Origin of the sequence: Kitasatospora sp. NPDC093550 (assembly GCF_044764985.1) — a bacterium.
In the GTDB taxonomy this organism is placed as follows: domain Bacteria; phylum Actinomycetota; class Actinomycetes; order Streptomycetales; family Streptomycetaceae; genus Kitasatospora.
In genome coordinates this window covers 1-57,619 of sequence record NZ_JBIWJF010000041.1, presented here as the reverse complement: position 1 = coordinate 57,619, position 57,619 = coordinate 1, and the positions used below count along the sequence as shown (strand labels likewise).

Here is a 57,619-nt window from a genome sequence, read left to right as displayed (position 1 = left end):
CGTGTCCGCACCCGGGCTTCGCCCGGGTGGGCCCGGCGCTTCGCGCTCGGGCCGGCACCACTCCGCTTCGCTCCGTGGTGCCGGTGGGCTGAGGTCTGATCACATCGCTGAGTAGGCAAATTGGCTGGCCTCGCGACAGGCTGACTAGGGGGAGGGTGGCCCCGAGGGGGCGCGTGCGGGTCGGCTTCACTCCTGCCCGATTGGTCTAGACCGTGGCCCCGGGTGGACTCTGGCCGACCGAACCGGTCCGGCCGCAGGGTGGCCGTCCGTCAGGAGTGTATCAGTCCTGCACTGTCAGCAGATCCCGCCGTAGGGCGAGTGTGTACCGGCTGATTTTGCGGCTTCTCAGTATTTTGGAGAGCGGCCAGAATTCCTGTCGCTATTGTAGCATTCGGACTCTTCGCATGGGCCGCCTTTCGCGTCCCCTGCAATTCGATGGAGTGTTTCAGAATTCGACTGTCGGGGTTTCCTGCCGTTGGGCGGGTGCGGGTTTTGAGGCCGCTGGTGGTACCCGGGCGGCGGCCGGGGCGGGTACCCGCAGGGTGGGCGGATCTCGTCGGCTTCCTGGTCGGTGGCGGTGCCGGACAGACAGCTGCTGGCAGGTCGCTGCCCGGAGGCCAGCGGCAGGTGCAACGCGGGGGGTGCAACACGGGCCGTGGAGCCCTCTGCGCATGCATTTCCGCAGGTCAGGGGTGCAACGCTGTCGTTGTGTTGCACCCCGCGTTGCACCCGTGTTGCACCCCGCGTTGCAGTGCCGGCCCCGCCCGACCGGTGTCCCGTGCCACCGGACCTTGACCGATTGCCACCGAAGGTTGACGGAGAGCGGTTTGTGTCATCAAAGATTGACCGCCCAGGTCAGGACTTCCTGGTCTCATTGGATCTGGCTGTTCTCACCGGACCCGTGATGGTCGTTCCATGAACCCACCCGGCGCCCGCCGGGTCAGTCCGGCCGGCCCCGCCCCGCGAACCGCGCTGTCAGGCACCGACGTGCATACTTACCGGACGATCAGTAGGACGTAGGGGGGATGACGCGGTGAAACTGGCTGAAGCGCTTGCGCAGCGCGCGGCTGCGGTGCGGCGGGTGGAGCAGTTGCGGGCGCGCGTCGTCGGCAGTGCCCGCTACCAGGAGGGCGAGGAACCGGCCGAGAACGCGGCGGAGGTCCTGGCCCAGGCCGGAGAGGTGCTGGACGAGCTGGAGCGGCTGATCCGTCAGATCAACCGGACCAACTCCACCGCGCTCATCGAGGGCGGCGGCACCCTTACCGACGCCCTCGCCCGCCGGGACGTCCTGCGGCTGCGCCACTCGGTGACCACCGCGGCTGCCGACGCCGCGTCCGGGCGCGACCAGCGCGGAGCCGTACGGCAGTTGCGGTCCGAACTCAGGATCCTCTCCGCCCTGCCGGTCGCCGAGCTGCGCGCCCAGGCGGACGTCCTGGCCAAGGAGATCCGCGAGGTGGACACCCTGATCCAGCGCACCAACTGGGAGATCGACCTGATCGAGGACTGATCCCACGAGCGGGGTGTGGGAAGCAGGTAGTCGTCACGGAGGCGTGCACAAACCGCGGGTCGGCGGTCTATCCGGCCCTTGGTGCGTGAAGAGCAACGCAGGGGTTCGATTCCTCACCAACAGTGCAGCTCAGCACCGCGTACAGGTGACAGGGCACGCCGCACAGCTCACTACCATGTGCAGATCCGGACGACGAGGGCGGGAACGGGGCGCCCCACACCCGGTGCGAGGGCCGTGCGACCAGCACGGCCCTCGCATCTACTCCACCCCAGAGCCACTCAAGAAGCGCCATCTGGAGCCGTCGTGGCACCCTTCCGCCGGACGGTCCTCCAGGGCGCCGACCTGGGCGGTCAATCTTCAGTGACACAAACCGTGCCGTGGTCAAAGTTCAGTGGCACACGGTCAAGGTCCGGTGACACAGGAGGGTCCTCGGTCAGCTCTCCAGGTAGCGCTTGAGGACCGCTTGCCGCAGCCACTGGTCCTCTTCCTCGCGGGCTGCGAGGACGGCGCGGCGGCGGGCCCGGCCTGACTCCTCACGGACCCGCCGGACCTCGGTGTCGAGCTGGTTCTGTACGCAGAACTCCCTCCGGAACAGATCGGTGACGGCGGCGCGCAGCTTGCGGCCCGCCGGTCGGCGGGTGCCTCGCAGGTGGCGGCGCAGCGTGGTGGGTCGCGTGTTGAGGAGGTGGGCGAGGAGGTTCAGGGCGGTGTGGGTGGCGGTGTCCGGGCGGTGGAGGTGGCCAAGGTCGAGTGGGCCGTGGGTGTAGTGCTGGAGGAGGGCGAGGAGATTTTCTCTCGTGGTGCGGGGTTGGTCGATTGTGCAGCGTTGCGCGAAGGGTTCGTGGAATTGGCAGGCGACCGGGGCGCTTTTTGTTGGCACGGCTCAGTGTGGCCCTGGGGTGCCTGTGGAAAGGTGCGAACCCGCCCATCCTCAATTGGGTGGGCGGGTTCATAATGCACGCGTTTACGTTCTGCGCTTTCAGCGCTTGTCTGGCACTGATCGGCCGCGTGGAATCTGTGTGATATCGCGGGGAGTTTCTCCGCTGCTTCTGGCCTGCTTCGGCCAGCGCTTTGCGTGGAGGAGGCGCACCTGCCACCACGGGTCGTCGTCGGGCGGGCCGTTCTTCTCGGCGCGGCGGAGGGCGCGGGCGGTGGGCAGCTCCAAGATGATGGGGCGGCCCGTCGCGGCGCGGCGGCCGAGCTCGCAGGAGGGGCATTCCAGGCGGTCCGGGTGGGTGTTCTCGTCCAGTTCGTGGCTGGAGTCGTGGGCGCCGCCGAGGGGGCCGTGGCAGGTGTAGCAGGGGTGCAGGGCGTCGTTGTGGGCGCGGGCGGCGAGCAGCTTGGCGCGCTGTTGGGCGTCCAGGGCGTCCTGCTCGGCCTTGGCCGCCGCCTGGGCGTCGGCGCGCTCCTGGTCCTGGCGGGCCTTGCGGCGCTTGCGGATCAGGTCGCGGTCGGGCTTGGGGTCGAGGGCGTGGGCGAGGTCGGTCCAGGTACCCAGGCCGTAGCGCCACCAGGTGTCGGGGCCGAGGAAGCCGCGTTCCAGGAGGCGGTCGGTGGTGGTGGCCAGGACGGGGATCTTGCCCTTGAAGGTCTGGTACTCCACTCCCTCCTCTTCGTGGTAGCGGCCTTCCCAGTGGTAGCGGGTGGCGGCGCCGAAGGCGTCGATGCGGGCGTACAGCCCCTTCTCGGTGAAGCGGGGCCGGCCGCCCTTGAGGCTGCGGTCGAAGACGAACAGGACGGGCGGGCGCGGAACGTCGGTGTGGTGGTAGCCGTAGCCGGGGGCCGTGAGGGAGCCGTAGGTGATCTCGAACTTCGGGCGTTCGTGGTGGCCTTCCTTGACGAGCTTGCTGAACCCCCGGTGGTAGTTGTCGAGCTTGCCGGCGACCTTGTTGATGTCGGTCATGGTGCCCCGGTCGACTTCCACGAAGAGCACGGGGTGGCCGAACTCCGGCAGGCGTACGACGGCGTCGGGGATGACGGTCTGCTTGCCGGTGATGGGGTGGGCGACTTCGGTGGCCCAGGCGTCCAGGCCGCCGGGCAGCGGGCCTTCGTGCAAGGCGCGGCGGGGTGGGGCCTGGCGGTCGTCGGTACGGGGTGGTGCGCCGTGGGTGGTGGTGCCGGTGACGGCGCTGATGATGAACTCGTTGACGAGCATGGCGTGGGGTGCGCCGGTCTCTCCGGCGCCCCGGGCGTGGCCGCCCATCTCCCGGTCGTCGCCCAGGGCCTCGGCGGCGGCGAGCAGCCCGGCCGGGGTGAGGCCGAAGATTTTTTCTCCGGGTCCGCTGCTCCTGGCGCCGAGGGCGGAGCGGGTGGCGGACTGGGGCCGGGCGTCGGGCTGGAGGGCGCCGATGGTGCTGGTCCGGCCGCGTTCTTCGACGAGCTTGTGTTTGATCAGGTCGCGGACGGGCCGCGAGCGCACGGGCCACCGCCCCGAACTCCTCGTCGCCACCCGCCTCGCCGACTCCCCGGAGGCCGTCACCGCCGTCGCCCCGGCGACGAAGGCCGTCACCGGCGAGGAGCCCGGCCTCACCTCCGCCGCCTGGGAGGACATCCCCGGCCACCGGCACCACGTCCTGGTGTGCCGCGGCCCGCGCTGCGCGGCCAGGGGCGCGGAGGAGACCCTGCGCGGCCTGAACCGCGAACTGGCCGCGCGGGGTCTCGGCGACGACGACGTCCTCGTCACCCAGACGGGATGCCTGTTCCCCTGCCACCAGGCCGCCGTCGTCACCGTGCAACCGGACGACGTCTGGTACGGCGGCGTCGACCCGGACGCCGCCGTCCTCATCGCCACCGAACACCTCGCCGCCGGACGGCCGGTCGACTCCCACCGGCTCCCCCGCCACCGCAAGGAATCAGCGGAGCGCCACGACACCTGACCGGGATCAGGAACGGGCGCGGGTCCCACGCCTCGCGTGCGGGACCCGCGCCCGTTCCGACGTCGGGATCAGAAGTCTCCGATCCCGGCGATCTCCAAGGGTGTGCTGACGTGGACTGGGTTGCCGGTCTCGTCGAGGACGTCCCGTCGGGTGCGGATGCGGTTGGCGTTCATCAGCCAGAGCTGGGTCTCGCCGGTGCTGGTGTTGCGCCAGAGGATGTCCGGGCTCCCATCCAGGTCGAAGTCCTTGGCGCCGACGATCTGCCAGGGGGCTCCCACGCGGGCGGGGCTGCCGTTCTCGTCCAGCACGGTCTGCCGTTCGACGATGCGGCGGCTCGTGTCCAGGACCCACACCTGGGTCTCATTGGTGGTGGAGTTGTGCCAGACGATGTCCGGGCCCCCGTACCGGTTGGGGCCCGTCACGCCTGTGATCTGCCAAGGGGCACCCACGTGGGTGGGGTTGCCGCTTTCGTCGAGGACGTCCCGTCGGGCGGCGATCTGCCTGCCGTGCATCAACCAGATCTGGGACTCGCCGGTGCTGGTGTTGTGCCAGAGGATGTCCGGGCTCCCGTCGCGGTCGAAGTCCGTGGTGCCGACGATCTGCCAGGGTGCTGCGACGTAGACGGGGCGGCCGCCCTCGTCGGTGACGGTCCCCCGGCCCATGACGGTGCCGAGGAAGTCCAGATCCCAGATCTGGGTCTCACCGGTGTCGGCGTTGTGCAGGAGGAGGTCCCCCACGGCGTTCCGGTCGAAATCGGCAGTGCCGACGATGTGCCAGGGCGCGTCGATGACGACGGGGCTCTCGCCGGGATTCTCGACCACGCTCCTGCGGGCGGTGACGCGGTCGGCCCCGTCCATGAACCAGATCTCGGCCCCACCGCTGTAGCGGTTGTGCACAAGAAGGTCCGGGTGCCCGTCCGCACTTCGAGCCGAGGGTGACCCGCTGTCTCCGGTCCCGTGCGGCGCGCCTTGCGCGGGGCCCGCGCTCAGCGGCGTCAGAGCGGTGACAACGGCGATGGCCGCGCCGATCAGGGCCGCCTTCGTTCTTGGCATGGTGGTTCCTCCTGTGTACGCCCACGGTCTGACGAGAGGAGGCGCTCCTGCACCGGACCGGTACGCGAGCCCGCTGGTGCTTCGGGGCGGAAGTGCGCTGTCTCGTGCAACGGGTTCTCCCACGGCTTCCACCGCCGGTCACGGGCACCGGCCCGAAACCATCCGAGTGCAGGCAGCACACCTCCGCCCCGGGGGCGGCTACTTCCAGTCGAAGCGGTAGGCCCGGTAGCTGTTCACCCCCTCGGGGAAGCGGGCGTTGAAGAGCAGGTCGCCGGAGCGGCTGAACTCGGAGACGTAGGGCTGCGATCCCCAGCCGACGAGGAGGTCGCCGTTGCGCAGGGTCTGGGCGTTGCGCTGGGTGAGGGTCCCGACGTGGCGCAGCGCGGCGTTGGCCGTGCGGGCGGCCTCCAGTTGCTCTTCGGCCTCCCGTTCCAGGCGTTCCTCGCGGTCCTGGTGGCAGGTCCAGCAGCGGCCGCCGGGTTGGCGGTTCCACTCCAGGCGGCTGCCGTCGGGGCCGTAGTGCCAGGTGCTCTCCTCCTTGGGGACCTTGCCGCAGTCGGCGCAGGCGAGGGTGCGCATCCACTCTCGGTGTTCCTGGCGGGCTCTCTTCTCCCGAGCCTTCTGGCGCTGGTTGTAGGCGGCGCGGTTGTCCGGGTTCTCCAGCGCGTCGAGCAGGGAGTGCCGGCCGGGGCGGCCGTAGCGCCACCAGACGGGGCCGAGGGGGCCGCGGGTGGCCAGCAGCTCCAGGGTGGTCGCGAGGACGGGCACGGCGTCGTCGTACTCGCGCCACCCGTCGCCCTCGTTCTCGTCTTGGGCACTGTCCACCACTGCCCGCGGCTGGAAGTGGTGCAGGAAGAGCTTCAGGTACCGGCCGCGGATCCCGCACAGGGTACGGCCCGCTCCCCCGGCGTGCTCGACACCGGGCACGCCTTCGACCGGTCTCCGGCTCCGGCTGTGCTGGTCCTCGGTGTCCCTGCTGCTCCTGTCCCTGTTCGGTCTCTGCTGCGCCTGGTGGTGGTGTTCCTCCCCAACGTGCCGGTGGACAACCCCGGGCACTCAGTTCTGCATCAGGGCTGGCCGTCACCGTGCTCCCGCAGCCACTTCGCGGCGTCGTGGATCTCGTGCACCCGGTGGCCGGTGACCTCCTCGAAGAGGTTCATGTCCCCGGTATCGAGGGCGATCAGGATCGCGGTGCCGCGCAACGCGGAGGCGACGTTCAGCAGGTCCTCGTCGCTGTAGTCCTGCATCCGCCAGCCGAGAACGCCCATCCGCTCGGCCAGCAGCCGCAAGGCCCCCGAGGCGGCCATGGCCTGGCGGAGCTTGCCGCTCTCGCCCGCCCGGGAGAACTGGCACTGCGCAACGTCGTTCAACGCCTCATGGTGGAAGACACCCGGCTGCTCGGGAACACGCAGCGGCCGCCCGACGGCACCTGAGCCGCTCGCTCCCGCTGGTTCACTGCGGTCGCCGCTCGAAGGACAGGCCCCCTGGCCTTGGCCGAGCTACCCGGCGCGGGCTCTGCGGATTCTGCCTCTGGCTGGTTCCGTGCCGCCGCCAGGGTGGTTGTCGCGGGACATCCAGCAGCTTTGGCGTCGTCTGACGGCTGCTTCTGTTTGCCTGTGTGCATACATTTTCGCTGGTGGGAGAGGGTGTGGTCGGCGGTGCGTGTGCGCAGGTGGGGCACGGTGTGGGTGGTGGGGGCGGCGTGCCTGGCTCCCGCTGTGGGGGCGCCCTCGGCGGTGGCGGAGGTGACGGCGACGCGGGTGTCGTGGCGGGAGGTACGGGACAGTCCGGGGGTGTACGAGATTCCGCTGCCGGCCGGGATCAGCAGGATCACGGTGGACTTCTGGGCCGGTGGCGGCGGAGGCGGCGGCGGTACCGGGGGTGCGGGCGGGGGCGGGGGCGCGTCGGGCGGCTACACCAGCATGGGCCACGGTGGGGGCGGAGGCGGCGGAGGCGGCGGCGGTATCGGGGGGTACGGCGGCGGTGGGGGCAGTGCCGGTGCGCACGTGCTGTGCCAGGGCGTCGACCTGCCGGCGGGATCGGTGCTGATCGTCACGGTCGGCAAGGGCGGCGACGGCGGCAACGGCAGCGACGGCGGCAACGGTGGGGACGCCAGCAAGCAGGGCGCCGACGGCTGGGTCGGCCACGTCTCGGAGGCGGCCGGCAATGGCGCGGACGGCACGGACTCGACCGTGGAATACCGGCCCGGCGTTGTCGGGCCGGCCACCGGCAAGGTCCTCATCGCCAGGGCGGGCGGCGGCAAGGCCGGCCGGGCCGCGTGGAAGGACGGCAATCAGGGCGGCGACGGCGGCCACAAGGGCAACGGCTCCTCCCCCGGCACGGGTGGTGTGCGCAAGGATCCCAACACGGGTCAGGGATACGCCGGAACCCCTGGCGCCGCGCCCGGCTCGCAGAGTCCTCTGGTGGGGTGTCTCACCGGGATCGCTCAGCTGGCCTCCGGCGGAGGCAACCCGGGTGCCGGGCCCGCCGGGAAGGACGGCCATGAGGGCGGTTCGAGCAGCGGGGGCGGCATCGGCGGGGCCGGGTCCGTCAACGGCGGCGCTGGAGGCTACGGCGGCACAGGTTCGCCGGCCGAGCACGGCAAGGGCGGCGACGGCGGCAGAGGCGGCAGCGGTGGCAGGGGCGGCCGCGGCGGCGACGGTGCGTCCAACTCGGCCGGCCCGCAGACTGGAGCCGCGGGTACCGCGGGTACGAACGGCGCCCGCGGACAGGACGGCGGCCACGGATACGCGGTGATCACCGCCGGGTGACGGACAGCGCGCGAAAGCCGACGCGGCCCAACGGCCGTGTCAGGCAGGCGCCTGCGGCCGACCACGGGGTGGACTCACGGGCCCGATTGAGACCGGACGTGCAACGGCTTTTGCCTCTGGTGCGCACGAGCCTTGTGCGTGCCTCTTCTGATGGTGCGGTCTGGGCCGTTGGCCACGAGGCGGCCACTGATGGTCCCTGCAAACCTCATCACCGCGGTGAGCGGAACCGGCGTCTGATGGTTGCCGACACCGGGCTGCTTGGCGCCCCTCGCTCTCGGAGGGCTGAGCCAGATCGCCCGGGCAGGTCGGCGGCGCCTCCGCCGCGGGAGGGCTGCGCCGTGAGGGTGGATTCGTGGGACACCGTTCCGCACCCGCTCAAGGCGGCTGCCGATCCTGCTTGTCTGTGTGCGTAGTCATTGGCGATGCAGGGTGGTTGACGATGCGTGTGCGCAAGTGGGGTGTCGTGTGGGTGGCCGGGGCGGCGTGCCTGGCACCGGCAGTGTCGGTGCCCCAGGCCGGGGCTGCGGTTACGCAGGCGCGCGCGGTGTGGCGGGAAGTGCGGGATACGCCGGGGACCTACGAGATCGCGCTGCCGAACGGGATCAGCCGGGTCGACGTGCAGTTCTCGGCCGCCGGGGGTGGGGGTGGCGGTGGCACGGGCGGTGCAGGCGGGGGCGGCGGCGCCTCCGGTGGCGACGTCAGCGGCGGCTGGGGCGGCGGCGGAGGCGGCGGCGGAGGCGGCGGGATCGGCGGGTACGGCGGTGGTGGCGGCGGGCCCGCGACGCAGGGGGTGTGCCGGGGCGTGAATCTTCCGCCGGGCTCGGTTCTGGTCGTCACCATCGGCAAGGGCGGTGACGGCGGCAAGGGCAGCAGCGGCGGCGACGGCGGCGGGGTCAGTGGCGATGACGCGGACGGCTGGGTCGGCTACCCGTCGGAGGCCGCCTCGAACGGCGCCGACGGGACCGACACCGTGCTGAGGTACAGGCCCGGGGTGGTGGGCCAGACCGCCGGGGAAGTCCTGATCGCCACGGTGGGCGGGGGCAAGGGCGGGCGCGCCGCGTGGAAGGACGGCAACCAGGGCGGCGACGGCGGCCACAAGGGCAACGGCTCCTCTCCGGGAACGGGCGGCGCCCGCAAGGAACCCACCATTGGCCACGGCTACCCGGGCACCTCCGGCGCAGACGGGGACGGGGAGACCGGCTTCCCGGGCTGCGCGCTGTACTCGGACGCCTCCCCGGCCGAAGGAGGGGGCATTCCGGGAGCCGGGCCCGCAGGAGGCGCGGGCAAGCCGGGCCGTTCGAGCGGCAACTCCGGCGACGGCGGACCAGGGGCGTGGACCGGCGGAGATGGTGGAGCCGGCGGGGTCGGCGCCCGGGCCGAGCACGGCGGTGGCGGGAACGGCGGCAACGGCGGCAAGGGCGGCAAGGGCGGCGACGGCGGCGACGGCGCGGTCAACCTCGGAGGCCCGCGGCCGGGCCTTTTCGGCGATAAGGGCGAGAACGGACAGCGCGGCGCCGACGGCGCCCACGGCTACGTCGTGGTCACCGCAGCCTGACCACCGTCCGGGTACGGGCGGGGGATGTTCCAGGCCCGGCCCGCGCTGTGCCGCGGGGCGGGTCGGCCACCGTGATGCAGGAGAGAGAGGAGAGCCGTCGATGCGTGTGCGCGGGTGGAGTGCGGTGTGGGTGGCGGGCGCGGTGTCCCTGGGGCCTGCCGTGTGGGTGCCCCCGGCCCAGGCGGCGATTGCCTTGCCCCCCGGGTGGCGGCAGGTGCGTGACGCACCTGGGACCTACGAGATCTCGCTGCCGGTCGGGGTGAGCCGGATCAGCGTCGACCTGTGGGGCGCCGGCGGCGGCGGGGGCGGTGCGACCGGTGGGGGCGGTGGAGGCGGCGGCGCTTCCGGTGGAAAGGCCAGCTCGGCAGGTGAACTGGGCGGCCTCGGCGGGGGCGGCGGCGGGGGCGGGGGCGGTGGTGTCGGTGGCTACGGAGGCGGCGGCGCTGGCGACGGCGGCCACGTGACCTGCACCGGTGTCGACCTTCCCCCGAACTCACGGCTGATCGTCACCATCGGCAAGGGCGGCGACGGCGGCGCGGGCAGCGCGGGCGGCGCACCGGGCCCCTACAGCCCGCTCAACGACAACGGCTACGTCGGCTACGCCGCGGAGGCCGCCGCCAACGGATCAGAACTCCGCCCAGGCTTCGTCCGAGGTCGGCGACGGTCAGCGGCTCCAGGGCGAAGCGGTCGGCGTACTCGGGAGGTGTACCGAGCGGGGTGAAGCGCCACTTCTCCCGGCGGGCGTTGACGAGCTTCGCCTTCACACCGGCGGACAGGACGTCGATCAGCATGCTCTCCACCACGACGGCGGTGGCGTGGTCGGGCATCTCGGCGACGTCGATCGTGTAGCCGGGGGTGTCCAGGATGGCGGCGAGCCCGGTGTTGTGGGTGTCGGCTGCGTGGCTCTGCGGGCGGTCCTCGTTCCGGCCGCGGCCGATGTAGACGATGCGGTTGCCCCGGTCCCGGACCGCGTACACCACCGGGCGCGGGTCCGGCCTCGACGAAACAGGCATGGCAGGACTCCTGACTCCGGCCTCTGGGACCGGCTCCTGCCGGCGCTCCAGGCGCCGGCGACTGCCCTTGACGCTACATCGGGCAAGCGGGCCGAGGCGGAACTCCAGCTCACCGACGGCACCTGGCAACTCACCGCGACGGACTCCGCCCTGGCCCAGGAGACCGCCCAGACGCTCGCAGCCGCGGTCGGCCCCGCCGAGGAACACGAAGCGCTGCCGAGGATCGAGCGGCTCGCCGCGCTGCGCGAGGCCCTCGCCGCCCTCGCCCTCGCGGTCGCACGCACCCACGGCCCCCTCGCCTGGTTCCTCGCCGACGCCAGCAGCCGACTCGCACCGGTCCTCCACTGGCGGGCCCTGGACGCCCCCGGCGGCCGGTCCTTCGGAACCGTCCTGCCCGCCGAAGACGAACTCGCCGACGCCGAAGCCGCCATCCGCCTCCTCACCGACGCGCTCACCCGCACCAGCCACGACTGACCGAGCACGCGACCGCCGCACTGGGAGGGTGAGAGCGCGAGCGGCAGCACGCGGTGAACGAGGTGCTCGCCGAGGCGGCGGAGGCGGGCCAGCGGGCGGCCGGGTGGGTGCGCGCGCTCGCCGAGCGGCAGGCGCAGAAGCGGCACCACGTCGTGTTGGCGCGGGCCGCCGACGCCGTCGAGCAGGCCGCCGGCCGGGAGGTCGTCCCCGGCGGCGCGGGGCAGTTGACCGAGGAGCTGGCGTACGACCTGTCCGCCGACGTCGTCACGGGCAGCCCGTACGCCGAGGAACTGCCCGAGCTGTCGATGGGCGAGCGGATCACGCTGGTGGCGGTCTGCGCGCTCGCCGCGGCGATGCCCCGCACGGTGCTCGGCAACCTGGAACGTGAGCTGCCCGCCCTGACCGCCACAATGGACGCCACCGTGGAGGCCGTTGTCCTGTCTCGGCGAAGGTTGGGCGATCTCACCGAAAGCTGAGCCGCGCTTGCTTACCTACTTGGGCCGTCAAGGATCGGGCAGGCGCTGGCCCGGCTGAGATCGTCCTCGCTCAGGCCGGGCGCCTGGCTGGTCTCGCTAGTCCCGATGCCGGCGACCTTCTGGCACAGTTTGGCCCAGTTCTGGAGCTCGGTCACCGTTTCCAGAGCTTCCGTGAGGCTGCTCACCGAGACTGTCTTGTTCACGTGGGCGCGCTGATCGTGCGGCAGGTACCGGAGCTCGACGTCCCGGTACGAGGTGTGGACCGAGGACAGGCTCAGGCCGGCCAGGTTCTGGTTGATGCCCTGGTAGACCGCGATGTGGTCGCCCTCCTCGCCGATGTAGTACTGGTCCTGGGTCCACTGGTAGCCGAACAACCCGGCCCCGCCGAGCAGGCCGAGGGCGACCAGCACGGCCACCGAGATCTTGAGTCTCTTGTGGTCGCCCGTCGAGGGTCCCTCGTGGCCGAAGCCCTTGGGGCTGTAGACGGGTGGTTCATTGCGCCGATGGTCGTCGTCGGGCCTCGGCCGGCTCTGTGCGCGCACCTGGGGGCCGGCTACGGATTCGGGCCCGCGTGCGGCCGCGCCGGTCGGCCCCAATGCGCGGCGCCGACTGCGGTCCGCCGCGTCACGGGACGGTCCCACCGGAGGATGAGGCCGGTGGAGTTTGTTTGTGTGGCCGGGCCAGGCCGGTGCCGGGGGGTAGGTGGGGGCGCTGAGGGTCACCCGGAGATCGCAGAGGCGGTCGTGGACCTCTCGTGCGGATTGGGGTCGCCGTGAAGGGTCGCGTTCCAGGAGGTCGGCGACGAGTGCCGTCAAGGGGCGTGGCAGACCGGGACGGAGCGAGTCGAGCTGAGGCGCGTCTTCGTCGATCTTGTGCCGGATGATGGCCAGGGCGTTGTGTCCGACGAAGGGCGGTCGACCGGCAAGCATGGCAAACAGCACTCCGCCGAGTGCGTACAGGTCTGATCGTTCGTCACCGCGCTCGGTGTGGAACTGCTCTGGCGCGCCGTACTCAGGGGTTCCGGCCGGTGCCAACTGGGACGATCGAGCCAGAGTGAACGTGGTCCGGGATAATCCCGCGATCCCGAAGTCGACGACTTTCACCCGCCCGTCGCGGGTGAGCATCACGTTGTGCGGTTTGATGTCGTAGTGGATGACCCGGGCCTGGTGGGCGGCCATCAGTGCCACACAGATCGCTTCGGCGATATCCAGGGCTTGGGCGGGGGCCAAGGTCCCCTGCTCGCTGAGGAGTTCGGCGAGGGTTCCGCCGTCCACTTTCTCCATGACAAGGAAGAGAACGTCCTCGTGCACGCCGCGGTCGTACAGGGCGGCCACATTCGGATGGTTGATCTGCGCTGCTGCCACAGCCTCGCGTTCGAACCGCAGGGGCAGGTCCGCGAACGTCGCTCCGTCGACGAGGAGTGTCTTGAGCGCGATGTCGCGGTGCAGGGTGTGGTCGCGTCCGGCCCATACCTCGCCCATGCCGCCGTGCCCGAGTCGCCTGATCAACTCGTAGCGACCTGCGATCAGTTCTCCGCGCTTCATCTAACCGCCCCCCTGGTTTCCCCACATGCCGGGGAACCAGGATACGAACGGTGAGGTCACGAGAGGACACACAGCAACGGGACGGTGGCCGCCACCCGACTGCCGTCAACCGACCGCGCTTTCCAGGGCGAGACGGCCGGTCCCGGCCTAGGATGCCGCTCCGTCGGCCGCACGGGTGTGCGACCTACCATTAGCCGGTGTCCGACACCGATCTCCCCGCGGACCTGCTCGAACTCCAGCGCCACTGGTACGCCGCCGAGGCCGACTGGGCCGCCGATCCGACCGAGGAGAAACAGGCCGCCTTCGCCGCGGTGAGCGCCGAGCTGTACTCCCACCCGCACTGGGCCGGCGTCGACAACCGGCACCAGGCCGAGATGGAGCTCAAGCAGGCCGGACGCCCGGACACCGCCGCGCCGCAGCCGGCGGCGGCCTGATCTGCGGCCGCGAGCGCGGCACGGCCGGGCCTGCGGGGAACGACGGGGGCGTTCCGCGGGGCCCGGCCGGTGGGAGGCCGGCAGCGCCGAGCCGCGGCGCTGCTGCGCTCGGCGGGCCCTGGGGTGCTGGTGGGACCGCCGTGGCGCAGACACTAGCCCTGCCGATCGACGGTGGCCAGGGGTTTGACCTGCGGGTTTTCGGCCGCGAACATGCCATTCCGGTGCCCGTCTTAGTTGAGCAGAGCAGGAAAAGCAGTGGGGCGTCCACAGGCTCGTTCTTGTCAGCGAGCAGGTCTAGCTAGCCGCACTCGAGAGCTCGGTGTCCGCGACCGGGAACCTGGCCAGGCGTACCGGCCGCGCCGCCTAGAGAGTGAGCGCCAGGGCCCCACACGCCTGGCCGGGCCCGGTCGCCAGGCGGCCGAACACCATCTCCGGGGCTGGAGCGGTGTCAGGAGAGCAGCGAGTAGTAGTACACGGTGAAGGTCGTGGGGTTCCGTTGGTCCACCGTCATCTCGTAGGTGCGGCCCTGCTCACGGTTGTGCTCGCCGCGGTAGCCTTCGACGCCTGCGGTGAATAGCGACAGTTTGGCGATGTCCCATTCGAGGTGTGCCGCGATCTCCTGCTGCACGCCCAGGTTCCTGCCTCGGCCCTGCCGTATGCCCTGTCGGACAGGAATGCCGGAAGTCTGTCGGCAGGAAGCGAGAAGGTCAGGTAGTAGGCGCGACGACCGTCGTCCTCGTCCTCACCGCAGGAGAGGACCGTGGCGTCCGGCGGGGGTGCCACACCGTCCTGTGTCCTGATGGTCTGGAGGTCGGTGTCTGCGCAGGTATGGCCGGCGTCGTTCGCGATCCAGGAGTAAGTGAGGCCTGCGCAGCGGGCCAGCAGTAGGCCGGACACGACGGCCGGCCACACTCGAAAGGAGCTCACAGCTTCCTCTTCTCTTGCGGGGAGCGGATTGGCCGGCGGGTGTCGGCGGTGGGGATACAAGGCGTCGCGTCGGCAGCGCGCCACGCCTTCGCGCGCTCCTCCGGATGTCGGCAGGTACTTCCTCCGCAGCCGGTGTCCGCCGGCCAAGTTCCGCCCGCGTCCTGGCAGTGGACAGGCGCAGGTCGGTCGCCATGACGGCGTGGATCCACCCCTGTGACAAGCCACCGCCGGGCGGCTCCTGGCCCTGTTCGGACTGCCGGCCCTGCTACTGCACGGGGGCGAGGATCCGGGCCACCAGGTAGACCACGACCGAGATGCCGAAGAGCCCGGCTGCGGCCACCGCGATCCCCTTGCCAAGGGTGTCCGGCATGGTGTCCGGCATGGTGTCCCCGAAGGCCGATCGGATGCCGGCGTCCCGCGCGCGGTCGGCCGCGCGGAGCAGGGCCCGCCCGGCCCACACGGCGAGGAGCAGCGGGAGCACGAACGCCCCCAGGGCGGCCAGGTCGGCGGTGGCAGCGGCCGTGCCGACCTGGTGGCCGTGCCCGTCGGAGTCGTACTGCATGGGAAGCCGGGTGCCGTCGGGCTCTTGGAAGTCGATGGTGATCGACGGGTCCACCGTCAGGCCGTCGTCGGATCGGAACACTCCCGTGCAGAGCAGCCTGGGCTTACTGGTGCTGGTCGGCCGGACGTGGTCGCAGTGGCTCACCGTGTACTGGCCCGGAGTTCCGGCCTGTCTGGTGGTATACGGGAGGTCGCCGAGTTGTGCGGCCACCCCGTACCCGCCCAGACCGAGCAGGAGCAGGACGGCCAGAAGCAGCAGCGCGAGCCCGCCCGGCGTGGCCGGTGTCCCGGCCCGCGCCCGTTGGGCGGCGAGCTTCGGCTTCGTCGGTGCGGCCATTCCCGTTCCTTCTCCCTGTGATGCTCCGATGGCCCGCTGACGGCGGGTCAGGCTGCCTGTGGTGCGGCTGCCGCGGCGAGGGCGTTGAGTCCGTCCACGCTGCTGGCGTGGGTGGGGGCCCAGCCGAGTTCCGACCTGGCCTTGTCGTTGGCCAGGCGTAGGTTGGTCGACATGATGGTGTGCGCGAGTGGTGCGGGCCGGAGCAGCCACAGAGGGACGGTTCGGGGCGTCGGCGTGCCGAACGCGTCGGCCACCGCGCGGATGTGGGCGCTGAAGCCGAGCGGGGTGTCGTCGGCGATGTTGTACGCCTCGCCGGCCCGGCCGCCCTCGATCGCGGCGGTGACGGCCCGGGCCGCGTCATCGGCATCCACCCAGGACAGCGCGCGACCCTGGTCAGCGACGACGGGCAGGGCCCGCTTGCGCAGCATCGGCAGCACCGTGGTCTCGGTGACGCCCGCGCCGTAGAACATGCCGAAGCGCAGGCTGACGGCTTCGATGCCGTCGGCGGTGAAGGCGAGCTCCTCCTTGGTGCGCATCGCGCCGACATGGCGTTCCAGCCATGCGTTGGGTTGAGCCGGGGCGAAGGCGTCGCGGTCTTCGGTGAGCGGCCGGTCGCCGTGGTCGCCGTAGCCGTAACCGAACATCATCGACTCGACGACGATCCGGCGGGCACCGGTTTCCCGGGCCGCGGCGATCAGGTTCGGTGTGCCTTCGCTGCGAAGGAGGTTGGTGGCGGCCATGTCCTGATGGCGCATCATCGTGCGGCCCTGCAATGCGGTGGCGGCGTGCACGACCACGTCGAAGGAGAGTCCGTCGACCGCGCGCAGCACGGCTGTGCGGTCCAGCAGGTCCGCACGGACGGTGTTGCCCGCGCCGCGCCCCAGCCCCGTGACCTGGTGGCCGGCCGCGCGGAGCTCCCGGGTGATCTTCCCGCCCAACAAACCGCTCGCCCCCGCCAGCAGTACCTTCATGGTTCTCTCTCGCTTTCGTTGAGGTGTCGAATGGGTCAGTTGCATTCGTCTGCTGACGAATTGCACAGCTTCACGTCGTGGATCCCGGGCAGGGCGGCGATCCGCTCGCGCAGGGCCTCCAGCTCGGACCGCGGGGTCCCCGGGGTGAATCGGACGGTCATCCGCGCGAAGACGTGCTCGACGCGGGCACGGGCCTGCTTGTGCTCGCGGTTGTGCTCCGCCTGCCACTCGGTCAGATCGCCGCCGCGAGGTTTGCGGTGTGGGATGACGAGCCGGGTTCCGGGGTAGCCGCCGTCGGCGATCGTGGTGGTCTTGCCGACGGCGGCTGCGGCTCCTGACTCCTCCCAGGCCTTGCAGTCGTTGCGGTTGCCGGGCAGGGGTCTGCCGATCGCGACGACCAAGCGGATGTGGGCGTCGATGACGACCTGGTGGTTGGTGGAGTACCGGTAGTTCTTGGACTGCTCGGCGACGGTGTGGTCACGGGTGGGCACCAGGGTGCCGTCGACGATCAGCACGGTGCCCGGGCGGAACCGCCGCCGGGGCTTGAGTGCCAGCAGCGGGCCGACGTGGTCGATGATCCGGTCGGCCGCTGACTTGGCCACCCCGAACAGCGGCGCGAGCTGCCGCAGCGTCAGGTTGGGTGCGCCAGTAGGCCGCGACGAGCAGGACCCGGTCCTCCAGCGGGAGGCTCCACGGCCGGCCCGGGCGCGTGGAATCGGCGCCCTCTCGCCCCAGCATCGTGATCAGCTTGCGGAAGTCCCGCGGGCTCAGCCCGGTGAAGGGGGCTATCCAGGACGGCTCCGACGCCGTGATCACAGCAGCCATGGCCGTGATCATCCCACCTCGGCGCGGGTCGACCGCAGGTTCCGTCATCCCCGCTCCGACCTGTCGGCCAGGCGGCGGTACCACCAGAACTGCGTGCGCCACTGACGTCGGTGCGCGAACGGGTCAGGCAGAGTGCGGCGCATAAAGACCGCATCCAGAGGCATCAGAAGCCGGCCGAGCTCGGCGCGAGGTCGTTCCGGCAGTCTGTCCAGGGCTTCCTCCAGCACGTCGCGTGCGTGCCTGACGTCGTCGAAGGAGCACCCGGGGCACGAGCAATGCGACTCCTGCGGGTACAGCGGGCGTCTGCCCGGTGGGTGCAAGAACCGGCGGTAGCGCCGCAGTGCCCGGTCGGTGCCGCCCGGGTAGATGTAGAAGCTGGGGTTCAGGTACTCGACCCGGTGCACGGCCAGGCTCGCCCCAGTGGAGAGCCCGTGAATCCGGAATGGCGGGACTGGCCCCCAGATACGGGAGACCGGTCGTTCAGCGCGCAGCGCGCGTGGCCGTCTACGCGGCATCGGCCTTTCGACACATGATCATGGGAGCCATGATGCCAGGTGCGGCTGCCATGCCGCACCCAGTTTCGACCTCTGCACACAGGCTTTCGGGCCCGCGAGGACAGTTGCGGGACAGCCCTTAGCTGTCCATGAAGGTGGTGACGTCCTCGATTCTCTGGTCGAAGGTCACGCTCACCACGAGCCTATATGGCACGACGTGCACTGATCTGTCTGGAAGTGCCACGCGGGCTTCACCGTCCTGCCAGATACGCTTCCACCCCAACACGATCTGCAACGCAGTGCGTTCGGGGACCGTGACGCTGATCTCTTCTTCGAACAGGTGCGTACTGCCGATTGCGATCGAGAGCGTGCTCTGCAGTTCGGCTTCGATGCTCCCCTTCACCGAAAGCCATAGAAGGTGCGCAGCCGCCTGGCCGCCCGTGGTTTGGCTGCGACTCTCACCCAAAGTCAGAGCGCGGGTCCACTCGCGAGTGGCTTTCAGGCTGCGTGTGACAGGGGCCGGGCTGGTGCGGTTGTCGATCAGCCGCACGTCTTCGCCGAGCTGTTCCTCGGTGCGCATCGTCCGCGTGAGCCCCAGGACCTGGGCATTCGCAGCCTCAGGGCCAGAAGGCTCGGGCATTGAACCGCTGCCGATGCGGCGCAGCATGATCGGCGTTGTTCTCCATAAGCTGTTGGGGATGTCGCACTCGAATCGGACGACCTCACCCAGGGCTACCTGGATGTCAAACTTCTGACTGTTCTTCACATTTGTGCTCGAGCTGAGCAGCCAGCGTACTTGCACGCGATGGCGGCCCGGCTGCACAGCGAACGCGACTTCCCCTTGAGGGGGTAGCTGACCGACGCGAACGTCGTCGATCCACACAAAGGGGATGTTACCCGACCTGTTGTTGCGGCATATTTGCACCACTCCACCAGCAGCAGACAAATCGTCTTGACGTCTCATCAGATCAGCATGGCAGTCCTCGAGAAGCTGAGCGTCAGGAACCCGTCAAGGGGTCTGTACGGCGTGGCCCTTGGCCCTCTCGTAGGCGCTCAACGCCATGTCGGCGGCGTCGTCGGGGTGGCCCTGCAGCATGCTCTGGAGCGCCATGGTGCTGAGAACGTAGGCGCCCATCTCGACGTTGGCGCCGGCCTTGGACAGGCGCAGTGCCTGGATGAAGTGCTGCTGGGCGACGTCTTGCCGACCGCTGTCGAACTCGGACCAGGCGACACTTCACCACCCCTCGGCGCCGACGACCCGTAAGCCGCGGGATGGAGTGGACCGGACCTCAATGGCTGACAGTCCAGCGTGCGACGGTCACCCGGGGTACCGGTACCTCACGTCATAACGGGACGTCGTTAAGACACGCGCCGTCCAGTAGTGCGGTGGTCACCGTCCCGGCGAGTGCCGTTACGAACGGTACGAACTGGCGGGGGTCGGCGTGTTCGGCGATGCGGAGGGTGAACTCCTTCGGATACCCGGGGCCGCGATGGGTCATCTCGTCATCCAGCAGGATGCGGGCGAACAACGCGGGTGTGACGGTACGCCACCGTTGCCGGGTGAAGCTTTGGTAGACGATCTCGGTTCCGAGTTCGGCGAAACGCACCGAATCGGGCGGCCACCCGCCCACTGTGAGCGTCAGGGTTCTGTGGTCGGATGGCCGGCCGTCGTACGACCGGAGCCGCCAACGATCCGCCGGGTTCGCCCACGGGAGCGGTGGAGGGGTGACGGCCGGTGCCGGGAGGTCCTCCGGCCAGGTGAGGACCACCGGCCACCCGGTCACGAACTCCGAGGAGCCCGCGTTGTAGGTCTCCCTGCCGGGATTCCCGGCCGCGAGAAGGGCCGCTCCGACGCGCTCGGCCGTGGTGACGATCTCCTGCTCCGCGGCGTGCCGCGCCCGGGCGTTCACCGTTGCGCACAGCAGATTCCGCCACCAGGTCGGGAAGGTTCCGGCGCCCGCCGTCTCCTCCACGCGGCGGCGGGCCGCCGGCTGCCAGGCCACCCGGCTGCACCCGCGACCATGGAGGACAACCAAGACCTTCGCCAACTCACGTGCAGTGAGCGGAGATTGTGTATGACTGGCGACATCGTGCACCATCACGCGGAGGACGTCCACATCGAACTCCCAGGCCAAGAGCCGCAGATCGGCGGCCTGCACCGCGGCGGCCTGTCGCTTGCTCCACTCCTGGAACACGGCGTACCGGACGGCCCGGTCGGCCTTCTCGCGGGCCGCAGCCCGTTCCCGGGCAACGCGCTCCTCCTCCCGCACGATGGCTGTCCGCGCTTCGATCTGCTCCAGCACCGGCCGGTAGGCCGCGGCGGCAGCCGCCATCCGGTCCGCGTACGCCTCCTCGGCGCTGCGCCTACGGCGCGCCCGTCGCGCGACGGCCCCGGGCAGGGACCGCGTCAGCCCCCGTCGAGGCGCCCACCGGGCCATGGCCTGCCACAGCTCGTCGGCCGCAGCCTCCGTCTCCGCGATGTAGGCGACGGCGGCGTCACGCCAGATGTCCACCTCCCCGGGCGTCACCCTCACCTGGACGCTGTCGGCCGTGTAGTCACCGAAGGACCGCCAGGGCTCCCGGCTGCGGGCGCCGTCGGGCATCAGCTCGCCCTCGACCCAGTACACGAGACACTCCGGCACCGCCGAACTCGGGCCGCGCCAGGTGTATTTCGCCACCGCCCTGTGCTGTCCGGACATCACCGACACCTCCCCGCTGCGGCACCCGCCCCCGTCCCCTACCCGTCTCGCACGCGGAGACACCGCCTCATCACCGCTGTGCGCATTCCAGCCGGCCGCTGCCGCGCTCGGCCGTGACCTCACCGCGGCCGCGCAGGAGCGGCCGCTGCCCGGGTGGGCAGCCGACGTCGGCCGCAACGAGGACGTCCGCTGGCGCCAGTCCCGCACCGCGCCAGACACCGCAGCCTGTCAGGACCGGCTTCGCCGCACCACGGGGCGGGCAGGCCGGGCCTGCCCGGGACCGCGCAGCGCGAAGGCCGCGGTGCGGGCGCGCTCAAGCCAGTTCATGACCTGGCGCAGCGTCGCAGGGCCGAGGTGGCGGGTGAGGTAGCGGACGGCTTGGTGGTCGTCGTCGGTGAGCGTGTGGAGGCCGGCGCGCTCGGCTCCTGGTCATGGACCGGACTCGCCGCCGCCATCAGCCGCTTCGACACCGACATCGACGTCATCGGCCCACCCCAACCGGCCACCGCCTTCGCAGACCTCGCCGCCCGCTACACCCGCGCCGCCGCAGGACCAGAGACCGGTCCGACGCCGTGAGAACGAAACCCGGCCCGCCAGGCCAGCCCGTCGAACATCCGCCACAGACCCACCGCTGATCCCCGCACGACGCCCGAAGGGCTCCGCACCGCAGCCCGGGGCGCACACAACGGCGGGCCGAGCCACCGCCGGTCCGCACCACCACACCCGATGAATCCCCAGGCGGCCTCGCCAGCGGCGCACAAAGACGCCGGGTCAGCCGCGTTGAATTACGATTCCCGCCGTACTAGTCGCCGCACAGGGAGCACCCGATGGCAGCCGCCGCCCGTCAGCTCGACCACCCGGAGGTCACGGCGATCTCGCTGGCCGAGGTCCTGCACGCCCTCTCGGACCCGCACCGGCTCTCGGTCGTCCGTGATCTCGCGGCGGCAGCACCAGCGGCCGTGGCCTGCGGAGAGTTGGATCTCCCCGTCAGCAGGTCCACCTACACGCACCACTTCCGGGTGCTGCGGGAGTCGGGCCTCATCCGACAGCGCTACCAGGGCACCTCGATCCTCAACCAGCTGCGCCGCGACGAGCTGGAATCCCGGTTCCCCGGCCTGCTCGACAGCGTTCTGCTGGCCGCCGACCGCGAGCGGGGTGGACACTGACCCCGGAATATTACGGCGATCATCGTAGTACGATGATCGCCGTAATATGAGCGGGCGATCGGAGCATCCTGTGGCAGTGGACACCTCGGAACGGCACTTCACCTTCCTGCGGGCCGGTGGTCGCCCCGGCGGCAACACCGAGGCACTGAGCCGCCGCGCCGCGGCCGGACTCCCGACCGGTACCGTCCAACGCTGGCTCGATCTCAACGACCTGGCGCTGCCGCCGTTCCAGGACCGGCGGCACGACGACAGCGCTGCGGCACACGTCCCGACCGGCCACGAACGCACCCTGATCGACGCCACCCTGCTCTGCACCGACCTGGTCATCGTCTCCCCGGTGTACTGGGGAGGCCTGGCCGCCCCCGGCAAGCTGTACCTCGACCACGTAGTGAACTGGGTACGCCTGCCGGGGCTTAAACTCCGCTCCCGGATGCGCGGCAAGACACTCTGGGGCGTCGCGGTGCTCAACGGCCCCGGCCACGACGACGCGAAACCGATGGCCGATCTCCTCGAAAGCGCAGCCGACTACCTGAACATGCACTTCGGCGGCCTGCTGCTCGGCAACGGCGATCGCCCCGGCGACGTCCTGAACGACGCCCGGGGCATCGAAGAAGCCGACCGCTTCTTCAGCCCGCCCAAGGACCCAGCGCCATCCGCCTGACGGTCCGATCGCCGGACGCCCGCCAAGGCCGAGCAGGAGCTCGCCTCGGTACCGGTGAGCTCGCGTATTGAACTGTCGCCAGTTCGCTGGGGCGCCCGCCCTCATCGTGACTGTCTGTGTCATCCGCTGCCATTTAGGTCATCGCGAACCGCATGCGCTCTCCTCCGGCAGGCGCTGCGCGATCTCGCGCTGCACGGCTTGGTCGCATCCGACGGCGACACCAAGCACCGACACAAGACCTGGCGGCTGGACCCGCCTTGTTCGACGCCGCCCCGGGGCGCAGCAGGCGCTGGAGCCGGTCGGCAGTGGCGACCTGAGCACCCCGAGCGCGCCGAGGACATCGGACCGCAGCGCGGTGGTCGAGCCGTTCGGGTTCGCAGACCCGCGCCGGAACGCGGTCCGTCCCGGCCGGGACGGACCGACCGACCGACCGACCGACCGGTTCAACGACATCGGCCTGGTGAGGCTCGTCGCCCTGCTGTCTGTCGAGCGCACCGGTCCGGGCGCGCCGGCTGTCCCGGGGCGAACCGGCACCAGAGTGGTCAGCCTGCGCCGCAGCGGCGGCAGGGTCGTTGCCACGGCCGGCAGGACGCGGTGGTACTTGCGGGCACGATCGGCGTCGCCGCCGTACACGGGCGCGTAGCAGGCCGGCCCCGAGCACGGTGTCCAGGATCTGGCTCCCAGAGGGTCCGCCTGGACCGAAGCCGCCGGCGAAATCCTCGGCAAAGTCGCCGCCCACTGCCGGCGAATCTCCGACTCAGGACACCGGCACCCGGGGGTCGCCCGCCCTCACCCGCCCACCCGGCACGGGCCGGAACAGCGCCTGGTGCCCCAGCCTTCCGTCCTGCGTCGCCATCGAGGGTGATCGATAATTTCTGCAGCGGCCGGCGCCCGCCGGTGTCATCGCGTCGAACGGGCCTGCCAGGCCGCTCCGTCCACGAGGAGGCCGACCATGTGCCGATGGCTCGCCTACTGGGGCAATCCCATCCGGCTGACGGATGTGCTCTACACCCCGGTCCACTCGATCATCGATCAGAGCCTGCATTCCAGACTGGGAGCCGAGACCACCAACGGCGACGGCTTCGGGATCGGCTGGTACGACGGAACCGACACACCAGGGGTGTTCCACAGCACCGAGCCGGCATGGAACGACACCAACTTGCGCGAGGTCGCGGCGCACACCACCTCACCGCTGTTCTTCGCGCACATCCGCGCGGCCATCGGATCCGCCGTGCAGCAGAGCAACTGCCACCCTTTCCGATACCGGCGGTGGCTGTGGATGCACAACGGCTTCATCGACGGGCTCGACGACGTCAAGCGAGAGCTCGCCTTCGAGATCGACCCCGCGCTCTGGCTGAACGTCAAGGGCACGACCGACACCGAGCTGATGTTCTACCTGGCGCTCACCTACGGGCTTGAGGACGACCCTCCAGGCGCTGTCGCACGCATGATCGGGTTCGTCGAGGCACGCGGCCGCGAACACGGACACCAGTTCCCCTTCCAGGGAACGATCGCGACCAGCGACGGCGATTCACTGTGGGCGTTCCGGTATTCGAGTGTGGGCCGGAGCCGATCGCTGTACTTCAACCGGCGCGTCCCCCAACTCCGGGAGATGTACCCCGATCGGGCCGTCCTGCGTGAGGCGGCCGACCGCACGCGCCTGGTGGTATCCGAACCGATCGGAGACCTTCCCGGTGCCTGGGTCGAGGTCCCGGAGGCCACCTACGCCGTGGTCGGCCAGGACCGGGAGGAACTGATTCCCTTCACTCCGCGGCCTCCCGTCTGACGCGAAAGATCGAGGGCCGGTCCCCGAGGCCAGCCCACCGACAGCCGTCCTCGCGACATCGCCCCCCCGTGACAGGGGGTGCTCTCGCCGCTGAGCGACAGGTGCTCTCACGACTCACCTTTAAGAAGCCGTTGTCGTACCGATCACGGTGAGCATCGGTCGAAAGGTGGCCACCCGGCCGAGTGATCCTTCGTCAGGGCGCACATCGCGATGGAGCTTCCTGCTCGGCTCGGGATTGCTGATGCCCGGACAAGCCGGTGCCGCCGATGGCGGCGAGGCGGCGAGGGCGCCCGCCAGGGAGAAGTGGGGCGAGAGGTCGGGATGTTTCAGTGGCCGGCCTGCGGGCGGGGACCCGGGACGTCGGGCCCGCCTGGCTGGTGGGAAGGGGTGGACAGCCGGAGGGCTACTGCCACCAGCAGCTGGTCGACGCGGTGCGCTGCCTGGTCGCGGGCGGCATTGCCTGGAGGGCGGTGCCCGCGGACTTCCCCGCCTGGGACCGCGTCTACGCCTTCTTCCGGCGCTGGCGGGACAAAGGCATGGCCGACGAGTTCCACGACCGGCTGCGCGACCGGGTCCGCGAGGCGGCGGGCCGTGATCCGGAGCCGACCGCCGGGATCGTCGACGCGCAATCGGTGAAAGGGGCCGCGTCGGTGCCGGCCACGAGCCGGGGGTTCGACGGCGGGAAGAAGGTGAACGGCCGCAAGAGGCACACCGTCGTGGACGCGGAGCGGCTCGGTGATCCAGTCGACGACGCCGGCGGGGAGGCGCAGGGTGCGCTGTTCGATGTCGCAGGGGGTGCCGATGGTCACCCAGACGTCGTCCCCGGCCGCGGTACCGGGGGCGACGGCGTGGTCGGCGAACGCTTCGAGGGCGTCGGCGAGGTCGGCTGCGGCGGCTCCGCTGTCGGTGCCGGTGTTCACCAGCTCGCCGGGCCGTCCTGGCCGGGACGGCATGAGTTGGTGCGGTTGTCGTCGCTTCGGCAGGAGCAGCCCCAGGAAATCCCGCAGCCCGGTCCTTCTCCGTGCGGACCGCCACGGCCGCGCCCTGGCACCCCGCGAGTAGACGTGCCCGGCACGGGCCCGCCTTGGCGGCAGCCGTCACCAGGGCTGCGGAAACGCGTACCCACCGCCCACTGGTAGGCCTCCAGCGACCCCTGCTCGAAGCCGGTGAACGGCCGGCACCGCGCGGCGGCCTCCTCCGGAGTGGTGAGGTGTTCCGCGGGGCCCCGGCCGGTGGGCAGGCCAGCAGCGCCGATGCGTGGCGCGGCTGCTCTGCCGAGGGGCGGGGGCCGCCGCGGCGGGGCTGCCGGGAGCGGTGTGGGCCTGGTGCCGGTCGGTGGTCAGGTATCCGCGGGCGGTTCTTGGCTGTGCTGGGAGCGGCGGAGTTGCTCGTTGAGGCGCAGGGCTTCCTCGAGTTGGTCTTCGAGGATGACGATGCGGCAGGCGGCTTCGATGGGGGTGCCCTGGTTGACGAGGTCGCGGGCGCGCATGGCGATCCGCAGTTGGTAGCGGGAGTAGCGGCGGTGGCCGCCGTCGGAGCGTAGGGGAGTGATGAGGCGGTGTTCGCCGAGGGCTCGTAGGAAGCCGGGGGTGGTGCCGGTCATCTCGGCGGCGCGGCCCATGGTGTAGGCGGGGTAGTCGTCGTCGTCGAGCTTGTCGGGGGTGTCGGGGCTGGCCGTTGTAGTCACTGCACCTCTCTGGTTCTCGGGGAGAACGCGTCGAGGGGCCCCGGGGCCGTGTCGGCTCCGGGGCCCCGAAGGGGGAACAACACCATCTACCGGCCTGGGCCGGTCCTGTTACGTCCGCACTGCCCCCGGGTGGGGATGTGCGGGGATCGCGTATGCGTGACCGGAAACCACCGTCCTTGCGTTGGGGTCTGCGGTGTCCGCCCGGGCGAGTGTTCACCGGCCGGGCGATCCCGATGGCGCTTGCGCCCTCCGTTCATCCTCTGTACTGAACTGTCACTTTCGTACTGTTGGTACTACACCTGCTGAACTGCATACTGCTGGTCGGTGGCCGCGGTGGCCCACCCGGTCCGCCGACTCGGTCCCGCCGGCCGTTGTTGCACCTGCGTCGGCCTGGAACTCCGCTGCCGGACCAATCGGCACGCGCACCCGCAGTCTGGGTGCCTTTGCCGAGGTCTTGCCTGTCTTGCGACTGCCGGTACTGCACTCACTGATGTACTGCTCGGTACCGCTGGTGGCGGCCCCTGATACCTGCGGGCCGCCCGGCCCGGCAGTCAGTCCCGTCGCCGTCCTGCACCTGCCTGGCTTCGGAACTCCACTGCCGGACCGAACCGCGAACTCTGTCCAACAACTCCGGCCAGTTCGTGTCTGTCCGGTATCGCCGACCGCTGTCTACGAGAGAAACGTTAGACCCGCCCACGGGCAATGTCTACTTCGGCGGACATAGATTTTGCGATGGCGAGGAGAGAGACAGTCTTCCGCTGCGCCGCGGCGGCAACCCCCCGAGCCGCCGCCGCGCGCCCGGGACAGCGAGTGGCACCGCGCAGGGCGGCATTGGCTGTGCGGGCGGCCTCCAACTGTTCTCCGGCCTCCCGTTCCGGGCGCTCCTCGCGGCCCTGGTGGCAGGTCCAGCAGCGGCCGCCGGGGCGGCGGGTCCACTCCACCTGTCCCTTGGGGCCGTACTCCCAGGTGCTCTCCTCTTCGGGAACGTCGCCGCAGTCGATGCAGAGGCGGCCGAGCGGGCCGTCGCCCGCCAGCGGCAGTGCCTCCGCGCGGTGGCTCCAGCTCCGAGTCCGGCCGTTCCCGTCGAACCCGTACGCCAGGAGGAGAACGCGGACCAGCCCTGGCCGACGGGTCCCCGGTGCGCCGACCGCACCCGGGCCCGGCACGCCGCGGTGCACGCCCTGCTGGCTGCGGGCCACAGCCGGCGTGCCGTCCAACGGCAGCTCGGCATGACCTACCTCGGCGTCGGACCACCGGTCGGCGAACGAGCGCCCGGGCGGCCGGCTCCCCGCTCGCTGCCGCAGTTCAGGTCTTCCCCAAACTCGATAGCCGTCTGCGCGGTCACAGAAGGTCGGCCGGAGCCACCTGCCTGGGTGGCAGACGCGGCCGAGGCCGACCTGGTGGTGCTGCGGAAGCAGGGCGGGGCTGTCGGTGACGATGGGTACGGTGCGGCCGTGAAGAACACCACGGACCCGGAACGATCCGCCCCCTGCCCTCGCGGATCGGGCCTTACCTACGCACACGCCCGCCTGCTGCTCGAACAAGGGCACCCTGGACCGGTCCAGGCGGCTGCGTCGGAGGGTGAGTGGGCCTGCTCGCTGGCCCTGGCCGAGGAAGCGGAAGCCCGCGGCGACTGGGCGGGCGCCGAAAAGCTGATCGCCCCTCACCTGGCCGCCGGCCGGTGGCGGTCTGTGGAGGTCGCCGCCGGACACCTTGAGACTCAAGGCCGGGTCGACGAGGCGCTGGCGCTCCTGCGCGAACACCCGGGTGGCTATGGCGAGCGCAATCTCCGCGTCGCCTACGCGCAAACGGCGGCGCGGCACGGCCGGGCGGACGAGGCGCTCACCGCGCTGCGCCCATACCTGGAGGACGCCTGGATGGTGCGGACGCTGGTCGAGGTCACCGAGGGCCACGGCCACGACGTCGAGATCGCCGAGCTGATCGAATCCCTCCTCGTCGAACCCGCCACGCAGTGCGGGTTCGACCGAGGGACGACGCACGCACTCGCCCTGTGCCAGGTACTGGACCGCCAAGGCCGGAGCGACGAGGCGGCACGGGTGCTGCGCGCGCGCATCGACGCGATGCCGGGCTACGTCCTCATCGGCGAGGTCGAGGAGTACGCACGGCTGCTCATCCGCCAGGGCCGCCAGGCGGAACTGTTGGCCTTCACCGCAGACGGCACCGAGCGCGGCCACGCGGAGCACGCAATCCAGATCCTCGCCGCCGAACTCGCCAGGGACGGTCGGGTCGATGAGGCGCTCGACCTCACGGCAGCCCTGTCCGGCACACCCAGGGCCAGCACCCGGTTCTCCATCCTGAGCCGGGCCGGGCGGATCGACGAGGCGGTCGCGGCGGCCCGCCCCGCACTCGAACCGTGGGACAGCGGCAACCTGCTGTTCTCCGTCCTGGACCTGCTCGCCCGCAACGGGCGGGTGGCGCAGGCGCTCGCCCTGCTGGACGAACTCGCGACGGACACTCAGGGCGACCGCGACGCCGAGGAGAAGGTCAACTCCTACCGGTCCTGGATGCTGCGCGAGGACGGCCGGGAGGAGGAGGCGTTCGCCCTCCTGCTCGCGGACCCGGACGTGCAGGAGGGCACCTGGTACTGGGCATCCCTGGTTACCCACCACCTGGACCTGACCGGCCGTTCAGCTGAAGCGATCGACGTCCTGCTGTCGGTGCCCCAGAGCGATTGGGGCCGGTCCTCGCTGGCCGAACGGATGATCAAACACGGCCGGGTCGAGGAGGGACTCGCCTTGCTGCGCGCCCCGCTGCCGGCCGCCTGAGAGGGGCGTTTGCCGCAGGCGTGCGCCCGGGCGGCATCCCGGCGGCCGCCGCGACCTCGTCGTGGTTGTTCGGCAGCCGGCGGTGTCCGGGTTCTTCAGTGTCCAGGCTGTGGTGCCGTCGCCGACACCCGTCGTCGCGGGAGGAGCCGTGGCCGGCCCGTGCCCGCTCGGGGGTTCGGGCAGCGGGCCGGACCGTTTTCAGCGTGCGGGGGCGCAGGCCACTGCGCATCCGTTGCTACGCCAGAGCGGCGAGGCAGCCCGTCGCCCCACGCCGACAGCGCCGGGAGCAGTGGGGGTGTTGACGATCTGATGCCGGGATGTCCGGCCGGCCGCGTGGGCGGTGGGGCCGTGGCGGTCGGCCGGACGTCCTGGTGTTGGAAGTTTCGGTGCGGCGGAGCCGCACCTGGCCGGCCCTGCTGGAACAAGGCAAGCCGGTCCCCTATTTGTGTCGAGTGGCAACGGCCGGGGAGACCGCGTAGAGGGGCCCTGGAGGAGGGCAGGGGGGCGCTCTATGTCCGGGACGGGTGCCCTGAGGGCATTCGGACATGGCGCAGGAGAGGCCTATGCCGCCGGGGCTGGCATGGCGGTGCGAGCACTATCGCGTGCTGCGGCGTTGGGGCATGCCGGGGCCTACCAGGGCATGCGCGTGTCGTGCGGGCGGCGGCGAGGGGACGGCCGCGCGGGTGGAACGGCGGAGACTGTTGGCGGAACTCCGGTTGCGTTAAGGACTTCTTGAGCATGCCGTCCTCCAATCCCATTGTCCTTGCGCGCCCGCTGGGGGGTGCGCCCGCGGTCGCGCGGGGCCTTCTGCTTCGGCCACGCTTGGTTATCCCGAGGATTGCGTCTCGGAGGCGCTGAAGCAAGCGCCGTTGTCCCGGCAAGGTCGGACGAAGTTGCCGCCGCGGGCACTCAGGTAGCCCGAGGGCTGGGCGCTGTGAACTGCTGCTTCTCGCTGACGGTGTCTCAACTTGCAGTGGGACAAAGCGAGAAACCGGACTTGGAGCGGCTGGACTGTCCCTACGGGACACAGCACGCTGTGGCATGGGAGTCCGTCCCGCTCGGCTCTGGAAGGCCGGGCGGGCGTCGTGTGGACCCCCTGTCGAGTGGCAACAGCCTTCACGAAATGAGGGGCCGTCTTGAGGAACAAGAACAACACCGCCGTCGCGTCCGCGGCGTGCGTGGAGGTCCAGACGACGGCCGGCACCCAGGTGCCGGTCTCGGCCGCGATCGTCGTGGTCGTCGTCCTCCTCCTCACCACCGCGCTCACCGCGCGGGGCATGGCGGTGCAGGCCGTCGTCACCACCCTGGCCACCGCCGGGCTGCTCGGCATCGAGCTGGTCCGCCGCCTGGTCGAGGCGCTCACCACCCGCCGGACCCGCTAGGAGAGCGCGGTGGGGCGCCTGAACAGCGCCCTGGCTGAGCGGAACAAGGAGATCGGGGTGCTCGCGCAGTGGCTTCGCAAGCTGCGCGAGCGCTCCGGCCTCACCTACAGCCAGATGGCGCAGAAGACCACCGAACTCGCGCTGCCCGTCTCCATCGCCACCCTCTCCCGCGCGGACGAGGGCCGCACGGTCCCCACCTGGCCGGTCACCGAGGCCTACACCCGGGCCTGCGGCGGGTCGGTGCGCACCGCGGAGCGGCTGTGGCTGCGGGCGGATGCCAACCGCCCCGGCCGCAGGAAGCGGAGGGCGGGCGCGGTGACCGTGCCCACGTCGGGCCAGGCGCTGCGGTACATCACGCAGCGCTGCGAGCTGCACTTCGCGATGAAGCGGCTGTGGCTGCACGCCGGGAGCCCGTCCCTGCGGGAGCTGCAGGCACGGGCCGTACGCGACGGGGTCAGCCGGCTGCCGAAGAGCACCGTGCACGGGGTGCTCGCGGGCGAGCGGGACTGCACGGAGAGGATCCTCGTCGAGTTCGTGCGGGCCTGCGGGGTCGCGCCTGAGGAGGAGGCGGAGTGGGTCGAGGCGCTGCGGCGCGTCGACGCCTACGAGCGCAACGGCGGTACGCCGCCGTCCGTCGAGCAGCGGCTCGCCGAAGCCGAGGCGGAGATCCTCCGGCTGAAGGAGTCCAACGGCCGCGGCCCGGGCGAACCCCTGGTCCGGGAGCCGGCCACGGCCGTGGACACCCCGGTCCCGGTCCGCCGCTGGCGCTCGCGCCCGCCGGCCGTGCCGCAGCAGGCCCGGCCCCCGCAGCGGCCGGTCGAGCGGACCCCGTAAGGAGGAGGTTGACCTGTGTGGTGCGGCCTTCGTCGGCCGCACCACACACGACACAGAGATGGACTCTCTCCAGCCTGCACGCCACGACCGGCCCCCGACGGTCAGCACAGCCGCCCGCACCACCCGGGCGCAGCTCGAGTCGTCCGGGCCCAGGGAGCCGACCCCCAGGTACTGCGCTCAGGCTGTCGCCTCTGGGGACGCCGGGTACGGGCCGCCGCGCTCGCCGGGTTCGGGCCCGGCCGGGCGGGCGGGGGAAATGGACGGCCTCTGGTCGTCCCGCTGCTCGTCCGCCGGAGTGGGACGTCGCAACCTGGGCAGTGCAGACGTCCCAAATCCCACGTCATCGTGGTGAGACGGACCTCGGGACGCTCATGGTGGGCTTGGTACACCCGGAGTGAGGTGGTGGCTCCTAGAGTTGGCGCCGCGCCTGGGGGAGCGACCCCTGGTGAGTTCTGAAACATCCTCAGGGGGAGAAATCATGCGTAAGCGCAGGATCGCCAGGATCGGCCTCGTTGCGGGCACCGCGGCATTGTTCGTGAGCGGCATGCTGAGCGGCAGCGCCCAGGCCAAGACCGGAGTCAGCTACATCGGCAAGGGCTATCCCAACACGAGGGCCGGCGTGTGGTGCGTGCAGCACAGCCTCAACTACATCTTCAGCACCATGGACATCCACCATGCGCAGATCGCCGAGGACAGTCTGTTCGGCCCGCAGACGGAGGAGGCGATCCGGTACCTGCAGGCCAACGACGCCAACTGGTACACCGACGTCGACGGCGTGGTTGGACCGGCCACGGGCAGTACGCTCTACGCCTGGGGCGACCCCAAGTTCAACTACTCCGAGGCGGGCACCAACGGCTACTGCTACTGGAACCTTCCCACCGAGGGCGTCTGGGGCTAGGAAGCCCCGGCCGGACATGCCGGCGACTTTGATCGCCCGGGCAGGGGTCCCGGGCGGGTGAGCCGTCCGCGGTCCCCCGGTGCCGACCGCCGGTGTGGCCCGCAGGGCCCTGGCAGTCCACACGGGGTGTGGTCGACCAGGGCCCACGGCGTTACTGCTCGGGCAGCGGCTCCATGACGACGACTTCCTACGCACCGGCTCCGCGGGGCGGGGGAGTTCAGGGGCGGCGGGCGGTGACGGTGATCGCGTGGGCGGGCGGTCCAGACGACCACGGGCACCATGAACCTGGTGTCCCGCCACCGGCCGAAGAACGGCGAGCCCGTCGGAGCGTCGTCCACCGGTTCGGGCGGAAGCCTGACCGTGCGCTCGTCGAACACACACCAGCCCCAGGAGGCGTCGTCGGCGCCCCAGGTCACGTGCACCACCTACACCGTGCTGCCGGGCGGGCGGCACCAGACGGTCAGCACGGCCGGCCGCCAGCCGCCTCCCATCCGGATCTCCACCAGGCGCCACCGCCGCGTCTCCTGGTAGAACCCGGGCAGCGTCATCAGCTCCCGGGGCGCTCGCCTACTACCTCGGCCTCGGCCCGGGCCAGCTGGCGGACGACGGCAGGCAGTAGGGCGCTGGAGGCACCCATCCGCCCGGAGAACTCTTCTCGGCGGTCACCCCAGATCAGCTCCAGGTGCTCAGTCCCCTTGCCGAGCCTCCCACGGAGCCCGCCGCACCCTTCCCAGGACAACTAGCGGAAGGCCGGCTGACCGTTGCGCTGGAGTCACCTCCGCGGTCCTGACACCGCCCGGTCGCTGCTACGGCACCCCGGCGGTGTGCGGCGAGGTGCCGGCGGTCAGGCGGCGACAACGGCGATGGCCGTACCGACCAGGGTCGACTTCTTCCTGGGCATGGTGGTTCCTCCTGTTCGTACCGACGGCCTGATGAAGTCGTGGAGGAGCGGGTTGGGCTGTGGGCCACAGTGGGCGATGTGCGGTCCGGCCCGGCACCTCGCTTGCCAGGCCGGACCAGCGCTCAGAAGTCCCAGCTCTGGCTCGGCGCGCCGTTGCAGCTCCAGCTCACCAGGAGCTGTCCGTTCTCGGGCCGGCCGCCCAGGATGTCGAGGCACTTTCCGTTCATCCGGCTTCGGATCTCGCCGCCGTTCCGGTACCACCTCTGGTTACTGCCGCCGTCGCAGTCCCACGTGCTCACCGACCCCTGGTCACCCTGAACGAAGGCGTAGATCTCCAGGCACTTTCCGTTCATGCCCGAACGGATCTGCTCACCGTCCCAGCTCCACTGCTGGTTGGTGTTGCCGGTGCAGTCCCACGTCACGGTGGAGGCGCCGTTCTCCTGGTGGAACATGAAGATGTCGGCGCACTTCCCGTTCATGTTGGACCTGAGCAGCGGCGCGGCGGCGGACGCCGGCGAACCCGTCAAGGTGCTGCCGACCGCGAGCCCGACGGCCACCAGCAGCGGCATCAGTCGTTTCACAGCTTTCACGCGTGCCTCCGTACAGTCATTGCGCGGTTGCGCTAGGTCATGTCTAGCCGCCAATGTTGTCCGGTGCCGGGATGGGAACGCCGGACATCAACTGCCGGACAATCGCCGTGCATCGCGGCTCCGGGAAGGCTCTGCAAAGGACAGCCATGCCACGCGCCGAACGCCCGCTGGACCCGGACGCCGGTCCCCTGACGCGGTTCGCGGCCGACCTGCGGAGGCTGCGCGAGGAAGCGGGACGGCCGACCTACCGGGCACTGGCGCAAAGCGCGCACTACTCGTCCACGACACTGTCGGACGCCGCGGGCGGGCGCACCTTTCCGAGCCTGGGTGTGACGCTGGCGTACGTTGCGGCGTGTCAGGGCGACTGCCGTGCCTGGGAATCCCGATGGCACACGGTCGCCGCCGAGCTCGCCGTCGGCGCTGCCTGCGGCGAGCCCGGCGAAGCCGACCTGCGGGGCGCACCGTACGTCGGTCTGTCGGCGTTCCAGCCGGAGGACGCCGACCGCTTCTTCGGCCGCGAGCGACTGACCGGCGAGGTGCTGGCGAAGGTGCGTGACCGCCGCTTCGTGGCGGTCTTCGGGCCGTCCGGATCGGGGAAGTCCTCGCTGCTGCGGGCGGGGCTCGTCGCCCACGCGCGGGCGTCCGGGCGGCCGGTGATGCTCTTCACGCCAGGCCCCCACCCCGTGGAGGAATGCGCGATCCGGCTGGCCGTGGCGACGGGAGAGGCGCCCGGCCCGCTGATGACCGAGCTGCGCGACGATCCCGCGATGCTGCACCTGCGGATCCGGCAGGCCATGATCGACCGTGCGCCGGACATCGACATGCTGATCGTGGTCGACCAGTTCGAGGAGGTCTTCACGCTCTGCCGAGACCGGGACGAACGGGACGCGTTCATCACCATGCTGATCGCGGCCACCGCCGGGACGACCAGCCGGACTCGGGTGGTCGTCGGCGTGCGCGCCGACTTCTACGGCCACTGCGTCCAGGACCCCCGGCTGGTGAGGGCGATGCGCGACGCGCAGATCGCGGTCGGCCCGATGAGCAGCCAAGAGCTGCGCGAGGCCATCATCCGGCCGGCCAACCTCGCCGACTGCACGGTGACCGGCCCGCTGCTGGCGGCCGTGGTCGCGGACGCGACCGGCCAGCCGGGTGCGTTGCCACTGGTCTCACACGCGATGGTCGAGACCTGGCGCCGCCGCAGCGGCAACCGCCTGACGCTGGACGGGTACCTGGCGGCCGGCGGAATCCAGCACGCGCTCGCGCAGACGGCGGAGGCCGCCTACCGGGCGCTGTCACCGGTGCAGCAGGGCCTCGCCAGATCGCTGTTCCTGCGGCTGACCGCGCTGGGCGACGGCACCGAGGACACCAGGCGCCGGATCAGCAGGGACGAGCTCGACCCGGCCCCCGACATGGCCGTTGTGCTCGAATCCCTCGCCCGGCAAAGGCTGGTGACGCTGAACCAGAACTGCGTCGAGATCACTCACGAGGCGATCATCCGGTGCTGGCCGAGGCTGCGCGGCTGGCTGACCGAAGACCGGGACCGACTGCTCCTGCACCGGCGGATCACTGACGCGACCGCGAGCTGGGAGGCGCACGACCGCGACCCGCACGCCCTGTACCGGGGTACCCGCCTTGCTGCGGCACTGGACCTGGCCGCTGCGGACGGCAGTCGGCTGACGTCCAGGGAACGGCGCTTCCTCGACGCGAGCCGGGACGCGCAGACCGGTGAAACGGCGGCGACCAGGCGGCGGACGGTCCGCCTTCGGCAGTTGGTCACGCTTCTCACCGTGCTGGTGGTCATCGCCGCCACCGCGGGCGTGCTGGCCGTCGGCTCGCGCAGCTCGGCCATCCGGCAGCGCAACGTGGCCATTGCACGCAAGGCCGCCGCGGACGCGGCCGGGGTACGACAGCAGAACCCCTCGCTCGCCGCGCAGCTGAACCTGGCCGCGTACCGGCTGGCAGCCACTGACGACGTCCGCGATCAGCTGATGAGCACGTTCGCGGCGCCGTACACGAGCCGGCTCATCAACCACACCTCCGATGTCGTCTCGGTCTCCTTCGCCCCGGAGAGCACGGTCCTCGCCACCGCGAGCTGGGACCGCACGGTCCGGCTGTGGGACGTCGGGGACGCCCACCACCCCGTCCAGCTGGCGGTCCTGGACCAGCCCTGGCGGCTGCTGTCGGTCGCGTTCGGGCAGGGTGGCCACGTCCTCGCGGCGGCGAGCGAACGATCGGTGCGGTTGTGGGACGTGACGAACCGGCGAGCGCCCGTCGAGCTGGGCACCCTGCCGGATCAGCCGGCCGCGCCGACGTGGGTGGCGTTCCGGCCCGGCGGCGACGTCATCGCCACCGGCCACACCGACGGCACGGCGCGACTGTGGAACGTGCACGATCCCCGGCAGCCATGGCTACTGGCCACCCTCCCCGGCCACACCGACCAGGTCACCTCGGTGGCATTCACACCGGACGGCCGCACACTGGCGACCACCGGCGACACCACCGCCAGACTGTGGGACGTCACCGACCCGGCGAACCCGCGCGACCTCGACGTGCTGCGCGGCCACACCGACACGGTGGCCTCGGTCGCATTCAGTCCGGACGGCCGCACCGTGGCGACCAGCAGCTGGGATCACACCGCACGTATCTGGGACATCGGCAGCAGCCCGCGGACGCAGCCGCCGACCGTCCTGATCGGCCATCCCACGATCGTCTGGTCGGTGGCGTTCGCCCCTGACGGCCGGACACTCGTCTCGGTCGGCGGGTCCACTCTCTTGTGGGATGTCAGCGATCCGGCTCACCCGATGCGCGTCAGCGCGATTCCCGGCGGGGCCTACCAGGCCGCGTTCAGCCCGGACAGTCGCACACTCGCCGACTCCGACCGGCTGCTGGACCTACGGGACCTGTCACTCGCGACCCACGACGACGTGGTCACGTCCGTGGCCTTCGCCCCTGGCGGCCACCTGCTCGCCAGCGCCGGCTGGGACGGCACCGCACGACTGTGGCAGGTCACCGACGGCCGGGCCCTGTGGCCGCTGGCCGTCCTGCGCGGCCACACCAGGTTCGTCCGGTCCGTGGCGTTCAGCCCGGACGGGCGCACCCTCGTCACCGCCAGCGAGGACACCACCGTCCGCATCTGGGACGTGACCGATCCACGGGCACCGCGGGTCACATCGGTCCTCACCCCCGACGCCGGCGAAGTCGCAGGGGCCGGCTTCGACCCGGTCGGCCACCTGCTGGCCGTGTGGGCACAACATGCGGCCGGACTGTGGGACCTGACCGATCCCGGCCGTCCTCGGCAGCTGAGCCGGATCGTCGAGGACGGCCCGGACGTCACGATGGCGTCGTTCCGCCCGGACGGCCGCACGCTGGTGACGAGCACGGGCGAGCCCGGCTCGCTGCGGTTCTGGGACATCAACGATCCGCGCAGCCCCCGGGAACTGCCGTCCCCGTTGCGATCCGAGCCGCTGACCGACGGCGTGTTCAGCCCCGACAACCGGAGTCTGGCCGCCGTCCACGGGACGGACAAGACCGTCTGGCTGATCGACATCAGCGACATCGGCCGCCCGGCGAAGGTGACGCAGCTACCCGCGGCCGGCTCCGTTCTCTATGCGCTGGCCTTCTCCGCGGACGGCCGCCGGCTGGCAGCCGGCGCCGCAGACGGCAGAGTCCTGTTGTGGGACGTGAGCGGTGCGGCCGCTCCTGCCGTCCTCACCGGCCCTTCGGCCCCGGTACCGGCAGTGGCGTTCGGTCCGGACGGCAACACCCTGGCCACCGGCGGCAACGACTTCACGATCCGGCTGTGGGACACCGGCCTGGAGAAGGTCGCCGCACGTATCTGCGACAGCGCCTACCCTCGGATCACCAGAGCCGAATGGGCACGGTATCTGCCCGCGGTCGACTTCACCCCGCCCTGCCCCGCCACGTGACATCCGTCGCCGCCCAGCCCGGTGGACCGGTCCACCGATCTCCTGGCCACCCCTCGCCTCCACTGACGCCGCGGCGGCGGGCCGGACGTCGAGCCGCGCGTCGCGCTCCGCAGGTGCGGTTCGGCGCGCCGGCCTTCGCGGTGCGGTGGGGCGACCCGGCGCGATGCGCCCGGGCCGGGCGGCCCCACGCCCTCCCCGTGGGTGAGGTGCTCCCCCGGCGCGCGGCGCAGCAGGGCGAGGACACCTGCATGCGCGTCAGAAAGGGTCGTGCGGGTCGTAGAACCCGGTCCGTTCGCGCTTCCCGGTGTCGGAGAAGAAGCGACGGGGGCATTCGCAGAGCTTGTACCCGCACCGGCGACAGGGCGGCCAGGACAGGCACACGGCCACGACCCCGGCCGCGCACAGGACGACGATCACGATCCCGACCGTGCCGATGATGCTGTAGGCGCTCATCCAGGGCCCCCTTCGTACGTCCCGTGGAGTCGACGCGCGGGCGCCGGGTCCTGGTTCCCCCCGACCGACCGGCGGCGCCGACGCCGCCGACGCCGCCGACGCGCCGCGGGTCGGACCGTCGCCGGCCAGGTCCCGGGAGCGGCTTGCGGTGCGGCGGCTCACGACAGGCTAATTTGGGGCATCCCCAAAGGAGGAGCGCCCCATGGGCAAGGTGGTCATGTACGCCTCGGTGTCGGTGGACGGCTTCATCGCGGACGAGAACGACCTGCCAGGACCGCTGTTCGACTGGTTGACCAGCGGTGACGTCCCGTTGGACGAGAGCGGCGCGCTGAAGGTGTCGCAGGCGTCCTACGACTACACCCGGCCGTACTGGGACCGGATCGGGGCGACGGTCGTCGGCCGCCACGTCTTCGACATGACGGACGGCTGGGACGGGAAGCCTCCGAGCGGGATCGACCACGTGGTCGTCGTGACGCACCGGCCGGCGCCCGACGATTGGGATCCCGAGGCGCCGTTCCACTTCGTCGACGGCGTCGAGGCGGCCGTGGCCAAGGCGAAGGAACTTGCGGGTGACCGCACGGTCGAGGTCGCCGCCGGCGACGTCGGGGGCCAGGTGCTGGCCGCCGGCCTGGTCGACGAGGTGCGCATGGACGTCGTGCCCGTCGTGTTCGGCTCCGGCAAGCGCTACTTCGGGTCGGTCCACGCGCAGCACCTGTTGGGGGATCCCGAGGGGGTGATCCAAGGCGACCGGGTGCTTCACCTGCGCTACCCGGTGCCCCGCTGACCGCTCGTTCCCCGGCCCTGCGGGCACCGCAGGTCACACCCGCCCAGCGCCCCCCAGCGCCCCCTGGCCGGCCGGCGTCTCCCGCCGGGTGACGACGGGCCGTATACGATACGGAGTCGTGCTACTACTCCCTGAGAGCGTCGTCGGCTTCGGCGTGGTGCGTCAGGCGGTGATCCTGGCCGGTGGCACCGGGAGCCGGGTGCGGCCGCTCACGCTGACCAGACCGAAGCCGATGGTCGAGGTGCAGGGCACACCGATCCCGCGCCATCAACTCGACTGGTTCGCCGAATCAGGGGTGGAGCGGGTCGTCATCTCCGCAGGGCACCGGGCCCAGGTGATCAGTGACTACCTCCTCGCCTGCCCGGCGCCCGTTCGGACGGAAGTGGTGGTCGAGACAAGGCCGTTGGGCCGAGGCGGAGGGCTGAAACTGGCCGCCGCCGCGCTGGAGCGCTCCGACGAACCGTGGCTGGCGGTGTACGGGGACATCTGGACCCGCTTCCCGCTCACCGCCATGTTCGCCCATCACCGGCGACACGCCACGCTGGCCACGCTCGCTCTCCCCGTCCCTGGCTGCCCAGGGGAAGCGTCGACTGCGACGAACGCGGCCGGGTGACCGCACTCGCCTCACAGGCACCCGCTCCCCTGCGGGTCGACGGCGGCGCCATCGTCTTCGAACCCCGGGTGAGGGAGCTGCTGCCGGACGAAGGCGACCACGAGCGCACCACTCTTCCCCGGCTCGTCCACGCCGGGCAGCTGACGGTCTATCCGGTGAACGGTCCGTGGCGGGCTCTCAACACGCCACGCGATGTGCACGACCTCGAACGCGAGATCGCCGGCCAGGGTGACACGAAGGTGGGAGTCCCCTGCGGACCGGGCAAGCCCGGTACGGCTCCGGGAACAGCGGGAGCGGCTCCGAGGACCAGCGGGAGCGGCCCCCACGTCGGGTGGCCGTTGCTCCACGCCGGCGCCCGTCGCCCTGAACCCGCGCGTGCGACACCTTCGCCACCTGTCACGTCGTCACGATCACCGCCTCGCTCGGGTTCTCGGACCCGACCCGGTCGGCGGTCCACCGCATCGAGGCCGCCCCGAAGTCGGACCGTCAGTGGCCGCCGCCCCAGTCCGCGACGTCACGGCACGCGGCGAGGAGGGGTTCCAGTGCGCGGGCGGGCGTGCCGGGGTGGACGGCGAGGTAGGTGGGCACCGGATCGCCGGACTGCCGATTCAGTCCGGTGAAAGGTGATCATGACTTTCCAGGGCGGTTCAGATGATGCATCGACCGTCCATGCCTGACCCGCTCGGCCCTCGAAGACCACTTCAATACGCTCTCTCACTCGCCTTCTCCATACAGCGGATTCTCCCAGACCTCGCCTTGGAGGTCTCCTGTCGCCACAATCGGGCGCTCACGATCGTGCTGGGCGACTGCGGCGTTGACGCTGGCAACGCGGAGTTGCTGTAGCGCTGCGTTGTGGACGACGGCTGGCCGGTGCGACGGGCCGCGGAACGCTCTCAGGCCAGCCACACCACCGCGCCCCGATGGGCCAGGGGTGGCGGGAGACCCGACCCTGGGGTGAAGCCGCTCGGCTCGGATATCAGCTCCCGCCTGGGCCGCGCTCCTGGGCTACGAGTCCCACTCCGAGCGCCGCTGGTCTCGCTGGGCGCTTTTTCGGATCAGCGAGACCAGCGGCGCCGGAATTATCAGGATTCGACAGCTGAGGTAGAAATGACGACAGGATCTCCGCAGATCACGTCGTACGTCCCATGGTCGTCGAATCCTAGCCGGTAATGGTGGATCACGACATCGCCGCGAAAAACGACCCTCTCGCCTTCGAGTTCCATCCCTGGAATCCTCTCTACTTTGGCAGTAGCGAGCGCGCGAAGGCGTTCGGAATCAAAAATTTCAATGAGTCCGAACTCGAACTCGTCAGACTCGGGGAGAAGGCAGTCGTAATCGCCAACCCATCCATAGGACATTACCTGATGGAAAGTTAGCTTGACGCGACCACCGCCCACTCCATTATACTCGATAAACAGAGATGAATTGTTCCCGTGTAGGTGGGTCTGCACAGTGACCTCCGCCTTATCTGCCCAAGAGGTAGACAGGGCGGCACTATGGACGATTTGACTTCTAGTCACTGTTCTATCCTAATCGGAGATCTCCGGAACTTCCACCCAGAAGAGAATGTCACTGTCCGCTGAGATACCCCGAGTGATTGGAATCCTCCTGGAAGGCAGCCGTCCGCCGCCACCAGGGATTGATTCACGCAGACGCGCTAGGGTCTTCTTGCTGATCCCCGATATCGGCACCTTTACAACGTTCGTAGGAAGCTTGCCTGCGAGACTTAGGGCGCTGAGGCCTCGCGTGTTGGTTGACACGAGAACGCCGTCCAGTTCGAATGCCGTGATCTGAATGTCGTCGGTTGACATGCGCCCCTCCCGCAGGTCGTCAGCAACATCCTTGATCGGTCGTCCGGCCAGGCTCTTGGGAACACCCTGCTTCGTGGAGAAATATGCGTCTGCCCGCTTCTGCCCGAACAGTACCTGCTCGCCGGCCCTAGCTGAGCCCGCATTCGCGGGGTTGGAGCTCATGGCGTAGGCGGTGACAGGAGGGCCGAGGAGTTTGCCGGTGAGCCAGCGGAATGCGGGGCCTATGAGGGTGCCTCCGGCGCCTCCGGCGGCGCCGAGGAGGAGGTCCTGGGGGGTGGTGGGCTGGCATTGGATGGTGTTGACGAGCCAGGTGTAGCCGGCGCCGACGGCGGCGTTGACGCCTGCTGCGGTGAAGGTGGCGGCGGTGCCTTCGAGGGCGAGGGCGGTGGCGGCGGTGCCGCCGATGGGGGCGAGGAGGCCGGCGCCGGCGCCGATGAGGGCGCCCTTGCCGCTGGCGGCGGCGAGGCCGGTCCAGCTGAAGTCCTTGCCTTGGTGCTGCCAGGCGTAGACGCCGGCGCCGATGATGCCTCCGGCGACGCCGCCGATGAGGGCGCTGATGCACATGGGGCAGGCGCCGGAGGGGTCGGTCTGGTTGGTGGGGTCTCCGTCGGCGTAGGTGTAGGCGGAGGCGAGGGGTGTGCCGGTGCCGGTGGTGAGGGGGTCGCGGGTGGTGAAGGTGCCGGTGGTGCTGTCGTACTGGCGGGCCCTCAGGTTGATCTGGCCGGGCAGGTTGGGGTCGGTGTACTGGCCGGTGAAGCCGAACGGGGCGGGTGTGGCGGCGGTACCGGTGGTGGCGCGGTTGCCGCGGTTGTCGTAGTTGTATGTGGCTTGGTTGGTGCCGGTGGCGTCGGTCGTGGTGGTGACGGAGCCGATGCGGTCGTGCTGGAAGTAGAGGCTGCCGGCGGGGGTGTCCATGGACTGGGGCAGTCCGTCGGGGCCTGTGTGGTAGGTGGCGATCGGGGCGCCGGTGGTGCTGGTTTCGGTGGCGATCTGGGGGAAGGCTCCGTTGATGTCCCAGCGGGTCGTGCGGTCGGGTGTGCCGTTCTTGGTGGTGGTGGAGCGGTTGCCGTCGGCGTCGTAGGTGAAGGCGAGGGCTGCGGTGGGGAGGTTGGCGCCGGTCAGGCGTCCGGCGGGGTCGTAGGTGTAGGTGCCGGAGGCGTCGGCGGTGCGGTTGCCGTCGGCGTCGTACCGGTAGGTCGTGCTGGCGGTGCCGGTGGTGCTGGTGGTGAGCTGGTCGGCGGCGTCGAAGGTGTTGGTGGTCTTCGTGCCGTTCGGGGCGGTCGTGGTGAGCTGGTTGCCGGCCTTGTCCCAGGTGTAGCTGGTGGTGCTGTTCGGTGTGCAGGTGCTCGGGCTGGTGCCCGTGCAGGTGGTGGCGAGGCGGCCGGCCGGGTCGTAGGTGTAGCTGGTCGCCGGGCGGGGGTTGGGGCCGGTGTCCTGGTACTGCTCGGTGGTGACGCGGCCGTTGGCGTCGAGCGTGTAGTTCTTGGCGCCGCTGGCGTCGCTGGTGGTGGTCAGCCGTCCGGCGCGGTCGTAGGTCCGGGTTTCGGTGACCGGGGTGGTGGTGGGGGTCGTCGCGGTGAGGAGGTTGCCGGTGGGGTCGTAGGTGTAGCCGACGGTCTTTCCGGCGGTGGTCTGGCCGCTGGGGTGCTGGTCCTTGTCGTAGGTGTAGGTGGTGGCCGTGTTGTCGGGGAAGGTGCGGGCGGTGAGGTTGCCGTCGGGGTTGTAGGTGTAGGTGAAGTCCTGGTCCACGCCGGGGGCGGTGACTCGGGTCAGGCGGTCGGCCTGGTCGTACTTCAGGGTGCGGGAGCCGGTGGCGTCCGTGACACCGGTGATGTGCCCGGTGGCGTCGTAGTCGTACGTGGCACCGGGGGTGCCCTCGGAGTAGGCGACCGCGGTGATCTGGCCCGCGCCGTTGACGGTCGAGGTGATGGTCTGGCCGCGGGCGTTGGTGACCGTGGTGCGGTTGCCGTCGGCGTCGTAGCCGAAGGTGACGGTGCGGCCGAGCGGGTCGGTGACGGTGGTGGTGCGGCCGGTGGTGTCGTAGCCGTAGCCGGTGGCGTGGTTGTTGGCGTCGGTGCGGGCGGTGAGCAGGCCGGTGGCGGGGTCGTAGGCGTTGGTGGTGGCCCCGCCGTCGGGGGCGGTGACGGTGACGACGCGGTTGAGGAGGTCGTAGGCGTAACTGGTGGTCTTCCCTGCCGCGTCGGTGGAGGTCAGCTGGTTGCCTGCGGCGTCGTAGGTCGTGCGCTGCGTGTTGCCGAGCGGGTCGGTAACGCTGAGGGGGTGGCCCACTTGGTCGTAGGCGGTGGTCCAGGTGTAGTCGGCGGGGTCGGCGCCGGTGACGTTGCCGCGCGGGTCCACGACTGTGGTCCTGCGGCCGTCGCTGTCGTAGCCGTAGCTCGTGCGCGCGCCCAGGGGTGAGGTGCGGGCGGTGAGGTTGCCGTCGCTGTCGAATGAGTAGGTGGTCGTCTCGTCCAGCGGTGTGGTGACCGAGGTAAGGCGGCCGGCGGGGTCGTAGTCGAACGCTGTCCTCTGCCACAGGGCGTTGATGAGCGAGGTGACGTTCCCGGCACGGTCGTACTCGACGGTGCGGGTGTGGGAGAGGGGGTCGGTGACTGCGGTGGGCCGGTCGAGGGCGTCGTAGTCGGTCTTGGTCGTTTGGCCGAGCGGGTCGGTGACGGTGGTGCGGCGCCCGGCCTTGTCGTAGCCGTACGCCCAGGTGAACGCCGATGCCGTCGCACCGGCCGTGTTGCCCCGCGGGGTCGTCACCGTCAGCAGGTGGCGGGCCTTGTCGTGGGTGTAGGCGGTCTTGTCGCCCGCCGGGTCGGTTCGGGATTCCAGGTCGCCCACGGCGGTGTAGGTCTGAGTGGTTTGGCGGCCCGCGGGGTCGGTGACCGTGGTGAGGCGGTTGAGGGGGTCGTAGCCGTACCTGGTGACGGCCTTGGTGGCGTCGGTGACGGTCACCGGATTGCCCGCCGTGTCGTATGCCGTGGACGTGACCTCGCCCCGGGGTCCCGTGACGGAGGTGATGCGGTCGGCCGTGTCGTAGCTGAGCGTGGTGGTGAACGCGGCCGGGTCCGCGCCGGCGGTGTTCCCCCGGGGATCGGTACTGGTCAGCAGACGCCCGGAGGAATCGAACGTCCTGGTCGTCTTCGCGCCCGACGGGGACGTGACCGTGGTCAGGTCGCCCTGGGCGTCGTAGCCGTAGGAGGTGGTGTGCCCGCCGGGGGTCGTGACGCTCGCCAGCTGGCCGGCCTGGGTGTAGGCCAGGGCGGTGGTGTTGCCGTTGGGGTCCTTGACCGAGGTGAGCAGGCCGCGGGCGTCGTAGCCGTAGCTCGTGGTGTGCTGGCCGCCGTCGGTGGCGCTGGTGACGTTGCCGTTGTCGTCGTACGACCAGCTTCGGGCACCGCCGGCAGGCGGGCTGAGCGTGGTCAGGTGCCCTGCGGAGTCGTACGAGAGGCTGGTGGAGTTGCCGAGCGGGTCGGTGATCCGGGTGCGGTTGCCGGACCCGTCGTAGCTGTAGCGGGTGGTGTTCCCGAACGGGTCGTACTGGGCGAGGAGCCAGTTCCCCGCGTACAGGTCGCTCCACACGCCGCCGTCCGGGGCGGTGGTGTCGGTCTCCCCGTCCTTGTAGGAGAACGTGGTGGTGGCGCCGGACGCGTCCTGCTGGGCGGTGACGCGGCCCTGCGCGTCGTAGGTGTTGCGCGTGGTGTAGTTGCCGCGGGGATCGCGCACCGAGTTGAGCCGTCCGGCCGCGTCATAGGCGTAGGCGGTCGTCGCTCCGTCGAGGGCCGAGACGCTGGTCAGCCGACCGTCGGTGTAGCCGTAGTCGACGTGGCGGCCGTCGGCGAGCTTGACCTGCGCCAGCCGGCCCCCGCTGTAGGAGAAGACTGCGGTGCGGCCCGCGGAGTCGGTGACCCCGGTCAACTGCCCACCGGTGTACGAGAGGACGAGCCCCTGCCCGGCGCGGTCACGGGCTGCGGTGAGTCGGCCGGCCGCGTCGAACGCGAGGGTGCGCAGGTCCGGCGTGCTGAGCAGGTAGCCGCCGGAGCCGTCGGCGCGCAGGAAGGAGCGGGCGGTCACGGGGGCCGCGTAGCCGCCGTCGGGCTTCTTCGTGAACCGGTAGCGGGAGCCGTCCTCGGCGGTGAACGTCACGTCCCCGTTGGCCTCGGCGGACAGGGCGGCGGACCAGGGCAGGGACCACCCGGGGCCGAATGGACCGGAAGCCGGGTTGTTCGAGGAGTAACTGCGGGTGAGGGAGAACGGGACACCGGGGGACGGAAGCCTTGCGTCGGTGTAGGAGTCGGAGAACGCTCCCGTCCCGGTGTTCACCGGGTCACCGCGCATCGCCTGCGGTCGGGAGTGTCCCGAGGAGTCGTCACCGCACACGCAGCCGTAGGTCTGCTCGGCGGGGACGGCCTTCAGCACCCACCCGTTGAGCGTCTTCCCGCCGGCCCCGCCACCGGCGTCGGTGACGGTACCGGTGACGGTGAGACTGAAGTCGGGGTTGTCCAGCGAGGCGGGCGCAGTACCGCACTTGGCCGCGTCGACCGAGAGCGGGAACGACGCCTTGGCGGCAGTGTCCTTCTCGTCGGTTCGGGTGGCCCACCACAAGGAGTGCGTGGTGACGACCAGTCCGGTGTCGTACCGCGTGGTCCCGCCCGGACAGGTCACCTCCCAGGTCACATGAACGGAGCGCTGGACGTCGTCGTAGACGGTCCAGCCGGTCTGCGGATCCGTGTGGGTCTGCTGCGCATCGTTGTAGAAGAAAGCGGTGACGTTCAGCTTCTCGCCCGGAACGACCATCGCCGTGTCCGAGATGAACGCCCCGCCCTCACTGACCGGCGCGTCACCGAAGCGGATGCCGCCCTCTGCGCCACTGGCGTAGAGGGCCGTGGGCACAGCGCCCACGCTGGATGCCAGCGCGTGCTCGGCCAGACTGGGGCCTGCGGCCGCCTTCGGCTGCCGCGCACCAGCCTCCTTCGGCATTCCGGCCGCCGGCGTGAGCTCCGAGGCCTTCCGGATCTGCTCGCGGCGCTGGGCCAGCGTCATGGCCTGCTGCCGGGGCTCCGGCTTCGGGCCCGACACCGACGCCGTTCCACGCGGCGACGCGGATGAGGGCGGCGCCGCTGCCGCCGTTCCGGCTGACGCGCCGGCACCGAACAACATGGCAAGCGCCAGAACAAAGCTCAGCCATCCTGTCATATACATGTCAGAGTGTTTAAGGCGATACATCAAACCCCCAAGTTGCCCATAGGTCGTCCACAACCTAGGGGCTCGCCACCCTGACCGTCCCGTATTCGATCACCCCGTGACAGACATCACTCCTACTCACAGGAACCGGCCTGCTTCTGTCTTCTGATCGCCGCGGAGCAGCTCGGTGATCCAGTCGGCGACGCCGGCGGGGAAGCAGAGGGTGCGCCGTTCGATGTCGTTGGGGGTGCGGATGGTCCGCCAGGAAAGGCCCCGGGCGCCTCGTGCGCCGATGCACCTTCCGGTCGGCCGGCTCGGACGCCCCTCGCAGACGTCCCGTCACGGGAGGGGCCTGCCGGGACTCTGGCTAGCCCTGCGTGGCAGCCGACGCGTCGGCGTCGTTGAGGACCCCGCAGCACTCGCCCGGCCTGGGGTCGAGGTCTGCCTGGACGGAAGCAGCGTCAAGCCCCGCGAGGTAGCCGCTCAGAAAGGCCTGGTTGAGCCCGCACACGAGGTCGGTGGCCTTGCCGGCGAGCGGCTGGAAGGGGCAGTTGCGCAGCCTGGTCTCGGTCGGGCTCTCGCGAACCGGCTCGCATCCGTAGGTGTCGAGCATCCGCTCACACAGCGTCAGGCGCCGCTCTACGCCGAAACGCCCGGGCCGGCTGCGCTCGTGCTCTTGCTCTCCCAGGCGCCGGCCGCGGCTGGCAGCGGCCTCGATCGCCGCATCGGCCGCGCCGCACCCTCGTGGCAGCGATCGGGAATGGTGACTGCGATCTGCGTATCGGTCGGCTCGTAGACCTTGGGCTGGCGCTCGACGCGGCGCGGCGCACCGGGGTCGGCCACCAGCAGTTGATCGACGCCTTCAGAGTCCGATTTCAGCGGCGCGGGTGGCGGCGGTGCGGGAACGCGTGGGCCGACGGTTCGGGGCCGCACCGGCGCATGAGAGGATGCGCGCGATCTTGGGGCTGCGGAGGGGGGTTGTCCGGCGCGTGTTGTGCGTGCTGCCGCGCTGGTTGCGGGGGGGTTGTGGGGCTGGCGGGGTGTTCCGATGTGCAGTCGGGGGTGGGGCCCCGGCCTCTCCAGGGTCCGTGCCGCCACGACTGTCCGCCGGTCTGCTGGCGCCAGCTCAGCTTCCGTCCGGTTTCAAGCTGCTGCCCGACGTTCCCCGCTCCCCCGCTCCTCGCGCCCCGATCATGTCGATGCCGTGCTCGGACCTCGTGACGGAGAGCTTTCTGGTCACCCACACCCAGGTCCTGGACGAGGCATGGGTCAGCCTGGAACGGCCGCCCACCGACCCCCACAGCCTCGCCGACGGCTGGTACGGCGAGGAGACGCTCGACCGCTACGGACCCGGCCAGGCGGCCGCCGTCATGACCGCCGTCCGCGGCGCGGCGCAGCGCTGTGCCTCCTACTCCGACGCGCTTCCCCTCGGCGGCCCCGCGACGCACAACACCGTGGAGACGAAGGATCCGGGCGTGCCGGCGGACGACGGCCTGGTGCTGCGGATCACTGTCACCTCCGCGGACGACACACAGCCGTGGGTCATCGAGCGGGCGTTCGTCCGGGAAGGCGATGTGCTGCTGACAGTGGACAAGTTGATCGAGCAGGCACCCGTGGTCGGGGTGGAAGCCGTCCTGCCGGCCGCCGTGGCGGCCTACCGCGCGAGCAGTAGTCGGTGACCGAGCGCACCGCTGCCGCCACGACTTGCGCCGAGCGGCGGTGTTGCCTTCGGAGGCGGGCAGGCCGTGCAGCGTGAGGTCGCCCAGTGCCTGCCGGACCGCCTTGTTCGACGCCGCCTCGGGACGCAGAAGGGGCCGGCGGTGGCGTCCTTCCACACACCGAGCGCGTGGAGGACATCCGCGCGCAACCTCGGGTCCGAGCCGTTGGGGTGGTCCAGGGCCTTGGTGAGGGCGTGCCGTCCGGGGCGGCCGTAGCGCCACCACCGGCCCGAGCGTCCGTGCTCGGCGAGGGAGGCCAGGAACCGGTGGAAGTCGGTTGGCGTGCAGGCACCTGGTCCTCCCACCACGGATCGGCCGGGACGGAGACCAGCGCGGCCACCAGCTCGCGCCTGGTCGAGACCGGCAGCGTCAGGGGGGCCCAAGCCCTTCGCGGCGCGGGCCCGTTACGCACTCAGGGCACTCCAGCCCGGACCGGCCTTCCCCCGCAGCTCCAGCCCTGAGTACTCTTTCCCCCCTGCCGTCGCACGCCGGCTCGCCGCCCGCGGGCACGACCTGGTGCTGACCGCCCGGCGCGAGGAACGCCTGAAGGCCCTGGCCACGGAGCTGTCCGAGGCGCACGGCACCGCCACCGTCGCCGTGGCCCTCGATCTGGAGCGCACGGACGAGCTGTCCGACGCGCTGACGGACGTCCTGGCCACGCTGCCCGGCCCGCTCGCCGGCGCGGTCCTGGCGGCCGGGCACGGCCGCGGCCACGGCCCGGTACGGGAGGCCGACGGCGCGGCCTGGGAGTCCCAGCTGCGGGTCAACCTGCTCGCGCCGATGATCGTCACGCGTCGACTGCTACCCGAACTGGACGCCACCGGCGGGGACCTGGTGCTGATCGGTTCTCTGTTCGGCACCCGGCCCTCGCCCGGCTACGCGGCCTACGCCGCGACCAAGCACGGGCTGGCCGGCTTCGTCCGTTCGCTCGCCGAAGAGGACCGTCCGGCCGGCGGCTGCCGGATCTCCCCCGGCGCCACCAACACCGAGTTCGCCTCGGTCCTCGCCGGGGCCGCGACCCCGCGCGTCCACCAGGTCACCGACTGGCCCTACCACCCGTTGCTCGCCGAGGACGTGGCGGCCGCCGTCGAGTGGGCGATGAGCCGCCCCGGGCACGCCCGCGTCGCCGAGCTCACCATCGACCCCACCGACGCCCGATACTGAATCGAGGACCTGGTCGAACGCGGACCGGCCGCACCGGTTCCGCCCCCGGCAGGGCGGACGAGGTACGCGGGCCGGGAAACGGTTCGCGTTCTCCTCCTCCCATGCCGTAGTGTCGGGCCTGTCGACGCGGGGTGGAGCAGCTCGGTAGCTCGCTGGGCTCATAACCCAGAGGTCGCAGGTTCAAATCCTGTCCCCGCTACCAACAAGCCCGGGCCCGGTACGCATCAGCGCACCGGGCCCGAGCTGTTTCCGCTGGGTCCCGTCAGTCGGTCGACCGCATGGCGCCGGTCGCGAGGTCCTCCACCAGCCGGGCCGTGAGCGGCGTACGGACGCCGTGCCGTTCGGCCGCGCGCAGCAGGGCGCCGCCGATGGCGTCGAGTTCCGGCGGGCGGCCCGCCTCCGCGTCGCGCTGCATGAAGGACCTGCTGTCGGCGGGGAGGGCGTCGTACCGCTCCAGGATGTCGTCCACGACCGCGGGTGCGCCGCAGGCCCGGCCGACCGCGACGGTTTCCGGTGTCACGGCCTCGCCTCTAAGACCTGCTCTTCCGGCCGCAGCATCACCAACCCGCTGCTCAGGTGCAGTTGTGCTGCTCCCGGCGGTGGATGCCCGTGTAGTGCCATCGCATCAGACGCCGGGGCAGCGTAGCCGGGGCCCGGTCACAGGTCAGTGGTCGCCCGGCCAGTAGCGCGATGGCATCCGACGCGCTGCTGGGCGTGACTTCGAGGCCGGCGGTCCGGTTCACGGGCTATGACGAACCCCCATCCCGGTGGCGCAGCGTCGGCCGCCGGCCGAGGCTTGACCGCCGCCCGGCGGTTGGCTTCTGCGGTCAGGACTCCGGGAAGCAGACCGCGTAGACGTAGAGCGTCTGGCTTCCCGTGCCGGTGTTCCTGGCGACCGCCGACCATCCGCCGTCGCCGTTCGCCGGAGTCACGGGGACCTCGACGACACTGGAACTCTTGACGTCCCAAGAGGAGTTGAGATCCGTGGCATAGCCACCGCCCGTGACCACCGTCCCGGCCGGGCAACTCACGCCTGCGATGACGAGTTCTCCGGGCCCGCCAGTGGCACTCGAGGACACCGTCTGGCGGCCGGTCAGGCCGCCGTTGCCGGACGGCGTGGTGCTCGTCGCGGAGGCGGACTGGCTGCAGCCGACGTTCTGGGTGCCGGTGAAGCTGTTGCCCTGGCCCACCTGTCCCGAGGGGAAACAGGCGAGGGTGATCGAAGGGGTGTTGAGCAGGCCGAGCCCGAGCAGTCCTCCGTCGCCCTGGGCGTGGGCGGGGGTTCCGCCGAGGAGAGCGGCTACGGCGACGGCGGCGCACAGGGCGCTGATCTTCCCGACTGGCTTCACTACGGCTGTCCTTACCTGATGGACGAGCGTGCGGCGCGGTGGCACCCACTCGTCCGGTGATCGGGTCACCAGAAGGATGCCGACGAGGGGCAGCACTGCGACCGCGCCACACCCGACCCGCGAAGGGCTTCGCTCGTTCAGCCCGTGCCCCACCCGAACGGGCACAAGGGCCTTGCAACCCAGCCACCGGGCGCGCCCAGCACCCCAGCCGCCACCGACACCACGCAGGACCGGTCCCCGGGCCGCCCCCTACTCGGCGATGGCGTTGATCAGGGACCTCTCCCCCACGAGGGTGCGGCTGATGGTGTCCGCCCAGGTCTGACGGCGCGGGTGGGTGACGGGGGGCGTAGTCGGCGAACACCGGCAGGATGTCGAGGACGTGGGCGAGGCTGCGGATGACGGAGCGGGCCGGGCCGATCGGGGCGCCGGTGTCCTCGTCGACGGTGACGATGCCCATCAGGCGCTGGCCGATGGACTCGCCGGTCTGCCCGCGCACCGCCCACTGCCACACCAGGAACGCGGCGCCAATCAGCCAGTAGGCGGAGGCGAGCACGGTCCGCACGTCCCAGCCGATCAGCATGCCGATCATCTGCAGGAGCGCGAAGGCGGGCTTCGCCGCGTAGAGGGCGGCGGTGTAGGCGGTCATGATGCCGCCGGCCAGGCCGAGCTCGATGGCGGTGGCCATGGCCCGCGCGGTCCACGGGGCCAGGCCGGGGATCGCCGTCGGCCGCCCGGGACGGTACTGCCGCGGGATCGTCCCCGGACCACGGGTCTCCCTCCGGGCCCGTTTCTCCCACGCCGGCGCTCACCGGGCTCAACGACCGCCGGCAGGCGCCGTGAGCCGGGTTCACCCGTACAGCCCTCAGCGCAACGGCCCGGGCGCGGACACCTTCTATGGGGGTGTCCGCGCCCGGGCCCTCCGCCAGGCACCGTGAGCTAGTGCCGTGGCCGGAAAGGATCACCGGGGTGGGAGCTTGGCGTGAGAGGATCGCGGCCGTGACCATCTCGCTTCATGACTTCGATGGCGAACACTCGCTGACGTTGGACGTTGGTGGCCTTGCTGCTGACGCGGCGGTAGCCGGTGCAGGGCACGAGCCGAACGGGTACTTCTGGGAAGGTCTCGTGCAGTTCGCCTGGCCGGACATTGCCGAGCGCCTCAACTTCGACAGCGAGGCCGGCATGTTCTGCGCGGTCGGGAGTCCGAGTGACCTCGCGCGACTCAAGACGGCCCTTGAGCCAGTCATCGCGAGCCCCGACGCGGTCGGCGACATCATCGCCCAGGCGGAGACTTCGGGCTTCGAGTTCGACGACTAGGAACTCCAGAGAAACCCCGGTTCGCTCAGGCTGCCGCACGATCGAGCTTCGTGTCGCGGTCGGGGTCGGGTGACTCCTTCCAGGTCTTGGCGCGCTGGAAGGTGATGCCGCGGCGGGCGGGCAGGCACCGTAGTGCCTCGCGGCCGATCCGGCGGGGCTGCTCGGTACCACGCAACGCGAAGGCCGCGGTGCGGGTGCGCTCCCCCGGCCCGAACAGAGCGGCTCCACCGGGCGGGTAGCGGCTGCGGGCCTGCCGGGCGGGGCCCGGCCGCCAGTGGGGGGTGCTGGCGGCCGGGCCTGAATGCCGGAGGGTTCCGTCACCCGGGGGGATGGGCGGGAACCGCTCCCGCGGTTCTTCTCACCCCGAACACCCAGGCCAAACCCGACGTCCAGGCCGAACCTGTCCTGCGACGCCGCGCTGGGCCGATGCGAACCCCAGGGCCGGCACACGCCCGCCCCAGCCGGACACGGTGTCAGCCAGCGGTGATGCGGGCGAGAGCGTTCTGGAGACAGCCGACCGCTTCGTCGGCTTCGGCGTACTGCGCGGGGTTCGAAGGGACGGCGCCGACGGGAACACAGCGCGTCCTCGGGGCCAGCCGCTCGACCACCCCGGGGTTCTCGGCCAGACCGGCGCGCAGCATCCGGCGCAGGTGGTCGTCGCCGTACAGGACGGTGCCGGGGTCGGCTGGTGCGAGCACCTGCTCGACGTCGGCCGGGTCCACGCCGCCTTCGTCGCCGACGCCCGCGCCCGTGGCGAGGACTGCGGCCCGCTCGACCTCCTGCCCGCCCGGGCGCTGCCCGCCGGCGAACTCGTCTACTTCCTCCCGCGCCACCGCATCGAGGGCCGCGACGCCTCCGCCGTCGCCACCGGCCTCCAAGGCGCCCTCGACGAGTTCGGCCAGTAGAGCCCCCCACCCCACACACCCCTGCCCGGGGCCCCGAACAGGCACCCCGGGCCGGAAGCGGTCATCGGCAACCGGCATGAGGGGCCATCACACAGACCCGACCCCACCAGGTCACGCCCCGCGGCCTTCCACCGGGTAGAGCCTCGCGTGGAGCACACGGCCCTCCCACCACGGATCGTCCGACCAGCGCGGCCACCAGCTCGCGCTCGGTCGGGACCGCAATCGCCGCCTACGACCTGCGCCGGGCCGCCCGCGTGGCGAGCAGCGACGGGTCCATCACGAGCTGGTGGACTCCCTGGTCCGCACCGACTGACAGGTCGAGTGGACCCGCCGCCCCGGCGGCCGCTGCCGGCCCTGCCACCAGGACCTCACCGCAGGCGTTCAGTCACCCGGCTCCGCGTAGGGGGCGTCGAGGACGGCCAGGAGCCGGGGCTGGACCAGCGCGCCCGGCAGCCGGGGGTGCGGGGCGAGGATCCCGGCGGCCCGCAGCCGGGCCACCGCGGGAGCCGCCGATCCGGGCGCGGTCCGCCCGCCCACCGAGTCGGCGGAGACCGCCGGGGCGGAGCGGAACGCGCCCAGCACCGCGACCGCGTCCGGGTCGTCGGCCACCAGCTCGGCGGTGCCGTCGAGGACCCGGCGATACTCGGCCAGCGTGGCCGTCCGGTGCCGGGCGGTCTCGGTCACGGCCCGGGCGAACAGCTTCCCCCAGCAGAGGGTTTCACCCTCGGCGGCGGCGACCACGGCCCGGTCGAGCGCCTCCCGGTTGAGGTCGGCCCAGCCCTCCAGGTCGAGCAGCAGCCCGGGCAGCAGCCCCGCACCCACCAGATCGCACTGGGCCAGCAGCCGGGCGGTGCGCCCGTTGCCGTCCGGGAACGGGTGGACGGTGTACAACCGCACCATCTGCAGCGCCGCCGCGTCCAGCGCGGGCGAGGTGGTCCGGGTCCCCCAGCGGTACCAGCGCTCCACGTGCCCGTGCAGCGCGCGTCCCGGGGCCACCGCGACGACGAAGCGCTGTCCGTCCGGCCAGGTGACGGTGGCGGGGGTGCGCCGGAACCCGCCCCTGCCGGGGACGTCGGGATCGGCGGCCACCAGCAGCCGGTTCAGCTCGGCGAGCGCGGCCGGGGTGAAGCACGGCCGCTCCCCGGGACGTTCGGCGAGCTCGGCGCGGACCGAGCGGACCGCCAACAGGCCTGCCGCGACCCGCTGTTCGGCCGCCGCGGTCACCTGCCCGGTGAGCAGGCGGGGATCGGCCGACCTGACCCGCGCGAGGTGCAGCCTGGTGCGGGCCCGGGGCCGGTGGAACAGATCCGGGTCCTCCAAGTACGCTGCGGCGTCCGACAGTTCCGCCAACGCGCCGAGGGCCAGGGCCCGGTCCTCGGCAGGCACGGCCTCGGCGCCGAGCGGCGGCACGACGGGCTTGACCCGCCGCGTCGCCGCAGGGAGCTGACGGGTCATGAGCAGGGTGCGTCGATGACCGTGCCGGTCGACTTGTCCACGTCCACCATCTGGGTGGAGCCGTTGGGCATGGTGACCGCGTAGGTGATGGTCTGGTGCTCCGAGAACAGGCCGTAGCTCTGGCCCGAGAGGAGCTTGACGTCCACGCTGTACGACAGCGTACGGCTGCTGCTGAACTCGGCGCCGATGCTCGCCTTGAGGGCGTCCACCACCGAGGCCGAGAGCGAGGACGACACCTTGTAGCCGCTGAACACGTCGATCGTGACCTTCAGGGGCACCGGGTAGAGCTGGGTGTTGACCTTGCAGAACTCCTTCTTCCGGGTGACCTCGCCGACCGAGACGACGTGCGCCGAGAGCGAGCCGCCACCGCCGCCGTACCACGGCACACCGCCCGGGCTGCTCTCGGGAGGATTGGCGCCGGTCACGATGATCGGGTCGTTGACGCGGTTCGGGTCGTCCCACGGGTCGCAGTTGGTGTAGCAGTCGGCGGCGGCCGCCACCTGCGGCACCACCAGGGCGGGTACGGCGGTCAGGACGGTGACGCCGAGGGCGACGGCCCCGAGGGCACGCTTGAGCTGCATGCTGTCTCCACGGAAGAGGTGTTCGAAGGGGAACGCCGAGGAGTCTGCCCCGGGCCCGGATACCCGGGCATCGGTAGAACTGCGCAACGTACGTACCGAACCGCTGCCCCCGGCATCAGGCCTCACGGCGCAGCAGCCGCGCCAAGGCGGAGCGCGAGGAGACACCGAGCTTGCGGTAGACGCTGCCGAGGTGGGTGTCGACCGTCCTGGGGCTGAGCACCAGGTGTGCCGCGATCTGACGGGAGGACAGGCCGTCGGAGGCGAGTTCGGCCACCTCGCGCTCCCGGGCGCTCAGCACGGCGGCCGGGTCCTCGGTGGGAGCCGCGGCCGACGCGCCGGCCGCGGTCAGGGCGGCCCGCACCCGGGCCCCGTCCTCGCACAGCCGCAGCGCCCCGCAGGCGCGGGCCGCCTCCAACGCCTCGTCCAGGGGTGCCAGCGCCGCGGCTGGGCCGTGCGCCTGGGCCAGCACCGGAGCGGCGGCGATCACCGTCCAGGCGTACTGGACCGGCATCCGCAGGCTCCGCAGCACCCGGGCCGCGCCCGTCGCCAGCTCGGCGGAGCGCGCTGGGTCGCCTTCGGCGAAGGCCAGGGCGGCGGCCGCCCGGTCGGCCTGGGTCTGCTGGAACGGCAGCCTTCCCAGCCGTGCCGAGGACTCGTCCGCCGCCCTGACGCTGCGTCGGGCGGTGTCGAAGTCCCCGCAGAGCAGCGCCGCCGTGGTCATCAGCGCGAACAGCGAAGGGTGGGCGGCAGGTTGGAGCAGATGGAGGTCCTCGCCGCCGCTCTCCTCCAGCAGGGTCCGCAGGCACGCCGCCGGGTCCCCGGCCACCAGCTGGGCCTGGGCCAGCAGCCCGACGGCGGAACCCGCCCACCAGCCGGTGCCGGGGACGGTGTGCCGCAGGCCCTGTTCGGCCAGGGCCAGCACCTCGGCGGTCCGCCGCCGGGGCGCGACCCAGAGCAGGGCGCTGGCGCGCATCGCCATGGCCAGGCCGACCACGTCCGGGGCGCCGATCTCGCCGCCGAGCCGCTCGGCCTCGCGGGCGTGCCGCTGGGCGGCGTCCAGGCGGCCGGCCCACTGGTCGAGGATCGACAGGCCGAGCAGGTGGTTGACCGCGATGTGCTTGTGGGCGCCGCCGCTGGCGGTGGCCAGACCCCGCGTCAGATGCCGGTGGGCATCGGTGAAGCGCTCCAGGTACAGCTCCGCGCAGCCGAGCAGGGCGAGCACCTCCGGCGCGCGTTCGGCGATGGTGTCCGGGGCGGCGTCGACCAGCCGGCCGCACCGCTCGGTCTCCGGCCCGGCGCGGGGGACGTCGCCGGCGTACGCGTCGCAGAAGGTGGCCAGCACCTCCAGTGCGGTGCGGGCCTCGGTGGCCGGCGCACTGGCGGTGGCGGCCCGGCGGGCGAGGTCACGGACCCCGGCCACGGTGCCCCGGACGGCGCGCAGCAGCCCGTAGTCGAAGACCAACTCGCCGGTGGAGGTGGGCAGCGGGGACGGCAGCGGGTCGGGCAGCCGGTCGATGACGGTGCGCGCCATCGCTTCGGCCTCGGCGTACCGGCCCAGCAGCCGCTCGATCCCGACGCAGACCGCCAGGGCCCGGACGTCGAGCGGCTCGGGCAGGCCGCCGGGCGTGCGCAGCAGTTCATGCCCGAGCGTCCGGGCCTCATCCAGGCGGCCCGCCGCGGTCAGCGCCCGGCAGCGGCTCAGGGTCAGGGCCGCGCGGGTGCGGGCGTCGAACGCGCCGTCTGCGGCGGGGGCGGCCTCAAGCGCGGCCTTCAGCCAGCGGGCGGCGGTGGCAGGCGAGCGGGCGAGCACATCAGCCGCGCCCCGGACGAGCACCGGCAGCGCGCCCTCCGGCTCCCCGCCGGTGAGCAACTGCTCGGCGTGGCGGGCCTGCAGGGCCGCGGGGGCGCCACGGGTGTCCAGCAGCGCCAGGGCTCTGCGGTGGGCCTCCAGCCGGCGGCCGGGGTTGAGCCGGTGGTGGACCAGGCGGCCCAGCACGGGGTGCCGGAACACCAGATCGCCGCCCGGACCGGCGGAGCGGACCAGGTCGGCCCGGGCGAGCTCGGCGAGCGCGTCGGCGGCGGCCCCGGCCGGTTGCCCGGCCACCTCGGCGACGTCCCCGAGCCGGAAGGGTTCCCCGAGCACGGAGGCGGCGGCCAGCACCTCGGCGGTCCCGGCCGACAGGGCGTCGAGTTCGGCCAGCAGCGGCGCGGCGGCGCGCAGCAGTGGACCGGCGGCGGCGTCGGAGCGCTCCGGCCAGTGGTCCGGGTCGGGCCCGGCCGAGAGCAGGAGGTGGAGGATGCGCGGATTGCCGCCGGAGGCGGCGTGCATCCGCTGGGCCCGGCCTGCGGCGGTGTCAGGGAGCAGGGCGGCGACGGCCGCGGCGGTCAGCGGCGCGGGTTCCAGGCGGACGGCGGTTTCGGCCCGGCCTGCCTCGTCCAGCGCGGCCAGCAGGGCGGGCGGGCTCTGCCGTGGCCGGTGGGCGAGCGCCAACAGCAGGCGGTCCGGGGGCGGTTCGTCGAGCAGTCGCTCGACCAGGCGGGCGGAGGCCGGGTCGCAGAGGTGGAAGTCGTCGAGCAGGAGGACGGTGCCGATGGTCTCCCGGCCGCGGTCACGCAGGGCCCGCACGATGTCGTGCTCGGCCCCGGTGTCCCAGGGGACGGCGTCGGGGCCGTCCGCTGCGGCCCGGGCCCAGGCGTCCCGGAAGACCTGGTAGGGCTTGGCGTGCGGGCTCTGCGCCCGGGCGCGCAGGACGGTGGCGCCGCGTTCGGCGGCCAGCCGGGCGAGGAGTTGCAGCAGGGCGGTCTTGCCCAGGCCGGGATCGGCTGCGAGGTCGAGCGCCGTGCCCTTCCCGGCGGCGAGCCGGTCGACCGCGCGGGTGAGCGCGGAGCGCTCCGCCTCGCGTCCGGGTAAGGCCGGACGGCCCGATCCCGACGGACCCGGCACCGATCCCGACAGCACTGACATGCCCCTGCCCCCTCCGACGTGCGCGGACGCCGACGCGGGCATGTTAGCGATCTTCACAACCGTCCTACAAGGAACTCCCGTCCCGGCCGCCTAAAGGTTGTTTCACAAGGTTCCGAGAGACCGGAGCGAGCAGTCAGCCGAGTCAAGAATCGGCTGAGTTGTCCTATTTCTCGAGCGCCCGACC

At 71.4% G+C, this 57,619-nt stretch carries 48 protein-coding genes, 1 tRNA gene and 4 pseudogenes; 24 read left to right on the top strand and 29 right to left on the bottom strand.

Translation table 11 applies throughout. The features are described from left to right. The first annotated feature begins 1,033 nt into the window (after positions 1-1,033). Entirely contained in the window at positions 1,034-1,507 is a 474-nt protein-coding gene (locus ACIRD3_RS37185) for a DIP1984 family protein (protein ID WP_402225663.1), read from the top strand. A 433-nt stretch (positions 1,508-1,940) separates the two neighbouring features. On the opposite strand, the gene ACIRD3_RS37180 is transcribed toward ACIRD3_RS37185, so the two are convergent. Further along, the gene (locus ACIRD3_RS37180) at positions 1,941-2,387 is read right to left on the bottom strand and encodes a hypothetical protein (RefSeq protein WP_402225662.1); all 447 of its coding nucleotides are present in this window, start codon (positions 2,385-2,387) and stop codon (positions 1,941-1,943) included. Positions 2,388-2,486: 99 nt separating this feature from the next. Further along, positions 2,487-3,926 carry a replication-relaxation family protein gene (locus ACIRD3_RS37175; protein ID WP_402225660.1) on the bottom strand — a complete coding sequence of 480 codons (1,440 nt, stop codon included), beginning with the start codon at positions 3,924-3,926 and terminating at the stop codon, positions 2,487-2,489. Here ACIRD3_RS37175 and ACIRD3_RS37170 point away from each other — a divergent pair. Continuing rightward, positions 3,895-4,383, top strand: coding sequence for a (2Fe-2S) ferredoxin domain-containing protein (locus ACIRD3_RS37170; RefSeq protein ID WP_402225658.1), 489 nt, complete (start codon positions 3,895-3,897; stop codon positions 4,381-4,383). The two genes, ACIRD3_RS37175 and ACIRD3_RS37170, sit on opposite strands and share 32 nt — an antisense overlap. Before the next feature lie 68 nt (positions 4,384-4,451). On the opposite strand, the gene ACIRD3_RS37165 is transcribed toward ACIRD3_RS37170, so the two are convergent. From ACIRD3_RS37165 to ACIRD3_RS37155, 3 genes are all read right to left on the bottom strand, one after another. Next, positions 4,452-5,279 carry a hypothetical protein gene (locus ACIRD3_RS37165; RefSeq protein ID WP_402225655.1) on the bottom strand — a complete coding sequence of 276 codons (828 nt, stop codon included), beginning with the start codon at positions 5,277-5,279 and terminating at the stop codon, positions 4,452-4,454. A gap of 354 nt (positions 5,280-5,633) precedes the next feature. After that, positions 5,634-6,362, bottom strand: coding sequence for a hypothetical protein (locus tag ACIRD3_RS37160; RefSeq protein WP_402225653.1), 729 nt, complete (start codon positions 6,360-6,362; stop codon positions 5,634-5,636). A 140-nt stretch (positions 6,363-6,502) separates the two neighbouring features. Beyond that, positions 6,503-6,805, bottom strand: a complete 303-nt coding sequence (locus ACIRD3_RS37155; protein WP_402225651.1) for a hypothetical protein — start codon at positions 6,803-6,805, stop codon at positions 6,503-6,505. A 423-nt stretch (positions 6,806-7,228) separates the two neighbouring features. On the opposite strand from ACIRD3_RS37155, the gene ACIRD3_RS37150 reads away from it, so the two are divergent. Further along, positions 7,229-8,206: a hypothetical protein gene (locus tag ACIRD3_RS37150; RefSeq protein ID WP_402225649.1), complete on the top strand. Its 978-nt coding sequence runs from the start codon at positions 7,229-7,231 to the stop codon at positions 8,204-8,206. 802 nt (positions 8,207-9,008) lie between these two features. Then, positions 9,009-9,761 carry a hypothetical protein gene (locus ACIRD3_RS37145; RefSeq protein ID WP_402225647.1) on the top strand — a complete coding sequence of 251 codons (753 nt, stop codon included), beginning with the start codon at positions 9,009-9,011 and terminating at the stop codon, positions 9,759-9,761. A 575-nt stretch (positions 9,762-10,336) separates the two neighbouring features. Here ACIRD3_RS37145 and ACIRD3_RS37140 read toward each other — a convergent pair. Next, a complete protein-coding gene (locus tag ACIRD3_RS37140; protein ID WP_402225645.1) occupies positions 10,337-10,588 on the bottom strand; it encodes a hypothetical protein in 252 nt (83 codons plus the stop codon). A 72-nt stretch (positions 10,589-10,660) separates the two neighbouring features. Here ACIRD3_RS37140 and ACIRD3_RS37135 point away from each other — a divergent pair, with 72 nt between their 5' ends. Then, the gene (locus tag ACIRD3_RS37135; protein WP_402225643.1) at positions 10,661-11,248 is read left to right on the top strand and encodes a hypothetical protein; all 588 of its coding nucleotides are present in this window, start codon (positions 10,661-10,663) and stop codon (positions 11,246-11,248) included. Positions 11,249-11,301: 53 nt separating this feature from the next. Beyond that, complete coding sequence (locus ACIRD3_RS37130) at positions 11,302-11,724, top strand: hypothetical protein (protein WP_402225640.1); 423 nt, start codon at positions 11,302-11,304, stop codon at positions 11,722-11,724. A gap of 11 nt (positions 11,725-11,735) precedes the next feature. Here ACIRD3_RS37130 and ACIRD3_RS37125 read toward each other — a convergent pair whose 3' ends face one another. After that, on the bottom strand, positions 11,736-13,268 hold the full coding sequence (locus ACIRD3_RS37125; protein WP_402225637.1) for a serine/threonine-protein kinase: 1,533 nt from the start codon (positions 13,266-13,268) through the stop codon (positions 11,736-11,738). 197 nt (positions 13,269-13,465) lie between these two features. Here ACIRD3_RS37125 and ACIRD3_RS37120 point away from each other — a divergent pair, with 197 nt between their 5' ends. Further along, positions 13,466-13,702 (top strand): hypothetical protein, encoded by a 237-nt coding sequence (locus ACIRD3_RS37120; RefSeq protein ID WP_402225635.1) that lies wholly within the window; start codon positions 13,466-13,468, stop codon positions 13,700-13,702. 448 nt (positions 13,703-14,150) lie between these two features. Here the strand turns inward: ACIRD3_RS37120 and ACIRD3_RS37115 are convergent, their stop codons facing one another. From ACIRD3_RS37115 to ACIRD3_RS37085, 7 genes and pseudogenes are all read right to left on the bottom strand, one after another. Next, positions 14,151-14,330 carry a hypothetical protein gene (locus ACIRD3_RS37115; RefSeq protein ID WP_402225633.1) on the bottom strand — a complete coding sequence of 60 codons (180 nt, stop codon included), beginning with the start codon at positions 14,328-14,330 and terminating at the stop codon, positions 14,151-14,153. Between the two features lie 564 nt (positions 14,331-14,894). Continuing rightward, positions 14,895-15,527: a hypothetical protein gene (locus tag ACIRD3_RS37110; RefSeq protein WP_402225631.1), complete on the bottom strand. Its 633-nt coding sequence runs from the start codon at positions 15,525-15,527 to the stop codon at positions 14,895-14,897. A 47-nt stretch (positions 15,528-15,574) separates the two neighbouring features. Beyond that, positions 15,575-16,543: an NAD-dependent epimerase/dehydratase family protein gene (locus ACIRD3_RS37105; RefSeq protein ID WP_402225628.1), complete on the bottom strand. Its 969-nt coding sequence runs from the start codon at positions 16,541-16,543 to the stop codon at positions 15,575-15,577. Further along, a pseudogene (locus tag ACIRD3_RS37100) lies at positions 16,534-17,323 on the bottom strand (transposase). The gene ACIRD3_RS37105 and the pseudogene ACIRD3_RS37100 overlap by 10 nt, the downstream one beginning before the upstream one ends. A gap of 633 nt (positions 17,324-17,956) precedes the next feature. Beyond that, positions 17,957-18,700, bottom strand: a complete 744-nt coding sequence (locus ACIRD3_RS37095; RefSeq protein ID WP_402225626.1) for a hypothetical protein — start codon at positions 18,698-18,700, stop codon at positions 17,957-17,959. A gap of 126 nt (positions 18,701-18,826) precedes the next feature. Then, positions 18,827-18,952 (bottom strand): hypothetical protein, encoded by a 126-nt coding sequence (locus tag ACIRD3_RS37090; protein ID WP_402225623.1) that lies wholly within the window; start codon positions 18,950-18,952, stop codon positions 18,827-18,829. A 208-nt stretch (positions 18,953-19,160) separates the two neighbouring features. Continuing rightward, the gene (locus ACIRD3_RS37085; RefSeq protein WP_402225621.1) at positions 19,161-20,516 is read right to left on the bottom strand and encodes a hypothetical protein; all 1,356 of its coding nucleotides are present in this window, start codon (positions 20,514-20,516) and stop codon (positions 19,161-19,163) included. A 354-nt stretch (positions 20,517-20,870) separates the two neighbouring features. Here ACIRD3_RS37085 and ACIRD3_RS37080 point away from each other — a divergent pair, with 354 nt between their 5' ends. The 5 genes from ACIRD3_RS37080 to ACIRD3_RS37060 all read left to right on the top strand — a co-directional run bounded on the left by ACIRD3_RS37080 (position 20,871) and on the right by ACIRD3_RS37060 (position 25,268). Beyond that, positions 20,871-21,092: a hypothetical protein gene (locus ACIRD3_RS37080; RefSeq protein WP_402225619.1), complete on the top strand. Its 222-nt coding sequence runs from the start codon at positions 20,871-20,873 to the stop codon at positions 21,090-21,092. Between the two features lie 251 nt (positions 21,093-21,343). Further along, a complete protein-coding gene (locus ACIRD3_RS37075) occupies positions 21,344-21,682 on the top strand; it encodes an ArsR/SmtB family transcription factor (protein ID WP_402225617.1) in 339 nt (112 codons plus the stop codon). A gap of 76 nt (positions 21,683-21,758) precedes the next feature. Then, the gene (locus ACIRD3_RS37070; protein WP_402225615.1) at positions 21,759-22,343 is read left to right on the top strand and encodes a flavodoxin family protein; all 585 of its coding nucleotides are present in this window, start codon (positions 21,759-21,761) and stop codon (positions 22,341-22,343) included. A gap of 952 nt (positions 22,344-23,295) precedes the next feature. Continuing rightward, positions 23,296-24,129 (top strand): class II glutamine amidotransferase, encoded by an 834-nt coding sequence (locus ACIRD3_RS37065; protein WP_402225613.1) that lies wholly within the window; start codon positions 23,296-23,298, stop codon positions 24,127-24,129. A 329-nt stretch (positions 24,130-24,458) separates the two neighbouring features. Beyond that, positions 24,459-25,268, top strand: a complete 810-nt coding sequence (locus ACIRD3_RS37060; protein WP_402225611.1) for a transposase — start codon at positions 24,459-24,461, stop codon at positions 25,266-25,268. A 200-nt stretch (positions 25,269-25,468) separates the two neighbouring features. Here ACIRD3_RS37060 and ACIRD3_RS37055 read toward each other — a convergent pair whose 3' ends face one another. Next, positions 25,469-25,750 (bottom strand): MerR family transcriptional regulator, encoded by a 282-nt coding sequence (locus ACIRD3_RS37055; protein ID WP_402225665.1) that lies wholly within the window; start codon positions 25,748-25,750, stop codon positions 25,469-25,471. Positions 25,751-27,270: 1,520 nt separating this feature from the next. Between ACIRD3_RS37055 and ACIRD3_RS37050 the strand changes: the two genes are divergently transcribed. The 4 genes from ACIRD3_RS37050 to ACIRD3_RS37035 all read left to right on the top strand — a co-directional run bounded on the left by ACIRD3_RS37050 (position 27,271) and on the right by ACIRD3_RS37035 (position 31,716). Then, positions 27,271-28,602, top strand: a complete 1,332-nt coding sequence (locus ACIRD3_RS37050) for a hypothetical protein (RefSeq protein WP_402225610.1) — start codon at positions 27,271-27,273, stop codon at positions 28,600-28,602. 1,136 nt (positions 28,603-29,738) lie between these two features. After that, a complete protein-coding gene (locus tag ACIRD3_RS37045; RefSeq protein ID WP_402225608.1) occupies positions 29,739-29,984 on the top strand; it encodes a hypothetical protein in 246 nt (81 codons plus the stop codon). Positions 29,985-29,993: 9 nt separating this feature from the next. Beyond that, positions 29,994-30,818, top strand: coding sequence for a helix-turn-helix domain-containing protein (locus ACIRD3_RS37040; RefSeq protein ID WP_402225605.1), 825 nt, complete (start codon positions 29,994-29,996; stop codon positions 30,816-30,818). 529 nt (positions 30,819-31,347) lie between these two features. Further along, positions 31,348-31,716 carry a peptidoglycan-binding protein gene (locus ACIRD3_RS37035; RefSeq protein ID WP_402225603.1) on the top strand — a complete coding sequence of 123 codons (369 nt, stop codon included), beginning with the start codon at positions 31,348-31,350 and terminating at the stop codon, positions 31,714-31,716. A 425-nt stretch (positions 31,717-32,141) separates the two neighbouring features. Here ACIRD3_RS37035 and ACIRD3_RS37030 read toward each other — a convergent pair whose 3' ends face one another. Continuing rightward, entirely contained in the window at positions 32,142-32,264 is a 123-nt protein-coding gene (locus ACIRD3_RS37030; protein WP_402225601.1) for a hypothetical protein, read from the bottom strand. Positions 32,265-32,739: 475 nt separating this feature from the next. Continuing rightward, the gene (locus tag ACIRD3_RS37025; RefSeq protein ID WP_380498439.1) at positions 32,740-33,207 is read right to left on the bottom strand and encodes an RICIN domain-containing protein; all 468 of its coding nucleotides are present in this window, start codon (positions 33,205-33,207) and stop codon (positions 32,740-32,742) included. 146 nt (positions 33,208-33,353) lie between these two features. Here ACIRD3_RS37025 and ACIRD3_RS37020 point away from each other — a divergent pair, with 146 nt between their 5' ends. After that, entirely contained in the window at positions 33,354-37,133 is a 3,780-nt protein-coding gene (locus tag ACIRD3_RS37020) for a helix-turn-helix domain-containing protein (protein WP_402225598.1), read from the top strand. Between the two features lie 255 nt (positions 37,134-37,388). On the opposite strand, the gene ACIRD3_RS37015 is transcribed toward ACIRD3_RS37020, so the two are convergent. Continuing rightward, a complete protein-coding gene (locus ACIRD3_RS37015; RefSeq protein WP_402225595.1) occupies positions 37,389-37,586 on the bottom strand; it encodes a hypothetical protein in 198 nt (65 codons plus the stop codon). 202 nt (positions 37,587-37,788) lie between these two features. Between ACIRD3_RS37015 and ACIRD3_RS37010 the strand changes: the two genes are divergently transcribed. Then, positions 37,789-38,370 carry a dihydrofolate reductase family protein gene (locus tag ACIRD3_RS37010; protein WP_402225593.1) on the top strand — a complete coding sequence of 194 codons (582 nt, stop codon included), beginning with the start codon at positions 37,789-37,791 and terminating at the stop codon, positions 38,368-38,370. Positions 38,371-38,488: 118 nt separating this feature from the next. After that, positions 38,489-38,983, top strand: coding sequence for an NDP-sugar synthase (locus tag ACIRD3_RS37005; RefSeq protein WP_402225591.1), 495 nt, complete (start codon positions 38,489-38,491; stop codon positions 38,981-38,983). Between the two features lie 1,082 nt (positions 38,984-40,065). On the opposite strand, the gene ACIRD3_RS37000 is transcribed toward ACIRD3_RS37005, so the two are convergent. The 4 genes from ACIRD3_RS37000 to ACIRD3_RS36985 all read right to left on the bottom strand — a co-directional run bounded on the left by ACIRD3_RS37000 (position 40,066) and on the right by ACIRD3_RS36985 (position 46,827). Next, the gene (locus tag ACIRD3_RS37000) at positions 40,066-40,434 is read right to left on the bottom strand and encodes a hypothetical protein (protein WP_402225666.1); all 369 of its coding nucleotides are present in this window, start codon (positions 40,432-40,434) and stop codon (positions 40,066-40,068) included. Positions 40,435-40,512: 78 nt separating this feature from the next. Then, entirely contained in the window at positions 40,513-45,879 is a 5,367-nt protein-coding gene (locus ACIRD3_RS36995; protein ID WP_402225588.1) for a DUF6531 domain-containing protein, read from the bottom strand. Between the two features lie 472 nt (positions 45,880-46,351). Continuing rightward, positions 46,352-46,597: a hypothetical protein gene (locus ACIRD3_RS36990; RefSeq protein WP_402225585.1), complete on the bottom strand. Its 246-nt coding sequence runs from the start codon at positions 46,595-46,597 to the stop codon at positions 46,352-46,354. A 26-nt stretch (positions 46,598-46,623) separates the two neighbouring features. Beyond that, positions 46,624-46,827 (bottom strand): hypothetical protein, encoded by a 204-nt coding sequence (locus ACIRD3_RS36985; RefSeq protein ID WP_402225583.1) that lies wholly within the window; start codon positions 46,825-46,827, stop codon positions 46,624-46,626. Between the two features lie 374 nt (positions 46,828-47,201). Here ACIRD3_RS36985 and ACIRD3_RS36980 point away from each other — a divergent pair, with 374 nt between their 5' ends. The 3 genes from ACIRD3_RS36980 to ACIRD3_RS36970 all read left to right on the top strand — a co-directional run bounded on the left by ACIRD3_RS36980 (position 47,202) and on the right by ACIRD3_RS36970 (position 49,068). Continuing rightward, on the top strand, positions 47,202-47,663 hold the full coding sequence (locus ACIRD3_RS36980; RefSeq protein ID WP_402225580.1) for a hypothetical protein: 462 nt from the start codon (positions 47,202-47,204) through the stop codon (positions 47,661-47,663). A 321-nt stretch (positions 47,664-47,984) separates the two neighbouring features. Next, a complete protein-coding gene (locus ACIRD3_RS36975; RefSeq protein WP_402225578.1) occupies positions 47,985-48,866 on the top strand; it encodes an SDR family oxidoreductase in 882 nt (293 codons plus the stop codon). 125 nt (positions 48,867-48,991) lie between these two features. Beyond that, a tRNA-Met gene (locus ACIRD3_RS36970) sits at positions 48,992-49,068 on the top strand. A gap of 60 nt (positions 49,069-49,128) precedes the next feature. Here ACIRD3_RS36970 and ACIRD3_RS36965 read toward each other — a convergent pair. The 3 genes and pseudogenes from ACIRD3_RS36965 to ACIRD3_RS36955 all read right to left on the bottom strand — a co-directional run. Further along, a pseudogene (locus ACIRD3_RS36965) lies at positions 49,129-49,389 on the bottom strand (ketopantoate reductase family protein); the annotation flags it as partial. Between the two features lie 304 nt (positions 49,390-49,693). Next, complete coding sequence (locus tag ACIRD3_RS36960) at positions 49,694-50,215, bottom strand: hypothetical protein (RefSeq protein ID WP_402225576.1); 522 nt, start codon at positions 50,213-50,215, stop codon at positions 49,694-49,696. A 367-nt stretch (positions 50,216-50,582) separates the two neighbouring features. After that, positions 50,583-50,924 (bottom strand): annotated as a pseudogene (locus ACIRD3_RS36955) (RDD family protein); the annotation flags it as partial. 287 nt (positions 50,925-51,211) lie between these two features. Between ACIRD3_RS36955 and ACIRD3_RS36950 the strand changes: the two are divergent. Continuing rightward, a complete protein-coding gene (locus ACIRD3_RS36950; protein WP_402225573.1) occupies positions 51,212-51,529 on the top strand; it encodes an Imm51 family immunity protein in 318 nt (105 codons plus the stop codon). Positions 51,530-51,566: 37 nt separating this feature from the next. Here the strand turns inward: ACIRD3_RS36950 and ACIRD3_RS36945 are convergent. Then, positions 51,567-51,704 (bottom strand): annotated as a pseudogene (locus ACIRD3_RS36945) (IS630 family transposase); the annotation flags it as partial. 475 nt (positions 51,705-52,179) lie between these two features. Between ACIRD3_RS36945 and ACIRD3_RS36940 the strand changes: the two are divergent. Further along, complete coding sequence (locus ACIRD3_RS36940) at positions 52,180-52,434, top strand: hypothetical protein (RefSeq protein WP_402225570.1); 255 nt, start codon at positions 52,180-52,182, stop codon at positions 52,432-52,434. 381 nt (positions 52,435-52,815) lie between these two features. Here the strand turns inward: ACIRD3_RS36940 and ACIRD3_RS36935 are convergent, their stop codons facing one another. The 3 genes from ACIRD3_RS36935 to ACIRD3_RS36925 all read right to left on the bottom strand — a co-directional run bounded on the left by ACIRD3_RS36935 (position 52,816) and on the right by ACIRD3_RS36925 (position 57,435). Beyond that, positions 52,816-53,889, bottom strand: coding sequence for a Fic family protein (locus tag ACIRD3_RS36935; protein WP_402225567.1), 1,074 nt, complete (start codon positions 53,887-53,889; stop codon positions 52,816-52,818). Further along, positions 53,886-54,470, bottom strand: a complete 585-nt coding sequence (locus tag ACIRD3_RS36930; protein ID WP_402225565.1) for a DUF6426 family protein — start codon at positions 54,468-54,470, stop codon at positions 53,886-53,888. The genes ACIRD3_RS36935 and ACIRD3_RS36930 overlap by 4 nt, the downstream gene beginning before the upstream one ends. A 115-nt stretch (positions 54,471-54,585) precedes the next feature. Further along, entirely contained in the window at positions 54,586-57,435 is a 2,850-nt protein-coding gene (locus ACIRD3_RS36925) for a LuxR C-terminal-related transcriptional regulator (RefSeq protein WP_402225563.1), read from the bottom strand. Positions 57,436-57,619 lie beyond the last annotated feature (184 nt).

Bases quoted from the DNA above. Each gene is read 5' to 3' on its own strand.
- ACIRD3_RS37075 (WP_402225617.1), top strand. From the start codon at position 21,344: ATGGCAGCCGCCGCCCGTCAGCTCGACCACCCGGAGGTCACGGCGATC.
- ACIRD3_RS37140 (WP_402225645.1), bottom strand. From the start codon at position 10,588: ATGCCCGACCACGCCACCGCCGTCGTGGTGGAGAGCATGCTGATCGAC.
- ACIRD3_RS37055 (WP_402225665.1), bottom strand. From the start codon at position 25,750: ATGGGCCGCGCCGCCGAGATGACCGGCACCACCCCCGGCTTCCTACGA.
- ACIRD3_RS36990 (WP_402225585.1), bottom strand. From the start codon at position 46,597: ATGCTCGACACCTACGGATGCGAGCCGGTTCGCGAGAGCCCGACCGAG.
- ACIRD3_RS37020 (WP_402225598.1), top strand. From the start codon at position 33,354: ATGCCACGCGCCGAACGCCCGCTGGACCCGGACGCCGGTCCCCTGACG.
- ACIRD3_RS37030 (WP_402225601.1), bottom strand. From the start codon at position 32,264: ATGACGCTGCCCGGGTTCTACCAGGAGACGCGGCGGTGGCGCCTGGTG.
- ACIRD3_RS37105 (WP_402225628.1), bottom strand. From the start codon at position 16,543: ATGCAACTGACCCATTCGACACCTCAACGAAAGCGAGAGAGAACCATG.
- ACIRD3_RS37090 (WP_402225623.1), bottom strand. From the start codon at position 18,952: ATGGGCGCCTACGTTCTCAGCACCATGGCGCTCCAGAGCATGCTGCAG.
- ACIRD3_RS37085 (WP_402225621.1), bottom strand. From the start codon at position 20,516: ATGTCCGGACAGCACAGGGCGGTGGCGAAATACACCTGGCGCGGCCCG.
- ACIRD3_RS36935 (WP_402225567.1), bottom strand. From the start codon at position 53,889: ATGACCCGTCAGCTCCCTGCGGCGACGCGGCGGGTCAAGCCCGTCGTG.
- ACIRD3_RS37010 (WP_402225593.1), top strand. From the start codon at position 37,789: ATGGGCAAGGTGGTCATGTACGCCTCGGTGTCGGTGGACGGCTTCATC.
- ACIRD3_RS37125 (WP_402225637.1), bottom strand. From the start codon at position 13,268: ATGAAGCGCGGAGAACTGATCGCAGGTCGCTACGAGTTGATCAGGCGA.
- ACIRD3_RS37110 (WP_402225631.1), bottom strand. From the start codon at position 15,527: ATGGCCGCACCGACGAAGCCGAAGCTCGCCGCCCAACGGGCGCGGGCC.
- ACIRD3_RS36925 (WP_402225563.1), bottom strand. From the start codon at position 57,435: ATGTCAGTGCTGTCGGGATCGGTGCCGGGTCCGTCGGGATCGGGCCGT.
- ACIRD3_RS37065 (WP_402225613.1), top strand. From the start codon at position 23,296: ATGTGCCGATGGCTCGCCTACTGGGGCAATCCCATCCGGCTGACGGAT.
- ACIRD3_RS36930 (WP_402225565.1), bottom strand. From the start codon at position 54,470: ATGCAGCTCAAGCGTGCCCTCGGGGCCGTCGCCCTCGGCGTCACCGTC.
- ACIRD3_RS37015 (WP_402225595.1), bottom strand. From the start codon at position 37,586: ATGAGCGCCTACAGCATCATCGGCACGGTCGGGATCGTGATCGTCGTC.